Source organism: Streptomyces arenae (assembly GCF_022343545.1).
GTDB lineage: Bacteria > Actinomycetota > Actinomycetes > Streptomycetales > Streptomycetaceae > Streptomyces > Streptomyces humi.
In genome coordinates, this window is record NZ_JAKQYH010000096.1 from 1 (window position 1) to 56,889 (window position 56,889).

The 56,889-nt window shown below is 72.2% G+C and carries 48 protein-coding genes, 4 tRNA genes and 1 pseudogene; 25 read left to right on the forward strand and 28 right to left on the reverse strand.

Going from position 1 to position 56,889, the window contains the following annotated elements; all coding sequences use genetic code 11:
- On the reverse strand, positions 1-768 hold a 768-nt coding region (locus tag MB828_RS44895; RefSeq protein WP_301653199.1), incomplete at its 3' end, for an AfsR/SARP family transcriptional regulator.
- A gap of 220 nt (positions 769-988) precedes the next feature.
- Between MB828_RS44895 and MB828_RS44900 the strand changes: the two genes are divergently transcribed.
- Positions 989-1,699: an IclR family transcriptional regulator gene (locus MB828_RS44900; RefSeq protein ID WP_301653200.1), complete on the forward strand. Its 711-nt coding sequence runs from the start codon at positions 989-991 to the stop codon at positions 1,697-1,699.
- A 41-nt stretch (positions 1,700-1,740) separates the two neighbouring features.
- The gene (locus MB828_RS44905; protein WP_301653201.1) at positions 1,741-3,096 is read left to right on the forward strand and encodes an MFS transporter; all 1,356 of its coding nucleotides are present in this window, start codon (positions 1,741-1,743) and stop codon (positions 3,094-3,096) included.
- A 296-nt stretch (positions 3,097-3,392) separates the two neighbouring features.
- Here the strand turns inward: MB828_RS44905 and MB828_RS44910 are convergent, their stop codons facing one another.
- The 6 genes from MB828_RS44910 to MB828_RS44935 all read right to left on the reverse strand — a co-directional run bounded on the left by MB828_RS44910 (position 3,393) and on the right by MB828_RS44935 (position 8,401).
- Positions 3,393-4,178, reverse strand: coding sequence for a class I SAM-dependent methyltransferase (locus MB828_RS44910; protein ID WP_301653202.1), 786 nt, complete (start codon positions 4,176-4,178; stop codon positions 3,393-3,395).
- Positions 4,175-5,110 (reverse strand): hypothetical protein, encoded by a 936-nt coding sequence (locus MB828_RS44915; protein WP_301653203.1) that lies wholly within the window; start codon positions 5,108-5,110, stop codon positions 4,175-4,177. Before MB828_RS44915 ends, MB828_RS44910 begins: the two co-directional genes overlap by 4 nt.
- Positions 5,103-5,444, reverse strand: coding sequence for a hypothetical protein (locus tag MB828_RS44920; protein WP_301653204.1), 342 nt, complete (start codon positions 5,442-5,444; stop codon positions 5,103-5,105). The genes MB828_RS44915 and MB828_RS44920 overlap by 8 nt, the downstream gene beginning before the upstream one ends.
- Positions 5,445-5,459: 15 nt before the next feature.
- Positions 5,460-6,086, reverse strand: a complete 627-nt coding sequence (locus MB828_RS44925; protein WP_301653205.1) for a DUF5825 family protein — start codon at positions 6,084-6,086, stop codon at positions 5,460-5,462.
- Positions 6,068-7,993, reverse strand: coding sequence for a RiPP maturation radical SAM C-methyltransferase (locus MB828_RS44930; RefSeq protein ID WP_301653206.1), 1,926 nt, complete (start codon positions 7,991-7,993; stop codon positions 6,068-6,070). The genes MB828_RS44925 and MB828_RS44930 overlap by 19 nt, the downstream gene beginning before the upstream one ends.
- Positions 7,994-8,263: 270 nt before the next feature.
- On the reverse strand, positions 8,264-8,401 hold the full coding sequence (locus MB828_RS44935; RefSeq protein WP_165941401.1) for a hypothetical protein: 138 nt from the start codon (positions 8,399-8,401) through the stop codon (positions 8,264-8,266).
- A gap of 118 nt (positions 8,402-8,519) precedes the next feature.
- Between MB828_RS44935 and MB828_RS44940 the strand changes: the two genes are divergently transcribed.
- Positions 8,520-9,368, forward strand: a complete 849-nt coding sequence (locus tag MB828_RS44940; RefSeq protein ID WP_301653207.1) for an NAD(P)-dependent oxidoreductase — start codon at positions 8,520-8,522, stop codon at positions 9,366-9,368.
- A 358-nt stretch (positions 9,369-9,726) separates the two neighbouring features.
- On the opposite strand, the gene MB828_RS44945 is transcribed toward MB828_RS44940, so the two are convergent.
- From MB828_RS44945 to MB828_RS44970, 6 genes are all read right to left on the reverse strand, one after another.
- On the reverse strand, positions 9,727-10,473 hold the full coding sequence (locus tag MB828_RS44945) for an SDR family NAD(P)-dependent oxidoreductase (protein ID WP_301653208.1): 747 nt from the start codon (positions 10,471-10,473) through the stop codon (positions 9,727-9,729).
- The gene (locus MB828_RS44950; protein ID WP_301653209.1) at positions 10,470-11,024 is read right to left on the reverse strand and encodes an HdeD family acid-resistance protein; all 555 of its coding nucleotides are present in this window, start codon (positions 11,022-11,024) and stop codon (positions 10,470-10,472) included. Before MB828_RS44950 ends, MB828_RS44945 begins: the two co-directional genes overlap by 4 nt.
- Positions 11,025-11,076: 52 nt before the next feature.
- A complete protein-coding gene (locus tag MB828_RS44955) occupies positions 11,077-12,408 on the reverse strand; it encodes a Dyp-type peroxidase (RefSeq protein WP_301653210.1) in 1,332 nt (443 codons plus the stop codon).
- Positions 12,395-12,922 carry a hypothetical protein gene (locus tag MB828_RS44960; RefSeq protein ID WP_301653211.1) on the reverse strand — a complete coding sequence of 176 codons (528 nt, stop codon included), beginning with the start codon at positions 12,920-12,922 and terminating at the stop codon, positions 12,395-12,397. Before MB828_RS44960 ends, MB828_RS44955 begins: the two co-directional genes overlap by 14 nt.
- A 73-nt stretch (positions 12,923-12,995) precedes the next feature.
- A complete protein-coding gene (locus tag MB828_RS44965) occupies positions 12,996-13,958 on the reverse strand; it encodes a catalase (protein ID WP_301653212.1) in 963 nt (320 codons plus the stop codon).
- A gap of 457 nt (positions 13,959-14,415) precedes the next feature.
- On the reverse strand, positions 14,416-15,375 hold the full coding sequence (locus tag MB828_RS44970; protein ID WP_301653213.1) for a helix-turn-helix domain-containing protein: 960 nt from the start codon (positions 15,373-15,375) through the stop codon (positions 14,416-14,418).
- 196 nt (positions 15,376-15,571) lie between these two features.
- Here MB828_RS44970 and MB828_RS44975 point away from each other — a divergent pair, with 196 nt between their 5' ends.
- Together MB828_RS44975 and MB828_RS44980 are read left to right on the forward strand one after the other, a co-directional pair.
- Positions 15,572-16,546, forward strand: a complete 975-nt coding sequence (locus tag MB828_RS44975; RefSeq protein ID WP_301653214.1) for a helix-turn-helix domain-containing protein — start codon at positions 15,572-15,574, stop codon at positions 16,544-16,546.
- A 50-nt stretch (positions 16,547-16,596) separates the two neighbouring features.
- Complete coding sequence (locus MB828_RS44980) at positions 16,597-19,464, forward strand: AAA family ATPase (RefSeq protein WP_301653215.1); 2,868 nt, start codon at positions 16,597-16,599, stop codon at positions 19,462-19,464.
- A 73-nt stretch (positions 19,465-19,537) separates the two neighbouring features.
- Here MB828_RS44980 and MB828_RS44985 read toward each other — a convergent pair whose 3' ends face one another.
- A complete protein-coding gene (locus MB828_RS44985; RefSeq protein WP_301653216.1) occupies positions 19,538-19,966 on the reverse strand; it encodes an ester cyclase in 429 nt (142 codons plus the stop codon).
- Positions 19,967-20,123: 157 nt separating this feature from the next.
- On the opposite strand from MB828_RS44985, the gene MB828_RS44990 reads away from it, so the two are divergent.
- The 4 genes and pseudogenes from MB828_RS44990 to MB828_RS45005 all read left to right on the forward strand — a co-directional run.
- Entirely contained in the window at positions 20,124-23,054 is a 2,931-nt protein-coding gene (locus MB828_RS44990; protein ID WP_301653217.1) for a helix-turn-helix transcriptional regulator, read from the forward strand.
- A 39-nt stretch (positions 23,055-23,093) separates the two neighbouring features.
- Positions 23,094-23,927, forward strand: a complete 834-nt coding sequence (locus MB828_RS44995) for an alpha/beta hydrolase (protein ID WP_301653218.1) — start codon at positions 23,094-23,096, stop codon at positions 23,925-23,927.
- Between the two features lie 86 nt (positions 23,928-24,013).
- A complete protein-coding gene (locus MB828_RS45000) occupies positions 24,014-25,111 on the forward strand; it encodes an AI-2E family transporter (protein ID WP_301653219.1) in 1,098 nt (365 codons plus the stop codon).
- Between the two features lie 90 nt (positions 25,112-25,201).
- Positions 25,202-25,372: pseudogene (locus MB828_RS45005) on the forward strand (NF041680 family putative transposase); the annotation flags it as partial.
- 103 nt (positions 25,373-25,475) lie between these two features.
- Here MB828_RS45005 and MB828_RS45010 read toward each other — a convergent pair.
- Both MB828_RS45010 and MB828_RS45015 read right to left on the reverse strand, forming a co-directional pair.
- The gene (locus tag MB828_RS45010; protein ID WP_301653220.1) at positions 25,476-25,814 is read right to left on the reverse strand and encodes an XRE family transcriptional regulator; all 339 of its coding nucleotides are present in this window, start codon (positions 25,812-25,814) and stop codon (positions 25,476-25,478) included.
- A complete protein-coding gene (locus MB828_RS45015; protein WP_301653221.1) occupies positions 25,811-26,188 on the reverse strand; it encodes a type II toxin-antitoxin system RelE/ParE family toxin in 378 nt (125 codons plus the stop codon). Before MB828_RS45015 ends, MB828_RS45010 begins: the two co-directional genes overlap by 4 nt.
- 739 nt (positions 26,189-26,927) lie before the next feature.
- Here MB828_RS45015 and MB828_RS45020 point away from each other — a divergent pair.
- A complete protein-coding gene (locus MB828_RS45020; RefSeq protein WP_301653222.1) occupies positions 26,928-27,857 on the forward strand; it encodes an ADP-ribosylglycohydrolase family protein in 930 nt (309 codons plus the stop codon).
- 333 nt (positions 27,858-28,190) lie between these two features.
- Here the strand turns inward: MB828_RS45020 and MB828_RS45025 are convergent.
- The 3 genes from MB828_RS45025 to MB828_RS45035 all read right to left on the reverse strand — a co-directional run bounded on the left by MB828_RS45025 (position 28,191) and on the right by MB828_RS45035 (position 28,596).
- Positions 28,191-28,267, reverse strand: a tRNA-Ile gene (locus tag MB828_RS45025).
- A gap of 178 nt (positions 28,268-28,445) precedes the next feature.
- Positions 28,446-28,518, reverse strand: a tRNA-Asn gene (locus MB828_RS45030).
- Between the two features lie 5 nt (positions 28,519-28,523).
- Positions 28,524-28,596: transfer RNA gene (locus tag MB828_RS45035), tRNA-Asn, on the reverse strand.
- A 132-nt stretch (positions 28,597-28,728) separates the two neighbouring features.
- Between MB828_RS45035 and MB828_RS45040 the strand changes: the two genes are divergently transcribed.
- From MB828_RS45040 to MB828_RS45055, 4 genes are all read left to right on the forward strand, one after another.
- Complete coding sequence (locus MB828_RS45040) at positions 28,729-29,031, forward strand: YtxH domain-containing protein (RefSeq protein WP_133022046.1); 303 nt, start codon at positions 28,729-28,731, stop codon at positions 29,029-29,031.
- A 173-nt stretch (positions 29,032-29,204) separates the two neighbouring features.
- Entirely contained in the window at positions 29,205-30,662 is a 1,458-nt protein-coding gene (locus tag MB828_RS45045) for an FGGY family carbohydrate kinase (protein ID WP_133022045.1), read from the forward strand.
- A 144-nt stretch (positions 30,663-30,806) separates the two neighbouring features.
- Positions 30,807-32,540, forward strand: a complete 1,734-nt coding sequence (locus MB828_RS45050; protein ID WP_133022044.1) for an ABC transporter ATP-binding protein — start codon at positions 30,807-30,809, stop codon at positions 32,538-32,540.
- A complete protein-coding gene (locus MB828_RS45055) occupies positions 32,540-34,468 on the forward strand; it encodes an ABC transporter ATP-binding protein (RefSeq protein ID WP_301653223.1) in 1,929 nt (642 codons plus the stop codon). The genes MB828_RS45050 and MB828_RS45055 overlap by 1 nt, the downstream gene beginning before the upstream one ends.
- 226 nt (positions 34,469-34,694) lie before the next feature.
- Here the strand turns inward: MB828_RS45055 and MB828_RS45060 are convergent, their stop codons facing one another.
- The 5 genes from MB828_RS45060 to MB828_RS45080 form a co-directional block, all read right to left on the reverse strand.
- The gene (locus MB828_RS45060) at positions 34,695-36,035 is read right to left on the reverse strand and encodes an RNA polymerase sigma factor (RefSeq protein ID WP_301653224.1); all 1,341 of its coding nucleotides are present in this window, start codon (positions 36,033-36,035) and stop codon (positions 34,695-34,697) included.
- A 104-nt stretch (positions 36,036-36,139) separates the two neighbouring features.
- Entirely contained in the window at positions 36,140-38,047 is a 1,908-nt protein-coding gene (dnaG, locus tag MB828_RS45065) for a DNA primase (RefSeq protein WP_301653225.1), read from the reverse strand.
- Positions 38,048-38,172: 125 nt separating this feature from the next.
- Positions 38,173-39,435 carry an NAD(P)/FAD-dependent oxidoreductase gene (locus tag MB828_RS45070; RefSeq protein ID WP_133022040.1) on the reverse strand — a complete coding sequence of 421 codons (1,263 nt, stop codon included), beginning with the start codon at positions 39,433-39,435 and terminating at the stop codon, positions 38,173-38,175.
- A gap of 159 nt (positions 39,436-39,594) precedes the next feature.
- Positions 39,595-40,875, reverse strand: a complete 1,281-nt coding sequence (locus tag MB828_RS45075; RefSeq protein WP_301653226.1) for a deoxyguanosinetriphosphate triphosphohydrolase — start codon at positions 40,873-40,875, stop codon at positions 39,595-39,597.
- 374 nt (positions 40,876-41,249) lie between these two features.
- A complete protein-coding gene (locus MB828_RS45080) occupies positions 41,250-41,984 on the reverse strand; it encodes a sirohydrochlorin chelatase (protein WP_301653227.1) in 735 nt (244 codons plus the stop codon).
- 154 nt (positions 41,985-42,138) lie between these two features.
- On the opposite strand from MB828_RS45080, the gene MB828_RS45085 reads away from it, so the two are divergent.
- Positions 42,139-42,816: a SanA/YdcF family protein gene (locus tag MB828_RS45085; protein ID WP_133022037.1), complete on the forward strand. Its 678-nt coding sequence runs from the start codon at positions 42,139-42,141 to the stop codon at positions 42,814-42,816.
- Positions 42,817-42,824: 8 nt separating this feature from the next.
- Here the strand turns inward: MB828_RS45085 and MB828_RS45090 are convergent, their stop codons facing one another.
- Together MB828_RS45090 and MB828_RS45095 are read right to left on the reverse strand one after the other, a co-directional pair.
- Positions 42,825-44,105 (reverse strand): AMP-binding protein, encoded by a 1,281-nt coding sequence (locus MB828_RS45090; RefSeq protein ID WP_301653228.1) that lies wholly within the window; start codon positions 44,103-44,105, stop codon positions 42,825-42,827.
- Between the two features lie 302 nt (positions 44,106-44,407).
- Entirely contained in the window at positions 44,408-44,887 is a 480-nt protein-coding gene (locus MB828_RS45095) for a gamma-glutamylcyclotransferase family protein (protein ID WP_301653229.1), read from the reverse strand.
- A gap of 137 nt (positions 44,888-45,024) precedes the next feature.
- On the opposite strand from MB828_RS45095, the gene MB828_RS45100 reads away from it, so the two are divergent.
- From MB828_RS45100 to MB828_RS45135, 8 genes are all read left to right on the forward strand, one after another.
- Positions 45,025-46,668 (forward strand): M4 family metallopeptidase, encoded by a 1,644-nt coding sequence (locus MB828_RS45100; RefSeq protein WP_301653230.1) that lies wholly within the window; start codon positions 45,025-45,027, stop codon positions 46,666-46,668.
- Positions 46,669-46,920: 252 nt separating this feature from the next.
- Entirely contained in the window at positions 46,921-47,586 is a 666-nt protein-coding gene (locus MB828_RS45105) for a YceI family protein (RefSeq protein WP_301653231.1), read from the forward strand.
- Positions 47,587-47,849: 263 nt separating this feature from the next.
- Positions 47,850-48,371, forward strand: a complete 522-nt coding sequence (locus tag MB828_RS45110; RefSeq protein WP_301653232.1) for a hypothetical protein — start codon at positions 47,850-47,852, stop codon at positions 48,369-48,371.
- Positions 48,372-48,507: 136 nt separating this feature from the next.
- Positions 48,508-49,131 (forward strand): class F sortase, encoded by a 624-nt coding sequence (locus tag MB828_RS45115; protein ID WP_301653233.1) that lies wholly within the window; start codon positions 48,508-48,510, stop codon positions 49,129-49,131.
- A 567-nt stretch (positions 49,132-49,698) separates the two neighbouring features.
- Complete coding sequence (gene nirB / locus MB828_RS45120; RefSeq protein WP_301653234.1) at positions 49,699-52,305, forward strand: nitrite reductase large subunit NirB; 2,607 nt, start codon at positions 49,699-49,701, stop codon at positions 52,303-52,305.
- Positions 52,302-52,655, forward strand: coding sequence for a nitrite reductase small subunit NirD (nirD, locus tag MB828_RS45125; protein ID WP_301653235.1), 354 nt, complete (start codon positions 52,302-52,304; stop codon positions 52,653-52,655). The genes nirB and nirD overlap by 4 nt, the downstream gene beginning before the upstream one ends.
- A gap of 86 nt (positions 52,656-52,741) precedes the next feature.
- Positions 52,742-53,326: a TetR/AcrR family transcriptional regulator gene (locus MB828_RS45130; RefSeq protein ID WP_133022025.1), complete on the forward strand. Its 585-nt coding sequence runs from the start codon at positions 52,742-52,744 to the stop codon at positions 53,324-53,326.
- A gap of 109 nt (positions 53,327-53,435) precedes the next feature.
- On the forward strand, positions 53,436-54,206 hold the full coding sequence (locus MB828_RS45135) for an SDR family NAD(P)-dependent oxidoreductase (protein WP_301653236.1): 771 nt from the start codon (positions 53,436-53,438) through the stop codon (positions 54,204-54,206).
- 70 nt (positions 54,207-54,276) lie between these two features.
- Here the strand turns inward: MB828_RS45135 and MB828_RS45140 are convergent, their stop codons facing one another.
- Positions 54,277-54,840, reverse strand: a complete 564-nt coding sequence (locus MB828_RS45140) for a YciI family protein (protein ID WP_301653237.1) — start codon at positions 54,838-54,840, stop codon at positions 54,277-54,279.
- 354 nt (positions 54,841-55,194) lie between these two features.
- Between MB828_RS45140 and MB828_RS45145 the strand changes: the two genes are divergently transcribed.
- Both MB828_RS45145 and MB828_RS45150 read left to right on the forward strand, forming a co-directional pair.
- Positions 55,195-55,878 (forward strand): rhomboid family intramembrane serine protease, encoded by a 684-nt coding sequence (locus MB828_RS45145; protein WP_301653238.1) that lies wholly within the window; start codon positions 55,195-55,197, stop codon positions 55,876-55,878.
- A 75-nt stretch (positions 55,879-55,953) separates the two neighbouring features.
- A tRNA-Trp gene (locus MB828_RS45150) sits at positions 55,954-56,028 on the forward strand.
- A gap of 66 nt (positions 56,029-56,094) precedes the next feature.
- On the opposite strand, the gene MB828_RS45155 is transcribed toward MB828_RS45150, so the two are convergent.
- A complete protein-coding gene (locus MB828_RS45155) occupies positions 56,095-56,505 on the reverse strand; it encodes a VOC family protein (protein WP_301653239.1) in 411 nt (136 codons plus the stop codon).
- Between the last annotated feature and the right edge of the window lie 384 nt (positions 56,506-56,889).

Genomic DNA, 56,889 nt, shown 5'->3' on the forward strand with positions numbered 1-56,889 from the left:
CTCCGGGGAGGGGGGTGGGGGGCGGTGACCGTGGAGGATCGACTGGTGGGTCGTGTGCAGGGCCGGGCCGGGGGGCGTGCCCAGTTCCTCCGCGAGCCATCGTCGTACCGTGGCGAAGCAGTCCAGGGCCTCCGCGCCGCGCCCGGCGTCGTACAGGGCCCGCATCAGCATGTCGGCCAGCGGCTCCACCAGCGGATACTCGGCGAGCAGGTCGGTGAGCGGGCCGATGACCGCGTCGGGCTCGCCGCGGCGCAGCTCGATCAGGGCCCAGCCGACCGCGGCGTCCACCCGCTGCCGCCGCCAGGCCTCGCGCATCCGCGCCGCCCACTGCCCGTGCAGTCCGCTGAGCGGCTCCCCGCGCCACAGCCCGAGCGCCTGGCGCAGCAGCGCGGACCTGCTGTCGTCCGGCTGCTCCGCCGCCTGGGCGCGGTCGACGAACATGCGGAACCGGTGCACGTCGACCTGTTCGGGGTCGGCGTCCAGCACGTAACCGCTCGACCGGCGCAGCAGCGGCAACGGCCGCGAACCGCGGTCCCCGGCCTGTGCGCACACCCTCCGGATACCGGCGATGTGGGCGTGCACCGCCCGGCGTGCCGCGTCCGGCGGGCCGGCGTCCCAGACCCGGTCGATGAGCGCGGCCACCGTGACGGGCCGGCCGGTCTCCACGGCCAGCACGGCCAGCACCGTACGACGCTGCGGGGGCCCCACCTCCACCGTGCGCCCCCCGGCCGACAGTTCCACGGGCCCCAGTAAGTGCACCTGCACCATGCTGTTCGCTCCCCCCTGCCCGCCCCCGCCCCCGCGGTCGACCCCATCTTTCACCGTCCCCCCTTATTTCCGACAAGCAATCGACAACGTTTCTGCACATGGCCTGATGCGAACCTGCTGGCGTACTGGCCGAGCAGACGCCCGATGCGGGGACCCGGCACGGGCGACGGGGGTGAACGGCTTGAACGGACCAGGTGGGACAGGTGCGGCCGCGGCGACCATGACCTCGTCGCCGGGGGCCGCGGGCCGCAGCGTGCTGGAGGGCGCCTTCGGTCTCCTCGAAGCGGTGGAACGGGCCGGGGAGGCGGGACTGACGAGGCTGGCGGCGGAGTGCGGGCTGCCCAAGTCGACCGCCCACCGGCTCCTCGAACAGCTGGCCGAGCTGGGGGCGGTGGAACGGCATCGCGGCGGCTACCGGATGGGACCGCAGATGTACCGGCTCGGGCACCGGTGGCAACCGAACCCGGCGCTGCGGTCCGCCGCCCGGCGGCCGATGCGGGAGCTGGCGGAACTCACGGGCGCCGCGGTGGGGATCTGTGTGCTGTGGAAGGGGCAGTCACTGGTCCTGGAATGGGTGCCCGGCAAGGAGGCCGAGCCGTCCGTCGTGGCCCGTCGCGGGTCCACCTGGCCGTGGCGCGCCGCGGCCGGCAAGGTCCTGATGGCCACGGCCGGACCCGTCGCCCTGCCCGGCCCGCCACCCGGGTCCTGGGCGCGGGAGGCCGCCGCCATCCGGGCCCGCGGCGCCGCCTTCGACCGGGAGGAACTGGTACCGGGGGTGTGCTGCGCGGCCGTACCGCTGCCCGGCCGGCCGGGGCGGGCGCCGCTGACGTCCCTGTGTGTGGTGACCGATCCCGGGCACCGTCTGGAGCGGATCGCCGACGTCGCCGCGCGCACCGCCCAGGTCATCGGCAACGGGCTGCGCGGCCGGTGACCGACGGAGCGCGGGGTGTCCCGGGGCAGGATCCCCCGTCGTTGTGGCGGAACCGGGACCACAACCTGTGGTGGTCGGGGACCGCCGTGTCCGCGCTGGGCACCAGCGTCTCCAGGCTGGCGTTCCCGCTGCTGATGCTGGCCGTCACCGGTTCCGCGGCGGCGGCCGGCGTGGTCGGCACGTGCGCGAGCGCCGGTCTCGCCGCGGGCCTGCTCCCGGCGGGCGTGGCCGCCGACCGCTGCTCACGCCGGGCACTGCTGACGGGGGCCTCCCTGACCCAGCTCGCCACGACGGGAACGGTCTGCTGGGCGGTGGCCGCCGGGCACCCGTGGCTGCCGCTGATCGCCGCCCTGGCGCTGGTGCAGGGCCTGGCGTCGGCGGTGTTCGCCGGCGCGGCGGCCCCGCTGGTACGGCGGATCGTCCCGCGGGCGCAGCTCAGGGCCGCCTTCGCGCGCGCCGAAGTACGCGACCACAGCGCGGAGTTGGCCGGGGCGCCGCTCGGCGGGACGCTGTTCGCGCTGGCCCGCTGGGCGCCGTTCCTCGCGGACGCGCTGTCGTACGCCGCCGTCACCGTGGCCTGCCTGCTGATCCGTACGCCGATGGGCCCCGACCCGGCCGAACGGGCCGCCCGGCGACCGCCGTTGGGCCGGGACCTGGGCGCCGGTCTCGCGTTCGTCCGGGGGGTGCCGTTCCTGCGGTACACGCTGGTGTGGTCGGCGCTGATGAACCTGCTCTTCACCGGGGTGGCCTTCATGTTCGTCGTGGCGCTGCGGCACCACGGCGCCTCGTCCGCGCAGATCGGCTCGGCCGAGGGGATCGCGACGGCGTGCGGGCTGGGCGGGGCGCTCGCCTGCGGGTGGGTCGTACGGCGGGTCAGCGGCCGCCGTCTCGTCCTGCTCGTCTCCTGGATGCTGGTGTTCGGCGTCGCCGGGCTCGTCCCGCTGGCCGCGTGGCCGTGGGCGGCGGGCCTCTGCCTCGGCGTGAGCATCGTGTTCGTCACCCCGCTGAACGCCGTGTTCGGGGCGGCGATGGTGGCGGCGGTGCCGGACGCGATGGCCGCGCGGGTCCTGACGTCGGTGAACATGGCCGTGCAGTCCTGCGGCTGGCTCGCCCCCGTGCTCTGCGGGGCACTGGCCGACGCGTTCGGCGTCGCGGTTCCACTGCTCACCATCACGGCCGGCCTGGCCCTACTGGCCACCGCCAACCACCTGGCGCCGACAGCAGGCCAGTTGGACGACATCTCCGGAGCCGGAGCAGGAGCAGGCGCCCAGGACACCGCCGAAGCCGAGGACTCGGCCGGAACCGGGCCCGAGGCCGCCGACGCCGACGCACACGAGGGCACCCACACCGACATCCCGAAGCCTCGCGTCAAGCCCCACGAACCCACCGACCACTGACACACCGGCCCCGACAGGCACGGCCGCCCCGACCGACAGAACCGGCGAGACCGTCACGACCGGCGAGACCGTCATGACCGTAAGGACCGGAAGGACCGGCAAGATCCGGATCGCCCGATGAGCCGGAGGGCCCATCTCCCCGCCCCACCACCCTCGCCCCACCCCGCGCTACGCCCCGGCCTGCGGCGCGGGCCGTCAGGCAGCCGGGCATGCCGTCGGTCGGGCAACATGTGCCGTCAGGCGGCGCGCATTGCCGCCGGGCGGCCGCGCATGGCGTCAGGCGGCCGTGCACGGCGTCACGTGGCTCCGGTGGCCGCCACGATCACGCATGTGTAGTCCGTGCGGATCTCTCCGCCCTCCTCGGTGTCGAGGTACGCGGCCACCGCGCGGAGCAGCCGGCGCCGGGTGGACCACGGCAGGGCCAGGTGGCGGCTCTCGGTGCCGAGCAGCGCGCAGAACTCCCGGGACGTGAGACGGCTCTGCCAGGGCACCGCGATCTTCGTCACCGTGAACCCGTGGGCGCGCAGTTCGTCGGCGTACGTGCCGGCGTCGGCCTCCGTGAGGTCCTGCCGGCCGCCCTGCCCGACCGGCAGCCCCTCGGGCAGCGCGGCCGCGTAGACCCGGGTAAGGCCCGCCTCGGCGGACGGCGCGTAGGAGCCGAAGTTCCAGGCGAGCAGGATCCGCCCGGCCGGGCGCAGGCACCGCGCCGCCTTGGCCGTACGGTCCCCGGCGCGCAGCCAGTGCCAGGCCTGGCCGCAGGCCACCAGGTCGAATCGCCGGCCGCGCGGGTCCCAGGTCTCGAAGGTGCCGACCTCGACGGCGAGTCCGTGCGCCGCGGCGACGGCCGCCATCCGCGGGTCCGGCTCGACTCCGGTGACCCGGTGTCCGAGGGCGGCCAGCGCGCCGGCGAGCTTGCCGGTCCCGCAGCCGACGTCCAGCGCGGTGCCCGGCGGGCCGCCGCCCAGGGCCGTCCAGGCCTCGGTCAGGGCCCGGCCGGGGTAGCCGGGGCGCAGCCGGTCGTAGTCGCGGGCCCGGGCACCGAAGCTCGTGGGTGCCTTGGCCCGTACCGCACGGTGGATCATGTCCATCCTCCGATCAGGTTCACGAACGTGGACGGCGGCAGGAACAGCACGTAGGTGCCCACCGAGGCGAGGCTGAAGGGCACCAGCCGCTTGGGCAGCATCGCGGTGAACGCGGCGTGGGTGAGCAGTCCGAGCAGCGCCCCCGCGTACCAGGTCGCGGGGACGATCAGCAGGACCGGCAGGGCGGCCTCCACCGCGATCGCCGTCAGGGACGGCAGACGCCAGCGGCGGGCGACGAGGGACGGCTCACCGGTGGCGAACCGGCGGGTGAACCAGTCGGGGAAGTAGTACTCACGGCGCCCAGGGGGCAGTTCGTCGCGCAGGGCCGCGAGCTGCGCGAAGACCTTCTGCAGGGTGTCCCCGCTGGTGAACTGGCGGGACGCGGCCTTGAACCAGGCGCTGCTCCAGTACAGCTGGAAGACCAGGACCACCGCGGCGAACTGCGGCCAGGAGAGGCTGTCGCCGCCGTGCGCGCGGGGCGGGTCGAGGAAGCCGGCCGGGGAGCCGGCGTCCAGGAGCGACTGGAGGCTCAGATAGGCGTCGGCCCCCCGGGCGAAGACGAACGGCAGGCACATCACCCCGAGGAACACGGTGTTGAACTTGCGGTCGAAGGTGAACTCGAACACGCACCAGGCGGCGACCACCGCCGCCGCGAGCGGAGTGAGCACCCCGGCGAACAGGCACAGCGCCGCCACCGCCCGGGCGACGTAGAACACCTTGTACGCGGCCGGGCTCAGCAGCAGCTTCACCGCCATCTCGTCCCGCTCGTAGCGCCAGCGCACCAGGGACTTGGGGCGGTCGTCGAAGAACCGGGCCATGCCGTACACATGGTCGGCGACGATCTTCCACACCAGGGCCGTGCCCAGGACCAGGCGGAAGCAGCACAGTGCCGGGCCGGCCGTGGCACCGTGCACCGACAGCAGGTCAGGCACGGACGACCCGGCCGTTCCTGACCGCGATCCGCAGCTGGTCGAAGGGCACCAGGAGCACCCCCTCCCCGGCCACCCGGCAGCCGTGCACCTCGTCGAGGTAGCTCACCAGGGAGCCGAGCGCGTCGGCGGAGCTGAAGTGGTCCTGGCGCAGTTCGTGGTCCCACGGGCAGACCGGCCGGCCGTCCCGCACGTCGTACAGCCGGGCCCGGTAGGCACAGATGTGGGAGAACATCGCCCACGAGCCGAACGAGCCCGGCGGGGTGAAGAACCCGCGCCACACCAGCCAGACCACGGCCCCGCAGGCGAGGATCCCCGCGGCGATGTCATCGACCATCGTGTCTCCCCCTGTTCACAGGACCATGGACGGCACCGGCCACCGGTCCATCAGGTACGGCGCCCACCAGTGCGCGTCGCCGAAGGTGAGGACGAGACGTTCGGCGCGCAGGGCGCTGAGGACCTCGGGGTCGACCTCGTCCGTCCGCTGCCTCTCCAGGAGGGCCACCGCCTGTGCGTAGACCGGCTGCACCAGGTCGAACCGTTGCAGCACGCCGCCCCGCCGGTCGCGGATCTGCACGAACCCGGGGCCCCGGCGCCACACACAACGGCCGAGGTAGAAGCGGGTGTTCCACTGGGCGAGGCGTTCGGCGGACCGGGGGCCGTCCAGGGAGACGGGGGGCTGGAGGTGCGACAGGTCGTACGCCGTCAGGGCGGGCAGAGCCCGGCGGCCGGCGCGCAGATGCCAGCGCACCAGCAGGCCCCGGGCGGTGGCGACCCGGACGAAGTCCAGGGCGCGCAGGTCGCGCGGGTCCGGGGAGCGCAGCGAGACGGGCTCGTCGAGGGCCGTGCACCGCACCCCGCTCCGGTAGAGGTCGTGCACCTGCTCGCCGACGGGCCCGTACGGCGTGGCCGACGGAACGGGTGGCGTGGCCGACGGAACGGGTGGCGTCGGCGGGGTGGTCAGGAGATCTTCACGCATGTGGGCTCCTCGGCCAGTTCCAGGGCCAGTTCGGGTCCGCCGGTGTCCTCCGACTCGCGGCGGATCCGGCAGATCAGCTGGTTCTCGTGCTCGGTGGCGACATGGACGGCACGGTCGCCCTCGATGAAGACCAGTCCCAGGCGGCGCCAGTCGGCCAGCAGGGCCTCGACCCGTTCCCGGTCCCAGGCGGTCCCGGACGCGGCCGTGCGGCGGACCAGTTGATCGGCGGACCGGGGGTCGTGCAACGCCCGGAACAGCTCGACCTCCGTGGCGTCCCGCAGGGTCAGGGTCCGCCAGGCGAAGTGCGGCCGGGAGTTGGTCAGTTCGATACGGTCGCCGAGGTCGACGCAGGAGAGCCGGCTGTGGATGTAGTTGGCGCCCCACTCGTCCAGGGCCTGCTTGAGCCGCTCCGCCACCTTCTCGTCCACGCCCCGCCCGGGAGTCTCGAACACATAGGCCAGATCGGCGAGTTCGGACTCGGGAAGGTCGTAGGTGACGAAGTACTGCTTGTGCGGCCGCCGTTCGGCGAAACCCAGTTCGGGGCGGTCGAAGTACGGACTGAAGCGTTCGAGCGCGATGCGGTTGACCCCGTTGGACGGATGCAGGTGGTGCAGCGCGGGCAGCTGTTCGATGACGGGGAGGTAGTCCTCGGCGGTCTCGCCCGGGAATCCGTACAGGTAGTTCCAGGCCACGGAGAGGCTGTTGCTCTCGGCGTCCCGCAGGAACCGCACGTTGTGGGTGCCGCTCACCCCCTTGTCCATGATCTTCAGCACGCGGGTGCTGAGACTCTCGATGCCCGGCTGGACGCTCACCACCCCGGCCCTGCGCATCCGCTCGATCCCCGACAGCTTCATGTTCGACTTGACCTCGTACTGGATGCGCAGGTCGAACGGCGCGTCGGCGAGCCGGTCCAGGACCGAGTCGAGATAGGACATCTCCAGGATGTTGTCCACCGCGTAGAAGTCCAGTACGCGGTGGCGCTCGGCGAGCGTGAGGATCTCGTTCAGGTAGGTGCCCGGGCTCTTGCTGCGGAAGGTCATCGCCGAACCGTTGAGCCCGCAGAAGGTGCAGTGGTGCTTCTCGCCCCACCAGCAGCCGCGCGCTCCCTCCACGGTGAGCACGGTCTCGTACCAGGACTGCACGCGGGAGCGCCGCAGCCGCTCGAAGTAGGGGTCGTAGTCGGGGCAGGGTATCTCGGACGGCGCCAGCAGCCGCTCGGCCGGCGGGTTGCTCACGCTCCGGCCGGCGTCGTCGCGTCGGCACAGGCCGGCGATGCCCGAGGTGTCGCCGTCGCCCTCGACCGCCGCGACGAGTTCGGGGAACGTGCGCTCCGCCTCGCCCCGTACGACGTAGTCGAGGAAAGGGAAGTTGCGGTGCAGCGCCTCCCCCTGCGGGCCGTCGCAGTTGGCGCCGCCCATGACGGTCTTCACGTCGGGGGCGAGTTCCTTGACGCGGCGCAGCAGCGCGAGGGAGGCCACGTTCTGCTGGAACGTCGAGGTCGCTCCGACGAGGGCCGGGCCGTCGGCCACGATGCGCCGGGCCATCGCGTCGACGAAGCCGGGGACCGTCCGGTGCAGCCGCAGGGACACCTCCAGCTGGTCGGCGGTCATCGCCTTCTCGAAGGCGTCGCGGAATTCGTCGACCCGCCAGGACGTGTCGTCGTGGAGAGCGGAGGAGAACACCCAGTCCCCGCATCCGAGGAAATAGCTGTGCAGCGAGAAGAAGCTGAACTCGGCGGCTCCCAGGCCGCCTTGTTCGTGCATCCAGTCGGCGAAGTCGATGTTGGCGTAGACGGTCTCGACCTCGGTCCCCGGACGGGTGTCCGCGATCCTGCGCGAGAGGATTCCGAGCGCCAGCGAAGGGGTCGCCGTGGTGGCCCACGGCATGCAGACCAGGGTGACCTTCATGTGCCCTCCAGTGGGATCCGGCGCTCCGCGCGGGCGAAGCGCCGGTCGAAGCACAGGAACAAAGGGAAAGGATCAGTACTTCGTGACGTAGACCATCACCGAAATGAACGTCGACCGGGCGTCTTCCTGGGACGGTGCCTGCGGATCGTTGTTGACGACGACTTTCTCCACGGTTCCTCTTCTCCGGTCCGGGGACGCGCTTCCGGTGCGTGGCAGCGAATGCGGCGGATGCACCGGAAGCGCCGGGCGGCCTGTGGCGGAGGAAGGGCGTCAGAACTTGACGGTGATCCCGACCTCGACCTTGACCGACTCCCGCTCGTTGCTCTGCGGGTCACTGGTGACGACGGTCTTCTCCATGGCGTACCTCCCCTCGGCCTTTCCGGGTGCCGGGCACGCCGAGTGCCGCACAGCCGTGCCGGCAGGCGTACATCGTCGTAGTCAGCGTGGTACGCCTCGCGCGCCCTGTCGCGAACCGTCCCGTTCAACGGACCGGGCGTTGACGCACGGCACACGTACCGTGAGGCTCATGACCACAGTGACCCTCCTGCACCCCGGCGCCATGGGCGCCAAGGTCGGCGCCGAGGCCCGCCGCACCGGCACCCGCGTGCTCCATGTCCCGGCCGGCCGGGGCCCGGCCAGCGTCGAGCGGGCGCGTGCGGCCGGCCTGGAGGCGGCCGAGTCGCTCGGTGCCGCCCTGGCCGTCAGCGACCTGGTGCTGTCGATCTGCCCACCGCACGCGGCGGAGGACGTCGCCCGGGAGGTCCTCGGCCACCCGTTCCGCGGTGTCTACGTGGAGGCGAACGCCATCAGCCCCGACCGGGCCCGCCGCATCTCCGACGCCTGCCTGGACCATGGTGTCGTCATGGTCGACGGCTCGATCATCGGCGCTCCCCCCGGCGCGGGCGCCCCGCCCCGGCTCCACCTGAGCGGCGACCGGGAGGCGGCCGGCCGGGCCGCCGCGCTGTTCGAGGGCACCGCTGTGCTGGCCAGACCGCTGGACGCCGGGGTCGGTGCCGCGTCGGCCCTGAAGATGGCCTTCGCGTCCTTCCAGAAGTCCGCCCGCGCGCTCGCCGCCGTCTCGCACGCACTCGCCGCGAGCCACGGCGTGGCCGACGAACTGGCCCTGGAGGCCGAGTCGATCACCCACGGCATCCTCGCCGACGTGGACTACCTGCCCAGCCTCGCGGCCCGCGCCTGGCGCTGGGCCCCCGAGATGGAGGAGGTGGCCGCCGCCCTGCGCTCCGCCGGCCTGCCACCCGCCCTGGCCGAGGCCAGCGCCACGGTGATGCGCCACTGGACCGCCGACAAGGACCGCTTCGACCTCCCCCTGAAGGACGTCCTGTCCCACCTCCACACCCCGGCCGACCCGGCGTAGGCCAGAAACCGGCGAAGAGACCCGCGACCTGACCGCCGCCGGCGCCCGCGACCTGGATCTCCTGCCGGCCGAGCCCGCGTACCGCCCCGGCGGCGCGGGCTCGGCGACCGACGACAGCGGTCACCGGAGCCGACGGACGACCGCCGCCGGCTACCAGGACGTCTCCGTCCTTCGGGGATCTTGGCGGGCCTTGTCGATCATCGCCGATTCGCGCCGTTCTTGCAGGTCAGACGCGCTGATCGACGTCAGCCCCATGCAGTGCTTGGGGATGCGTTCCTGTCCTTGCGGCCCCTCGACGGCCCCTGAGGATCTTCGAGATGGACGCCGGCCAAAGTAACCGCCGCATCCACCCAGTTCCTCAGCGCGCGCCCCGTGTCGCCTCCGATCGTCGTACGCGCAGCTCGGCGATGTACGCCTCGTAGTCCGCGGCCTTCTGCTGGAAGCGGACCGGTGTGGTTGGGTGGGTGTAGATCATGAACTGTTCGTCGCGGAGTGCCTGGATCACGGTTTCCGCCACTGCCTCGACGGTGATCGCATTGCTCAGCAGGTACGGAGCCGCGTCGAGGATCGGGGTGCGGACCGCCTCCGGGCAGAGCACCGAGGTGCGGATGCCCCGGTCGGCATAGGTGAACGCGAGCCATTCGGCGAATCCCACCGCCGCGTGCTTGGAGGCCGCGTAACCGGGGCTGGTGAGTTCGGTGAGCAGCCCGGAGGCCGAGGCCGTGTTGAGCAGATAGCCCTCGCCCCGCTCCAGCATGTGGGGCAGGACGTGCCGGGCCGCCCAGACATGGCTCATCACGTTGACGGCGAACACCTTGTCCCAGACGCCCTGGGGGGTCATCGGGTCCATCTCGTGGCCGATCCCGGCGTTGGAACAGAACAGGTCGATAGGGCCCTCGTGGTCGAGGACGTCGACGACGAGCCGTTCGATGTCGGCTTCTTTGCTGACGTCGGCCTGGACGTACCGGAGTCCGGCGGTCACGGCCGGAGTCCGCGCCGCGAGGTCGGAGACGACCACCCGCGCCCCCTCGGCCGCGAACCGGGTCGCGAGGCCCCGACCGATGCCACTGGCACCGCCGGTCACGACGACGGTCCTTCCGTTCACGTCCACTGCGGGCTTCCTTCGTCCTGGTTCGGGTCGGGCTGCGTACGGGGTGCGGTGTGCGCGGCCGTCACCAGGGCGGAGACGCCGTAGACGATCGCGTAGAAGCCGAAGAGGGTGGCGAGGGTGAGAACGCCGACATCGGGACGGACGGCGAGGACGACACCGAAGGCCAGGGTGGCCAGGCCGCTCAGGATCCACATCGCGCGGTTGCCTGCGGGCGCGCCGCGCCGGAAGCCGAACCCGACCTCCAACAGACCGGCGACGACCGCCCAGATCGCGATCCACACGGCGAGCGCCAGGGCGGTGATGCCGGGCCACACGAGCGCGGTCACTCCGGCGGCGAGCGAGACGAACGCCAGCAGGAGATGGCCGACGACGGGGCCGGCGCGGTCACCGCGGAACGCGACGGCGGCGTCGTTCCCGGCGCTCATGAAACAGTTCACGGCGAACAGGATCACCAGGGCACCGACGGTGATGCCCGGCCAGACGACCGCGGTCAGGCCGAGGACGACGGCCACGACGCCTCTCCAGGCGTAGGGGGAGGACCACACGTTTCTTCTCCTCGTGGATTCATGACTGGACTCGCGGATGAACCGACGGATCTCACCAGCGGCCGTCGGCCAGGTACCGCAGGCCGTTGACGCCGGGCAGGAAGACGTGTTCGCCGCCCTTGGTCACCACGAACGCGGGCAGGCCGCGCAGGCGGCGCCGCACCGGCTTCGCCGCGTAGCTGAAGTCGGCTTCGGTGACGTGGTTGCCCGCGAGCGGGTCCTGGTCGGCGCCGGCCGAGATGAAGTCGCCGTCGTTGACCCACTGGGACTGGACGAACTCGAACTGCCGGGCCGGGTCGGCGTTGGCGAAGGCCAGGACCACGCCCCGGTCGACGCCGTCGTCCTCCAGGACGCCCTCGGGGAGCATCGGCCCGTAGGCGGCCCCCCGGCGCAGAAGCTGATGGAGGCGGACGTCGACGATGGTGTCCTTGAGCGCGTCCCGCGGGTTGACCCGGCGGATGTGGGAGGCGATCGGGGTCCGCAGGCCGCGCGGGTCGTCGTCGTAGTAGGCGAAGTCGTTGAGTCGCTCGGGCTCCACGGTCACGTCCTTCTCCGGCGACAGGGCCAGCGGGCAGCCGCTGCGCCAGCGGCCGGCCATCTTCGCGGCGAGCAGTTCGGCGCCGTACTCGTCCTCGGACCGTGCCGTCAGGAAACGGCGGAACTCCGCGACCTTCTGGTGGAGTTTGCGGATGGACAGATACGTGCCGTTGCGCCACAGCGCCTCGGGGCCCGGGCCGGTGGCGGTCCGGCCCAGTTCGTTGACGTACCCGAGGACGAACTCCCCCGGTTTCGCGAGGCTCTGGCCGCGCCTCGGAGTGCCGCCCTGGCCCTCGATGTACGGGCGGCTGATGCCGTCGGCGTAACCGAAGTGCTCGCGCAGGTTGTCCGGGGTGCGGATGTCGAGACGGCTCACCCGGCGCACGGAGGGCAGGTCCTCCTGGGCTCCGTGGCCGATCGCCAGCTTCTCGGCGAACGCGGTCTCGTCCGGGGCCATCAGCAGCACCCCTATGTCGAAGGAGCCGTGCTCGGGCAGGTCCCAGTGCGCCGGGTCGCTCTCGCCGATGTCGCCCAGGAACGCCTTGCGGGTGCGCATCGGTTCGCGCAGCTCGCGGGGGAAGCCGTCGAGGATCTCCTGCGGCAGCCCGATGCGGGCCAGACCCGGGTGGGTGAGGACGACGTTGAGCCAGGCGTCCCCGTCCGGGTGCTCCCAGCCGGCGGCGGTGGTCACGTGGGGCAGCAGCCGGCGCAGCATGGCGCGGCCCTCGGCGGCGTCGCCGACCTCGTACAGCAGGTAGGAGCCGAAGTAGGGCAGCGGCCGTTCGCGGAGGATGGTGCCCTGGATCCGGTCCAGATCCAGGGCACCGACGGCGTCAGTTGGCCGCATCGAGAACCTCGGAGAGGGCGTCGCCCAGACGCTTCATGCGCTTCACGTCGTGGACGCTGCTGTCCGAGGTGGCGTGGAAGTACAGGTCCGCCGAGTAGGAGCGGGAGATCACCAGCTCCGGGGTGCCCGGGTCGTCGTAACCGTTGTAGCCCTCGACGATCTCGCCGAAGATCTCGTCCAGCCAGGGCTGGGCGCGGCCGATGTCGGCCAGATAGGGCTTGAAGTCGCCGTCGTAGACGAGGGTGATGAGCATCCGGGTGTCGTTGTCGAAGAGCAGGATGCGGAAGTTGTCGACCGTGCCGACCTTGGTCTCCCAGTAGCCGGCCTGGGCCTGGATGCTCGCCACCCGCTCGCGGAAGATCTTGCCCCCGTTCGGGGTCAGCGGCGTGATGATGGTGAGCTCGCCCTTCTTTCCGATGCGGCGGCCCGGGCCGTCGGGCTGGTCGCTGATGGGCTGGGCGTGGGCGTAACGCTCGTCGGTGACGTCGATGGCCGGGGTGGTGGTGTCGGTCATGGCGTGCTTCTCCTCGAAGGCTGTTCTCAGTCGTGACAGGTGGGTGGTCCGGGTCACTTTTTTCATGGGCGTGTCACTCGTAGTGCTTGGCGAACGGGCAGGTGTGCCAGCCGCCGGTCCGGTACGCGGCGGAGACCTCGTAGACCCCGCGACGGGCCTGGAGGATGGGGTCGTCGTTGAGCTCGATGCCGTCGGTGACCTTGGTCGGGTCGTGGTTCATCACGGGGTCGCCGAGCTCTTCGGGCGTCGTGGGTGCGCTGATCTGGAGGGTGCCGACGGTGACCCGCTCCCGGTCCTCGGGCCACAGGGCGGTCGGGTCGTCGAGGGGGTCGCCGTCCTGGCCGATCTCCAGGACCAGGTCGAAGCCGACCGGGCCGGTCGCCAGGCGCTCGTCGAACTCGTCCAGGAGGACCTCGCGGTCCATCGCCGCCAGCTCCTCGACGGGCCGGCCCTCGACCCCGGCCCGCGGGATCCAGTGGCAGCGGACGTTGGTGAGGACGTCGTCCTCGTCGAGGTAGCGGAAGACGTGCACGGCGTGGAACTCGCTGTGCGCGAAGCTGATCGGGGCCAGCGAGGCGGCGCGCATCCGCAGGACGTCCGCGACCTCGGGGTGTTTCGCCAGGAAGGGCCGCAGGGCCGCCTTGTCCAGCGGGCCGCCGGGCTCCGCAGGCGCGGCCAGCGCGATGGCTTCGAGGAGGTCCTCGGGGCGGCGGGCCGGGAAGAGGAGCTGGCTGAGCATCACCAGGTTGGTGGTGCGGCCGTTGGGCAGGTAGAAGCGGGTGGCCATGCCGACGGTGGCGCCGAACGGCGCGTCCGGGCGGCCGCCGCCCTTGGAGAAGCGCACCGAGGCCGGGATCAGGTCGCCCTGGAGGTGGGCGGCGCGGGTGTAGTTGCGGGCGGCCGGCAGGGCGCGGAAGGCGCCGCGGTAGATCCGGCCGTCGGCGTGCAGGGCACGGTATCCGGGATGGAAGCCGAAGACTTCGTGGGCTCCGTCGACCAGGGCTTCCGCGTGGTCGTACTGGCTGAGTTGCGCCATGGGTACCTTCCGATGTCGCTGGGAACGCCCTCATCGTGGGCCGCGACGGCCGCCGTCCGGATGCGTCAAATGACGATGAGCTGCGACGGCTCCGCCGCGGCCCGGCATCGTCGGATGACCCAGGCGGGCGGGGTGCGGACCGGGGAGGATGGGACGCGTCGGAGAGCGCCTCGCGCGGTGGCCCGGGGGCGGATACGCGTCGGGGCGGGTGCGGTCGGTCCGGCACTCGCACGGCGAGCGGTGGGACGGCGACGCGTCAGAGCACGTACCGCAAGTCCGGCACTCGCACCGCGAACGGAGGCGGACGCCCCTTCAACCGGACGCCCCTTCAGCCCGCGTGCGGCCGGTCCGGCACTCGCACGGCGAGCGGTGGGACGGCGACGCGTCAGAGCACGTACCGCAAGTCCGGCACTCGCACCGCGAACGGCGGCGGACGCTCCTTCAGCCGGACGCCCCTTCAGCCCGCGTGCGGCCGGTCCCGGTACTCGCGTGGGGTCATGCCGTACGCCTCCTTGAAGGACCGGCCGAACCGGGAGGCGTCGGTGAAGCCCCAGCGGTGGGCCACGGCGGCGATGGTGTCGCGACGGGATCCGGGCGCGGCCAGCTCCCGGCGGGCCCCTTCGAGGCGCTGCCGGCGAATCCACTCGCCGGGGCTGACGCCCTCGCGGGCGAGTACCGCGTAGAGGTGGCGCAGGGAGATGTGGTGGGCCTTCGCCACCGCGCCCGGTGTGAGGTCACGGTCGGTCAGATGGCGGCGCAGGTACTCCAGGATGCGCGGGCCGAGGGTCTCCTCGCGGGCCGCGCGGGCCGCCACCTCCAGGTCACAGGCGTCGGCGATCACGGCCCGGACCATCTCCAGGGTGGTCGCGGCCAGGTGCTCCGCCGCCGGGCCGCTGTGCAGGTCGGGGACGGCCGCCAGCCGGGAGAGGTAGGAGGCGCCGAGTGCCGCGACCGAGTCGCCGTCGCCGAGCACGCGCGCGGTGACGTCGCCGAGCACGGCGTCCGGCAGGCCCAGTTCGGCCACCGGTATCCGGAAGAAGTGCGTGTCCACCCCGCCGTCGAAGAGCAGGGTGTACGGGCGGCGGGTGTCGTAGAAGCCGAGGGTGCCGGGCCGGATGGCGGCAGCTCTGCCGTCCTGGACGACGCTGCTGGTGCCGACGCGCTGGAGGCTGAGAAAGAGGCAGGGTTCCCAGTCGGCCGCGGCCAGCCGCAGGGACCGCTCGACGGTCGCCGGGCTGGCCCGCACGGTGCTGAGCTGGACGCGTCCGATGCCGGTGATCGACACCTCGCAGTGCACGTCCTCGGGCCGTTCGGGCAGCGCGATGTGCACCGGTACGACGCGGTCCCGGATCGTCTGCCGTATCGCCTCGGCCCGGTCGTCGACGGTGTACGTCGAGGTGCTCCACTGCGTCTTCATGCGTTCCGGGGAGCGTAACCGACCGAGATGGCCCTCGGGCAGGCCCGTGTGCGCAGCCGGGGAGCCGGCGTGCACGGTGCGCAGACGGCCGTGCACGCAGCGCCGGTTCCGGTGCCGCGCCGGGCGCCTATTCTCGGGACGGGCCGCGCCTGCCGCGGCCGGCGTCGACCGTTCGAGCAGCCCAGAGGAACCGATCATGACGGCCGTGACCTTCGACGTGCGGGACCTGGCCCCGGTGGACCGGGCCGAGGCGCTCCGCGCCGCCGTCGGCCCCTCGGTCCTGTGGGTGGACGTCGACCACCACGGCGCCGGCGCCATCGCGGCGCGGGGTCTGATCCGCCAGGTCGGAGGGCTCACCCAGTTCTCCGCCCGGACCACTCCCCTGACCATCCGGCGCACCCCGCGGCAGGCCCGGGACGGCTCACAGACGCGGCTCATCCTGGCCGTGCAGCGATCGGGCACCGCCACGGTCGTACAGAACGGCCGTGAGGCCGTCGTCCGCCCCGGCGACCTGGTCCTGGTGGACAGCGCGCGGCCCTTCACCGCGGTCAACGCGAGCGGTACCCACCACCACTACTTCTGCCTGCCGCGTGCCGGTCTCGCCCTGCCCGACCGGTTGCTCGGGCGGATCACGGCGACCCGGCTCGGGCCGGCCAACCCGGTGGCCGCCCTGGCGGCGGCCCATCTCTCGCGGCTGGCCGACTCGCGCGCGCTGCCGGAAAGTCCCGCCGTACAACAGCTGGACCGGTCGACCGTCGAACTGGTCCGGGCGGTGATCGCCACCCAGCTGGGTGCGGCGGACCTGGCCCGGGGTCCGCTGGAGGACACGCTGGCGCTGCGGATCATGGAGCAGGTACAGCGCCGGATCGACGATCCCGCGCTGAGCGCGGCGCGGATCGCCGGGGAGTTCGGCATCTCCGTCCGGCGCCTGTACGCCGTCCTCGCCCGCTCGGACATCGAACTGGGTGCGTGGATCCGCGCCCGCCGGCTGGAGGCGTGCCGAGCCGACCTGGCCGACCCGCACAAGCTCCGGCAGACGGTCGCCTCCGTGGCACGTGGTCACGGCTTCACCGACGCCAGTCACTTCGGGCGGCTGTTCAAGGAGACCTACGGCATCCCGCCGGGCGAATGGCGCGCGCGGAGCCGTCCGGCCGACGGCACCCGGGCCTGAACGGCCGGGCAGGCGGAAGGAGTCCCATGTCTCCCGACATGTTTCACGGCGTGAATCACGAACTGTTCCCGGCCGACACCCGGTTCCTCGGCCGTACCGCCGAACTGGCCGCTGTGCGGGATGTCGTCGGGCGGGCGGACGGCGGCGACGGTGGGGTGTTGGCGGTACGCGGTGAGCCCGGGGTCGGCAAGACGTCGCTCTTGCGGACCGCGGTGGCCGTGGCCGGCTCCGCCCGGGTGAGCCACATCGCGGCGATCGAGTCCGAGTCCGACCTGCAGTACGCCGGACTGCACCTGCTGCTGTCGCCGTTCATGGCCTGTCTGCCCGCCCTGCCCGAGCCGCAGCGCCGGGCGATCAGCACCGCGTTCGGCCTGGAGTCCGGTCCCGCGCCGCAGCGTTTCCTGGTGGGCCTCGCCGCGCTGGGTCTGCTGACGGAGGCGGCGGCCGAGCAGACCGTCGTATGCGTCGTGGACGACGCCCAGTGGCTGGACCGGGAGTCCGCGGACGCCCTCGCCTTCGTCGCCCGCCGCGCCGGAGCCGACCGTATCGCCCTGCTGTTCGGCATCCGCGACCCCGACGGCGACGGCGACCCGGTCTTCGCCGGGCTGCCGGAGCTCCGTCTGGAGGGGCTCCCGGCGGACATCGCCAGAGAGCTGATCAGCGGTGCGCACATCGACGACCGGGTCGCCGAGCGGCTGGTCGCGGGCACCCGCGGCAATCCGCTGGCCCTGCTGGAACTGGCCCGGGAACTGTCGGCCGAGCAGTTGACGGGCGCGGCGGCGCTCCCGGACCCCCTGCCGGTGGGGCGCCGTATCGAAGAGGTCTTCCGGCGCCGGGTGGCAGCGGTCCCGGCCGCAACCCGGACCCTGCTGCTGGTGGCCGCCGCCGAGACCTCCGGCAACGCCCACCTCGTGTGGCGGGCCGCGGGCCGGCTGGGTGCCGGCCGGGCGGCGGCCGTGGCGGCCGAGGAGCGGGGGTTCCTGGTGTTCGGGCAGGGGGTCGGGTTCCGACATCCGCTGCTGCGCTCGGCGGTGTACCACGGTGCGGCGGCCGAGGAGCGCCGGCTGGCTCACGAGGCGCTGGCCGCCGAGGAGGACGACCCGGACCGCCGGGTGTGGCACCGGGCGCTCGCCGCGGTCCATCCCGACGAGGATCTCGCCCGCGATCTGGAACGGTCGGCGCGGCGGGCGGTGGACCGCGGTGGCTACGCCGCCTCGGCGCGCCTGCTGGGCCGGGCCGTGGAGCTGACCACGGACGAGGCGCGCCGGCCCGGCAGACTGCTGGCGGCGGCGCGGGCGACCCTGGAGACCGGCAACCCGGTCGCCGCCGAGGCCCTGCTCCGGCGGGTCGCTCCGCTGCCCGGGGCCGGGTCCGGACGGGCGGAACGGCTGCGGCTGCTGGCCGCGATCCGGTTCGCCCAGGGACAGGTACGGGAGACGGTCCCGCTGCTGCTGGAGGCGGCGGAACTGCTGCTGCCGGACGACGAACGGGCCGCCCGGGACACGCTGTTCCAGGCGTTGGAGGCGGCCACCTGGACCGGCAAGGCCGACATGACTGCGGTGGCGCGGGCCGTACGCGCACTGACACCCGGCGCCCCGGACTCCGCCTCTCCGACCGACCTGATCAGCGCCGCGCTGACCACCCGGCTGCTCGACGGTCCCGAGGCCGCCTACCCCCTCTACCGGCGTTGCGTGCGGAACCTGCTCGGCAGCGAGGAGCTGCGCGGTTTCAACCTGGGCAGTGTGCTCGCCGGCGAGATGTGGGACCTGGAGGGCCTGCTGGCGCTCACCTCGCGCTGGGTCGAACTGGCCCGGGCCCGGGGCGCGCACGGCGCCCTGTCGCTGGCGCTGCTGCTGCGGGCCATACCCGAACTGTGGCGGGGCAACTTCACGGCGGCGGCGGAGTTCGGCCGGGCCGCGGCCGACCTGTCCGATCTGACGACACGGCAGCAGGGTCGTACGGGCGGCGGTGTCGAGTTGCTGTACTGCGTGACCGGCCCCGAGCAGGCCGCGCGGGAGGCGGCCGGGGCCCACATCCGGGAGGCGACGGCTGCGGGCCGGGAACACTACGGCGCCCTCGTCCCGCACCTGGCCCTGTGCCAGTTGGAGGTGGCGCTGGGCGACTACCCGGCCGCGCTGACCCACGGCCGGCGGGTGTTCGCCGCCGACACCCCTGGGCCGACCAGCGCGAACGTCCTCCCGGAACTGGTCGAGGCGGCCCAGCGGTCCGGGGACCCGGAGACCGCGCGGGCCGCCCTGACCCGACTGCACACCGTCGCGACCGCCAGCGGCACCCCCGTCGCCCTGGGCCTGCTGGCCCGCTCGCGGGCGCTGGTCGCGGACGACGACGAGGCTGAGAAGCTGTACCTGGAGGCGATCGAGCACCTGGAGTCGTCCGCGGCCCGGCCGCAGACGGCCCGCGCGCACCTCGTCTACGGCGAGTGGCTGCGCCGGCGGCGAAGGCGGCGCGAGGCACGGGACAGTCTGCGGACCGCTCTCGCCCTGTTCGAGGCCGTCGGCGCCGAGTTCTACGTCCGGCGCGCCCGGACCGAACTGGCCGCCACGGGCGCGCGGTTGCGGCACCGCCCGGTGGAGTCCGCCGTCCATCTCACTCCGCAGGAGGCGCGGATCGCCCGGCTGGCCGCCGCGGGCGTGCCGAACCGGGACATCGCGGCGCAGTTGTTCCTCAGCCCCAGCACCGTCGAGTACCACCTGCGCAAGACCTTCCGGAAGCTGGGCGTGACGGCCCGAGGGCAACTGCGGGACGCGCTGGCGGCACTCGTGGATGGGGGTGCCGGGGGCGACGGGGGCGACGGGGGCAATCCGCGCGACGCGGCCGGGTCCGGGGCCGGGGGGCCGCAGGACGGGCGGACTACGGGTCTCAAGGATTCGGCGGGCCCGGCCCGGGACCTACGGTGACGACGCATGCCTCTTCCAGCTTGCTCCGGCTTCACCGACGAAGGGATCACCATGGGCGATAACCGCCCGCCGTTCACGACCCGATACCCAGGGCCCGCCGCAGGGACTCCTGGTCGATGAACTCGTACTGCTCGACGATCGCCCCGGCCCGCCAGCGGCAGACCGTGGTGAACGCGACGTCGAAGGCTCGGCCGGTCGCCGCCGCCTCGGTCCCGTCGGGGAGCCGTACCGGCCGCGTCACGCGTCCGCGCAACCGGGCGACGGTGCACGTCTGGTCACCGTGTCCGAACGCGGCCACGTAGGGCTGGGTGACCACGTGGTTCTCCGGGAAGAGGGTGCAGAACTCCCTTGCCCGGACGACGTGTTCGGCCCGTCCGTGCGGGTCTTCGTCACCGGCGGCCCAGGCCGTCAGGTCCGGGGCGAGGAGCGCTTCGTACGCAGCCCAGTCGCGTTCGTTCCACGCGTCGTCGATGGCCCGCATCCGGGTCAGGTTGGAGATCATCTCGGCGCCCTGCCGCCTTTCGTAGCCGCTCCGGTGTACCGGGACCGGCGCACCGGGAGCCATTCCAGGGCCCGGCGACCGCGTCGGGCCATACGTCACCTGACGGTCTGTCCGCCGTCGCCTTCCCGGCGGCCACTGAGCATGGTGAGGAGTCCGCATGTCCATCGAGCACTCGTCCGGCCCCGGGCCCGTCGGCGGGGACGCCGTCGGGCTCCTGGGGCGATCGGCGGACCTGGAGTTCTTCGCGGAGCTGCGCCGGCGGCTGGCGGACGGGGGCGCGGGGACGGCCGTCCTGCTGGAGGGCCCGGCCGGCGTGGGGAAGACCGCGCTGCTGGAGGCCGCCGCGGGCGGCGCACGGGCCTCGGGGTTCCGGGTGCTGCGCTTCGCCGGCGTGGAGTCCGAGGTCACGCTGGCCTACTCCGGCCTGCACCAGCTGCTCTTCGGCATGCGTGACGGCTTCGACCGGCTGCCGCCGGGGCAGCGTGCGGTACTGGAGGGGGTCCTCGGCAGCTCGGTGGCCCAGGCGCCGCCGGAGCGTTTCGCGGCCTCCGTCGCCGTACTCGAAGTCCTGCGGCGCACGGCGGAGGACGGCCCGGTCCTCGTCGTGATCGACGACGTCCAGTGGCTCGACCGGGCGAGCGGCGACGTCCTGGAGTTCGTGGCGCGCCGACTGTCCGGACTTCCGGTGGACCTGCTGGTTGCGGCCCGGGCGGGCCATGCGCACGCGCTCGATCGGCACGGACTGCTGCGCCGACGGGTCGAGACACTGGACGAGCGGTCCGCCGCCGCCCTGCTGCGGGCGGCCCACCCCGGGCTGGCCCCGCCCGCCTCCGAACGGCTGCTCCAGGAGGCCGCGGGCAATCCCTTGGCGCTGCTGGAGCTTCCCGCCCTGCTCACCCGGGAGCAGTTCGCCGGTGCCGCCCCGCTGCCGCTGTCCCTGCCCGTGGACGACCGGCTGGAGGCCCTGTTCGCCCCCCGGCTCCGTGAACTACCCGCGGCCACCTTGGAGTTGCTGCTGGTCGCCGCGCTGGAGGGGACCGGCGGGCTGGGCACGGTCTGGGCGGCGTATCCGGGCGGGATGGAAGCGGCCGACGCCGCGCTCCCGGCCGCCGAGGAGGCGGGCCTGGTGCGGGTGGACGCTCGGGCCGGCCGACTGGTCTTCCGACATCCGCTGGTCCGCTCGGCCGTCGTACGCACCTGCCGGCCGGGGCAACGGCGGGCGGCGCACCGCGCTCTGGCCGAAGCACTGGAACGGGACCCGGAACGCCGGATCGGGCACCTGGTCGCCGCCTCCCTGGGGCCCGAGGAGCACCTCGCGGCCGATCTGGAGCAGGCGGGGCACGCGGCCCTCGGGCGCGGCAGCGCCGCCCTCGCGGTGACCGCGCTGCGCCGGGCCGCGGAGCTCAGCCCGGAGCCGGCCGAGCGCAGCCGACGGCTGGCGCACGCGGCGTACGCCGCAGCCCAGTCCGGCGCCCTCGACGTCACCGCGGTCCTCGTCGACGACGGGTACGGGGAGCGGGCCTCGCCCCAGGACACCGCGCGCGCCACCCTGGCCAGGGTGTACGCGCTGCTGGAGACGGACGGGGACGCGACGGCCGCCCACCGGCTGCTGACCGGTGTGATCGACGGACTGCTCGCCACCGGGACGGACGGTGCCGAGACGGGCGGTGCCGGGACAGGCGGTGCCGGGACAGGCGGTGCCGAGACGAGTGGTGCCGGGCGGCAGCCGTCGCCCGCCGCGGTCCGCGAGGTCGTCGGCGAACTGCAGTTCCTGCTCACGCTGGTGGCGTTCTACGCCCAGCGGACCGATCTGTGGCCGGAGGTGCTGGAACGCTGCCAGGACGCCCCCGACCAGGTGCGGCTCTACTGCCTGGCCTTCGACGCCCCGCAGGAGCGGGCCCCGGAGGTCCGGCGGCGGATCCGGCGGGCGTTCGCCGCCCTCCCGCCCGACGCGGGCCCCCGGCCGGTCACCCAGCTCTCCATGCTCAGCGTCTACTTCGACGAGGCCTCCGAGTACCGCGAGCACTGGATGCGGGTCGCCCGGCGCTCCCGGGAGGGCGGCACCTTCGTGCAGTGGTCCTACGGCACCATCCTCCTCGGTCACGAGGCCTTCTTCGCCGGCCGTTTCGCCGAGGCCGAGGCGCTGGCCCGGGAGGGCCTGGCGATGGCCGAGGAGCTGGGGCACCGCCTCGCGGGATTCCGGCTCGCCTCCCAGCTCGCCCTGGTGGCGGCCGTCCGGGGCGACGCCGAGACCGTCGGCACGCTCACCCGCACCATCCTCGCCTGGAGCGAACCGCGCCGTCTGGGTCTGCTCCAGGTATCCGCCCGGCAGGCCCGCGCGCTGCTCGCCCTGGGGCGGGGGGACTACGAGACGGCGTACCACGACTGCGCGCTGGTCAGCCCACCCGGAACCCTCCCCCCGCTCAACCCGCGCGCGATCTGGTCCGTGTACGACCTGGTGGAGGCGGCCGTGTACACGGGCAGGACCGCCGAGGCACGCGTCCACGTCGCGATGGCGCGGAGCGCCTGTCTCGGGGAACTCTCGCCCCGGCTGGCGCTGTTGACGCACGCGGCGGCGGCCCTCGCCGGTCCGGTGGAGACGGCCGAGGCCGGATTCCGGCGGGCGCTGGCGGTCGCCGACGTCCACGCCCCCTTCGACCGGGCCCGGGTCCAGCTCGCCTTCGGCCGCTGGCTGCGCGCCCACGGCCGCGACCCGGAGGCCGCCCGCGAGCACCTGACGGCCGCACTGCACACGCTGGAGGAGCTGGGCGCCGTCCCCTGGGCCGCCGCGACCGCTACGGAGCTCGCCGCCCTGACGCCGCCGGCGGAGCCGGAACCGCTCGACGCGGAAGGCCTGCTGACGCGCCAGGAACTCCAGATCGCCGACCTGGCGGCCACCGGGCTCAGCAACAAGGAGATAGGCGCCCGGCTGTACATCTCCCCGCGCACGGTCAGCACCCACCTGTACAACATCTTCCCCAAGCTGGGCATCCGCTCCCGCGCGGCGCTGCGCGACGCCCTCGGGGCCCAGGCACGGGCGGCTCACGGCGACGGACACGTCGAATACGTCGACGGACCCGTCATCTGACGGTCGCGACCCGCGTCCCGCGCTTCCTAGCCTGCCGCCATGTCCGCACACGATGAACACCAGATACAGGCCGCCAACGACTCCGGCAGGACACCCGTGGTCTTCGTCCACGGGCTGTGGCTGCTGCCCAGCAGCTGGGACCGCTGGGCGGAGTACTTCGACCAGGCGGGTTACGCCGCCGTCTCGCTCTCCTGGCCCGACGACCCGGACACCGTGGCGGAGGCGAACAGCCACCCCGAGGTGTTCGCCGGCAAGACCGTCGGGCAGGTCGCCGACCACCTGGCGGACCTGATCGGCCGCCTCGACCGCAAGCCGGCCGTCATCGGCCACTCCTTCGGCGGCCTGCTCACCCAGATCCTCGCCGGCCGCGGCCTCTCCGTCGCGTCGGTCGCCATCGACCCGGCCCCCTTCCGCGGCGTCCTGCCCCTGCCCGTCTCCGCGCTCCGCTCGTCCGCGCCGGTACTGAGCAACCCGGCCAACCGGCACCGCGCGGTCCCGCTCACCTTCGAACAGTTCCGCTACGCCTTCGCCAACGCGGTCAGCGAGGAGGAGGCGAAGGAACTCTTCGAGACGTTCGCCGTCCCGGCACCCGGCGCGCCGATCTTCCAGGCCGCCACCGCCAACCTCAACCCCTGGACGGAGGCGAAGGTCGACACCGAGAACCCCGACCGCGGCCCGCTGCTGATCATCTCCGGCGAGAAGGACCACACCGTCCCGTGGGCCATCGCGAACGCCTCCTACAAACAGCAGTTGCACAACCCCGGCGTCACCGAGATCACCGAGATACCGAACCGGGGCCACGCCCTCACCATCGACAGCGGCTGGCAGGAAGTCGCCGAAACGGCCCTGACGTTCGTCCGCCGCTTCGCCTGAACAGATCCGGGCCGCCGCCACCACCCCGGAGGGTGTGAGCGGCGGCTCGGCCCCGCGGCCCCCAGAGACAGGAACGCCACACCACCGTGTCCAAGTCCAACGACCCGGCCCCGACGCCGATGCCGGCCTGGCTGCCCAGAGCGATCGCCGTCGCTCTCGTCCTCACGGCGGTGTTCGAGATGACGGTCTGGGCCGCCCGGCAGCTCGTCGGTCTCGGAGTGCTGCTGCTGGTCTCCTTCTTCCTGTCGATGGTGATGGAGCCGGCTGTGTCCCGTCTCCAGGCCCGCGGGATGGGCCGGGCCGCCGCGACCCTGCTCGTGTTCGCGGTGACCGTGGCCTCGCTCGCCGGTTTCGCCACCGCCGTACTCACCCTGCTGATCCACCAGACGGCCGAGGTCTCGCGCCGGCTGCCGACACTGCTCACCACCTTGGTCGAACGGATCAACGACACCTTCGGGACGACCCTCACCGCGGACCGTCTGACCGACGACACGGGAACCGTCGAGACGTACGCCCGGCAGGCCGCCGACCACCTCTGGGGCCTGTCCACCACCGTCGTCGGCGGCGTCTTCGACCTGCTCACCGTCGCGCTCTTCGCGTACTACTTCACCGCCGACGGCCCCCGCCTGCGCCGCGCCGCCCTGTCGCTGCTCCCTCCGCAACGGCAGCCGGCCGCGCACCGGGCCTGGACCGTCGCCCTGGCCAAGACCGGCGGCTACATGTACTCAAGGGCCCTGCTCGCCCTGTTCTCCACACTCGCCCACGCGGTGGCCTTCCTGGTCCTCGGCATCCCGTACCCAGTGGCCCTGGGGATATGGGTGGGCGTCGTCTCGCAGTTCGTGCCCACAGTCGGAACGTACGTGGCCGCGGCCCTGCCGACCCTGGTGGCGCTGACGGTCGAGCCCAAGGACGCCCTGTGGGTGATCGTCTTCGCGACGGCGTACCAGCAGGTGGAGAACTACGCCCTGCAGCCGCGTATCACCGCCCGCACGGTCGACGTCCATCCCGCTGTGGCCTTCGGTTCCGTACTCGCCGGGGCGGCCCTGCTCGGCGCAGTCGGTGCCGTCATCGCCATCCCCACCACCGCGACCCTCCAAGCCCTCGCGACGGCGTACCTGCCCCGCTACAAGGTCGCCCCCGCCCTGGATTCGACGGGCAACCCGCTCGAGGACCGCCCGATGTGACGGGGCGCCGACGCAGTTCAGCGGCGGCGGGGAAGACGTCGGTCCCCTGTGCCCACTCGCGCAACGACTCGCGTCGCCACCAGGAGCCAGGGGTGGCCCTGGCTCTACTCGTACGTCGCCGTGCTGGAATCGGGCCGGATCTCTTGGTGCCGGATCCTGGACGCTCCGCGGCTGCGGCCGGCCGACGATGTCGCCGAGGCTCCCGTGGCCCAGGTCCGCAGGGTGGCCGAGGACCTGGTCGAATGGGCCGTCGGGGCGCGACCCGGCACTCGACCGACCGCGCCGTGCCCTGTCCCGGGTGGAGCACAATCCCTGACGGGTTCGTCCACCGGACTGCGTATGGACCTGGGTCGCGTCGACCGGATCAGCCGAGAACATAGGTTTCATCACCGAAGTCAGCGACGATCTTCAACTTGCCGCCGAGCGCCTTGACGTAGGCAGCGAGGGTGTCGACCTCGCTGCGCTCCAGTTGCCCCTTCTCGATGCGTGAGACGCGGGCCTGGGTGACACCCATGGCTTCGGCAACCTGGGCCTGCGTGGCGTGCTGCCGTTTCCGCAACTCGGCAAGACGGTGCACACGGGAGGCCAGGACCATCGCCTGCGCCCCCTTCTGAATCTGATCCTTCTCAGCATCAGTGAAGGCGAAATCCTCTGCCAGGTCTCCCCAGGAGACGGCCTGCGGGTCCTTGAGGTGATCAGTCATCGCGCCCCGTCCTCTCCATCGATTCGCTTCAGATGCTCCGCGTAGGCCTGCTCCGCCTGGGGCACCGCAACGCGGTACCAGCCGGACCAGTTCCCGGCTTTGTCCCCGCCGACGAGGATCACGGCCTGGCGGTCCGGGTCGAATACGAACAGCAACCGCACTTCCGTGGCCCCTGCCGAGCCGGGGCGGAGTTCCTTGAGGTTCGGCAGCACCGAACCCTTGATCGTGTCCACCAGAGGCCGCCCCAGCGCGGGACCTTCCTCCTGAAGGGCAGTGACAGCCTGGCTGACCTGAATCAGGGTGTCGCGATCAGTGCGGCGCAGTTCGTGAAGCCACGAGAGAGCCGGCTCGACCACGACGATCTTCCAAGCCATGCACACGTCCCCATCTGCAATTTATTACACTGGCAGCATACACCACTGACGTCATAATGGGAGGACTGCACTTCTCGCAGTCACCTGCTGCCTCGACGGCGGGCATGTCACTACTTGCCGGGTCGAGAACGCCTGCTTCGGGATCTAAGTGGTTTTGGCGGGATGGCGCGAAGGGCTTCCGAGAGGTCAGCGCGGCTGGAGACCATGCAGCAGTAGGCACGCACCAGACCCTCGATGCCGTCGAGTACCGCCTTCGGATCGGCTGTGTCCTGCGTCGCGAACGCCACGGTGCCGTGCAGGGCGGCGCCCACGGCGAGCGTGAGACGGGCGGGTCCCCCTCGATGATTTCGCCGCGCCCCTGGGCGGAGCCTGTACGGCTCGTCCTACAGACCCTAGGCTCACTGATCCGCGTTGCTCAGTCGACCGGTTCCGTCATCGCGTGCGGCAGTACCGCCGGTTCGAGCAGCGACATTGTCCGCTGAGGCGCATCCAGGCCGACACGGATGCGGCATCGGCAGATTCGGGCCGGCATGTCCGAACTCGACGTCGCCCAGGACCGGGATCCACAGTCGCCACACCGCGTTTGACGGGATTATGCGACCTGTACGGGTGTCGCTGACCCAAGGTGTCTCGGGCGACGCACCTCCGTGGACGAGACGCGTTCGCCGCCAATGATCCGAGGAGCCGAAGAAAAAATGGGGCCGCGCGGCCGTAGGCGCGACACAGATAGCCTGCGCGAATGCAGCGGATTCAGCGGGCCGCCGGCGCGATCGTCGGCTCAGCGGTGGGTGACGCCCTGGGCGGCCCCTTCGAGTTCGGTCCCCAGGGAGCTTTCTCCGCGCGGTTCCCCGCGCCTGGAGCCGGTGGCGAGATGTGCGGAGGCGGGGGCTGGGATCCCGGCGAGGCCACTGACGACACGCAGATGGCCGTCCTGGTCGCGGAGTCGCTACTGGAGCGGGGCGGACTGGATCTTCCCGACATCTTCGCCCGCTTCCAGCGGTGGGCGGCATCAGAACCCAAGGACATCGGCCTGCAGACCGAAGACGTCCTGACCAACGGCATGCCCTGGGACCTCGCCGCCGCGATCCATTTCCAGGTCAACCAACGAGCAGCGGGAAACGGCTCCTTGATGCGGGCATCGACCTCCGCAGTCCACTTCGCGCCCGCCGGCCAAGAAGCCACCATGGACTCGGCCCGCCGCGTCGCTGCCCTCACCCACGGCGACCGCGCGGCCTGGGAAGGCACCGCGATCTTCCACGAACTCATCCGCCTCACATTCGAGGACACCGACCCCCTCACCGCGCTCCCGGACATCCTGGCTCATGTCCACCCCGACCACCGCGGCCGCTACGCCACCGTCCTCGCGCCCGACTGGCACCCCGATCAGGCGACCGAGTTCAACGGTGCCGTCTGGCCCTGCCTGGGCTCCGCCGTCTGGGCCCTGCGCACCACCACCAGCTTCGAAGACGCGATACGCGCGGCGATCGACCTGGGCGGCGACACGGACACCGTCGCCGCGGTGACTGGAGGCCTCGCGGGGGCCTACTACGGGCTGGGCGCAATCCCCGCTCACTGGACCCAGCTGCTCCATGTCCCCCTCCCCGGCTTCGACGGACGGGTGCTGCACCTGGCAGATCTGCTCCATCTTGCACACCGCCTCGCAGGCTGAACCGGGGTCCTGCTCCGCCGCGCTGGGAACAGCAGCCCGTGCCACGCAACCTGCAAATGACACAACGAATCGCCCTGGAGACACCATCGACCCGGACACAGCTGCGCCGCCCCGGCCCCTGTACGGCCCCTGGGTCTTGGCATCGACTCTCAGAGCAGTCGCCCGGAGGGCGAGCGACAACGGAACTCGTCTACTCCGCCGCAGGTCAGACGGGCTGGGGCTCCCCCGAGCACCGCCGGACTCCAAACCCACGAGCAGCGGATTCAGTCCGTCCAGGCAAAGTTGACGATCCAACAGGACAAGTTGAACGTTTCCGCAGTTCAGGGCCTGCGCTGGTGGGGCGGGTGGGACTCGAACCCACGGCCGACGGATTATGAGTCCGCTGCTCTAACCGGCTGAGCTACCGCCCCATAGCGGCGTGTCGCGTACATGTGTGCGCGCCGTCTGCCGCAGCATAGCCGCTCATACGATCTCCTGCTTCGGCTGGTCGGCGATCTGCGACGTTCCTGACCTTGAGGACATCGTCGCAGGCCCGGCGGTTCCCGGGGACATGAAAAAGGACCCCACCAGGGGTCCTCGTTCAGCATGCTCCCCCGACTGGACTCGAACCAGTAACCTGCCGGTTAACAGCCGGCTGCTCTGCCAATTGAGCTACGGAGGACCGAGCTCCCCCGACTGGACTCGAACCAGTAACCTGCCGGTTAACAGCCGGCTGCTCTGCCAATTGAGCTACGGAGGAATGCCTCGTTGCATCGAACGTACCTACCTGGGTATTCGCCAGGGGGCGGGCGCTCGCTGCGACACATACATTAGCGCAAGCAGGGGGGTGCTCCGCCAATCGGTACTCCCCAACACCGGAAGGGTCGCCGTCATGCGCTACAAGCTCACGTTCGTCGTCGGGCTCGCTCTGGGGTACGTGCTCGGCACGCGTGCCGGACGCGAGCGCTACGAGCAGCTGAAGAAGTCCGCCCGTCAGGTCGCCCAGAACCCGGCCGTCCGCAACACCGCCGAGACCGCCGCCCAGCAGGGCCGCGTCTACGCCGGCAAGGCCATCCACTCGGTGAGCGAGAAGGTCGGCGACCGGATGCCCGACTCGGTGACCGCCCGGGTCCGCTCCCTGCGCGAGCGCAACCACCCCGACGGATCGGACGACTGGGGCACCAGCGACACGTGACGTGACCTCTTCACGCCGGGCAACCCGTCCCGCCCAGGGGCGCCGGGGCCCCGGCCGAAGGCTGCGGGAGGAACCGCGCGACCAGCCACGACGGCGCCGCGCCCACCGGACCACGCGAACTCCTGCGGCGTCCTCGGCCGAACCACGGCGGAGTGTGCGGCAGAATTTCGGTCATGGGGATAGTCGCCGGGTTGGACAGCTCACCCGATTTCACTCGCATCGTGGTCTGCGACACGGACACCGGTGCGGTGCTCCGCCAGGGATACGCACCGCACCCGCTCGACACGCCGGACGGCGGCGCCGGGCGCCCCAGTGACGTCGACCCGCAGGCCTGGCTGCTCTCCCTCGGGGAGGCGGCCGGCGGCGGTCTCCTGGAGGGCGTGCAGGCCATCGGCGTGTCGGCCCAGCAGAACGCGCTCGTCCCGCTCGACGCCCAGGGCAACACCGTCCGCCCCGCCATGGTCGGCGGCGACAAGCGCGCCCAGGTCGCGGCGGCCGACCTGATCGACGCGCTCGGCGGCCGGGAGGCCTGGGCGCAGGCGGTGGGCTGTGTGCCGCAGGCGGCGCAGCCGGTGACCAAGCTGCGCTGGCTGGCCAGGACCGAGCCGGAGAACGCCCGGCGTACCGCCGTACTGCTCCAGGCGCACGACTGGCTGGTCTGGCAGTTGCTGGGGCGGCCGGTGCGCAGGACCACCGATCGCGGGGGTGCGTCCGGGACCGGGTACTGGTCGGCGGCCACCGGCGGCTACCGGCCCGACCTCGTCGAACTCGCCCTCGGTCACCAGGCCATGCTGCCCGAGGTGATCGGTCCCTCCGACGCGGCCGGTACGACCCCGGAGGGGCTGCTGATCTCCGCGGGGACCGGCGAGACCATGGCCGCCGCGTTCGGACTCGGGCTCGGGTTCGGAGACGCCGTCGTGTCGCTCGGGGCCTCGGGGTCGGTCATGGCCGTGCATCCGGAGTCGCTCGCCGACACCTCCGGGATGATCACGTCGCTCGCCGACGCCACCGGCATGCACCTGCCGGTCGTGACCACCCTCAACGCCGTGCGGACCCTGCGCGGCACCGCCGAACTGCTCGGGCTGCCCGACCTGGAGAGCCTGTCCGACCTGGCGATGAAGTCGACGCCGGGGTCGCACGGGCTGGTCATGCTGCCGTACCTGGAGGGCGAGCGGACGCCGAACCTGCCGCACACCGCCGGGACGCTGGCCGGGCTGCGCCGGGAGTCGATGAAGGCCGAGCACCTGGCGCGGGCCTCCTTCGAGGGGATGCTGTGCGGGCTCGCCGACGCGCTGGACGTGCTGCGCGGCCGCGGGGTGGAGGTGCGGCGGGTCTTCCTGCTCGGCGGGGCCGCCGAGCTGCCCGCCGTGCAGGCGGCGGCGCCGATGCTGTTCGGCGCGCAGGTCGTCGTACCGCAGCCGGCGGACTACGCGGCGATCGGGGCGGCCCGGCAGGCCGCCTGGGCGCTCGGCGTGTCGCAGGGCACGCTGGATCCGCGGACCCCGCCGGTGTGGCAGGGCGCGGCGGCCCAGGTGCTGGAGCCGGGTGACGAACTCGCGGTCGGGCAGGCGGTGCGGCAGCAGTACGTGTCGGTGCGGGAGCAGACGCATCCGGGGGCGTTCCGGGCGTAAACCGGCAGAACAGACCTACGCTCTCGGGTTAATCGGTTGAGGTAACGCGGGTGGAGTGTCGGACGATAGGGGCCTAGGGCAAGCGATCCCGCACGTTCGGGCAAGCGCGACCCCGCCTCCACCGCCGACTCCGAGAGACGTAGCGTGCTCATACGACTTCTGCGGACCTATCTCAGGCCCTACAAGAAACCCATCTCCATCCTGGTGCTGCTGCAGTTCCTGCAGACCTGCGCCACTCTCTACCTGCCCACGCTCAACGCGCACATCATCGACAACGGCGTGGTGAAGGGTGACACGGATTACATCCTGTCCTTCGGCGCGCTGATGATCGGTATCTCGCTGGCCCAGGTGGTGTGCAACATCGGTGCCGTCTACTACGGCGCCAAAACCGCGTCGGCGCTCGGCCGGGACGTGCGCGCCGCCGTCTTCGACCGGGTGCAGTCCTTCTCCTCTCGTGAGGTGGGTCACTTCGGGGCGCCCTCACTCATCACCCGTACGACGAACGACGTACAGCAGGTCCAGATGCTGGTCCTGATGACGTTCACGCTGATGGTGTCGGCGCCCATCATGTGCGTCGGCGGCATCGTGCTCGCCCTCGGCCTGGACGTCCCGCTGTCCGGGGTACTGGTGGCGGTCGTACCCGTGCTGGGCATCTCCGTGACCCTGATCGTGCGCCGGCTGCGGCCGCTGTTCCGGGCGATGCAGGTGCGGCTCGACACGGTGAACCGGGTGCTGCGCGAGCAGATCACCGGCAACCGGGTGATCCGCGCGTTCGTCCGCGACGAGTACGAGCAGGGCCGGTTCGGGAAGGCCAACAAGGACCTGACCGAGATGCAGCTGGCCACCGGCAACATGCTCGCGCTGATGTTCCCGATCGTCATGACGACGGTGAACGTGTCGTCGATCGCCGTGGTCTGGTTCGGCGCCCACCGCATCGACAGCGGCGGGATGGCGATCGGTGACCTGACCGCGTTCCTCGCCTACCTGATGCAGATCGTGATGTCCGTGATGATGGCCACCTTCATGTTCATGATGGTGCCGCGCGCGGAGGTCTGCGCCGAGCGCATCGAGGAGGTCCTGGACACCGAGTCCAGCGTCGTCCCGCCGCTCGCCCCGGTCACCGAACTGCGCCGGCACGGCCACCTGGAGATCCGGGGCGCCGGCTTCTGCTATCCGGGTGCCGAGGAGCCGGTCCTCAAGGCCGTCGACCTGGTCGCCCGGCCCGGCGAGGTGACCGCCGTGATCGGCTCCACCGGCAGCGGCAAGTCCACCCTGCTCGGCCTGGTCTCCCGGCTCTTCGACGCCACCGACGGACAGGTCCTCGTGGACGGGGAGAGCGTGTCGGAACTCGACCCGAAGCTGCTCGCGAGGACGGTCGGCCTGGTCCCGCAGAAGCCGTACCTGTTCGCGGGCACCGTGGCCACCAACCTGCGCTACGGCAACCCGGACGCCACCGACGAGGAGCTGTGGCACGCGCTGGAGGTGGCGCAGGCCAAGGGCTTCGTCGAGAAGCTGGAGGGCGGGCTGAACGCCCCCATCGCGCAGGGCGGTACGAACGTCTCCGGCGGTCAGCGGCAGCGGCTCGCCATCGCCCGGACGCTCGTACAGCGCCCGGAGATCTACCTCTTCGACGACTCCTTCTCCGCCCTCGACTACGCGACCGACGCGGCCCTGCGCGCCGCGCTCGGCCGCGAGACCGCCGAGGCGACCGTCGTCATCGTCGCCCAGCGGGTGGCGACCATCAGGGACGCCGACCGGATCGTCGTCCTCGACGAGGGACGGGTCGTCGGCACCGGCCGCCACCGTGAACTCATGGCCGACAACGAGACCTACCGGGAGATCGTGCTCTCCCAGCTGACGGAAGCGGAGGCTGCCTGATGGCCGGGCCCATGGGACGCATGATGGGCGGGGGCGGCCCCGACCAGCGCTCGATGGACTTCAAGAACTCGGGCAAACGGCTGGTCGCCCGGTTCCGACCCGAACGCGTCACGATCTACCTGCTGCTGGTCTGCGTGGTCGCGAGCGTCGCCCTCAACGTGATCGGCCCCAAGATCCTCGGCAGGGCCACCGACCTGGTCTTCGCCGGTGTCATCGGCAAGCAGATGCCCGCCGGCGCCACCAAGGACCAGGTGCTGGCGGGCATGCGCGAGCGCGGCCAGGGCACCGTCGCCGACATGCTGAAGAGCACCGACTTCACCCCGGGCAAGGGCATCGACTTCGGCCAGGTCGGCGACGTCCTGCTCATCGCGCTCTGTACGTACCTGGTCGCCGGCCTGCTGATGGCGGTGGCGACCCGCCTCGTCAACCGGTCCGTGAACCGCACGATGTACCGGCTGCGCGAGGACGTCCAGGGCAAGCTGTCCCGGCTCCCGCTGTCCTACTTCGACAAGCGGCAGCGCGGCGAGGTGCTCTCCCGCGCGACCAACGACATCGACAACATCGGCCAGACGCTCCAGCAGTCGATGGGCCAGCTCATCAACTCGGTGCTGACCATCGTCGGCGTGCTCGCCGTGATGTTCTGGGTGTCCTGGCTGCTGGCCCTGGTCGCGCTGGCGACCGTGCCGCTGTCCTTCCTGGTCGCCACCCGCATCGGCAAGCGCTCCCAGCCGCACTTCGTGCAGCAGTGGCGCTCCACCGGCAAGCTGAACGCGCACGTCGAGGAGATGTACACCGGGCACACCCTGGTGAAGGTCTTCGGCCGGCAGGACGAGTCCGCCCAGCAGTTCGCCGAGCAGAACGACGCGCTGTACGAGGCCGGGTTCAAGGCGCAGTTCAACAGCGGTGTGATGCAGCCGCTGATGATGTTCGTGTCGAACCTGAACTACGTGCTGGTGGCGGTCGTCGGCGGCCTGCGGGTCGCGTCGGGCGCGCTGTCCATCGGTGACGTCCAGGCGTTCATCCAGTACTCCCGGCAGTTTTCGATGCCGCTGACCCAGGTCGCCTCCATGGCCAACCTGGTGCAGTCCGGTGTCGCGTCGGCGGAGCGGATCTTCGAACTCCTCGACGCGGAGGAGCAGGGGGCCGACCCGGTGCCGGGCGAGCGTCCCGCGGAGCTGCGCGGGCGGGTCGCGCTGGAGCACGTCTCCTTCCGCTACGACCCCGAGAAGCCGCTCATCGAGGACCTGTCCCTGACGGTCGAACCCGGGCACACGGTCGCCATCGTCGGCCCGACCGGCGCCGGCAAGACCACACTGGTGAACCTGCTCATGCGGTTCTACGACGTCTCGGGCGGCCGGATCACCCTCGACGGCGTCGACGTCACCCGCATGTCCCGGGACGAACTCCGGGCCGGCATCGGCATGGTGCTCCAGGACACCTGGCTGTTCGGCGGCACCATCGCGGAGAACATCGCGTACGGCGCGTCCCGCGAGGTCACCCGGGGCGAGATCGAGGAGGCGGCACGGGCGGCCCACGCGGACCGGTTCGTGCGCACCCTCCCCGACGGCTACGACACCGTCATCGACGACGAGGGCACGGGGGTCAGCGCCGGTGAGAAGCAGCTGATCACCATCGCGCGGGCGTTCCTGTCCGACCCGACGATCCTGGTCCTCGACGAGGCGACGTCGTCGGTCGACACCCGTACCGAGGTCCTGATCCAGAAGGCGATGGCCAAACTGGCGCACGGGCGGACGTCGTTCGTGATCGCCCACCGGTTGTCGACGATCCGGGACGCGGACACGATCCTGGTGATGGAGAACGGTTCCATCGTCGAACAGGGCGCCCACACGGACCTGCTGGCGGCGGACGGCGCGTACGCCCGCCTGTACAAGGCGCAGTTCGCGCAGGCCGTGGCAGAGGTCGACTGAGCGGGTGCGAGTCCCTGTGGGCGCGGGCGGAGGATTTCACTCGCCCGCGCCTGCGGGGTGCCGCCGCGCCCACCCGTGCCGCCCGGGGGCACCTCCCAGGCCCTTAAGGCACTGGGGGAGGCACGACTGCCCGCAGCTGGGTGAGCTTAAAAGGCACGGCGGCTGGAGCGCCCCGTAAGGGGCGCGAGGAACTGCGCGATCAGCCCCCACGCACCCGCACCCGGCGTCAGTCCAGATAACCCCTCAGCTGGTCCGCGAAGGCATGGTCCCGCAGCTTGTTGAGCGTCTTCGACTCGATCTGCCGGATCCGCTCCCGCGTCACCCCGAAGATCCGCCCGATCTCCTCCAGCGTCCGGGGACGCCCGTCGGCCAGCCCGTACCGCAGCTGGACGACCTTCCGCTCCCGCTCCCCCAGCGTCGACAGCACCGCCTCCAGGTGCTCCCGCAGCAGCAGGAACGCCGCCGACTCCACCGGACTCGCCGCGTCGCCGTCCTCGATGAGGTCCCCGAGGGCGACGTCGTCCTCCTCGCCGACCGGCGCGTGCAGGGACACCGGCTCCTGCGCCAGCCGCAGCACCTCCCCCACCCGCTCCGGCGCCAGCTCCAGATGCGCGGCGACCTCCTCGGGCGTCGGCTCGTACCCCCGCTCCTGGAGCATCCGGCGCTGCACCCGCACCACCCGGTTGATCAGTTCCACCACGTGCACCGGGACGCGTATCGTCCGGGCCTGGTCGGCCAGCGCGCGGGACATGGCCTGGCGGATCCACCAGGTCGCGTAGGTCGAGAACTTGTAGCCGCGGGCGTAGTCGAACTTCTCGACGGCGCGGATCAGGCCGAGGTTCCCCTCCTGGACCAGGTCCAGCATGGTGAGGCCACGGCCGACGTACCGCTTGGCCACCGACACGACGAGCCGCAGGTTCGCCTCGATGAGGCGGCGCTTGGCCATCCGGCCCATCACCACCAGCCGGTCGAGGTCCAGCGCCAGCTCACTGTCCAGGTCCGGGGCGCCGCTCAGCCGCTCCTCGGCGAACAGACCGGCCTCGACACGCCGGGCGAGTTCGACCTCCTCGGCGGCGGTGAGCAGCGGGATCCGGCCGATCTCCCGCAGGTACTGGCGGAACAGGTCGGAGGAGGGGCCGCCGGTGTCGGCGCGGGCGGCGGGGGGCGGTTCCGCGGGTTCGGGCTCGGCGTCCGCCTCGCCGGCGTCGGCCGTGAGCTCCTCCGGGGGCGGTCCCTCCGGCTCGGCGGAGGGACCGGGCTCCGTCTCCGTCTCCGTCTCCGTCTCCGTCTCCGGGTGGAGCGCGACCCGGCTCTGCGGCGGAACGCCGGCGTAGACGTCGGTATCGGCTTCCGGTCCGTCCGTGAGCGTGCTGCTGTCCGTCTGGGTCAGGGTCTGGGTCTGCACGGGGGCGACCTCCAGGATGATCGCTGCCAGGGGGTGCGGCAGCGGTACTTCGGGGGCGGAGACGACGGCCTCGCCGCTGTCCGTCCCGTGAGCGACGAGGGGAACGGCGGGGGTGTGGGACCCGTCCGGGACGGGCCGGCCGCGCTCCGAGGACTCAGGCACCGCACCCCAGTGTGGGGTAAGACACATCGCCGCCACGAGGGGCGTGCGGTGACTTTTTGCGTCCGGTCCGTGACCGCGCGGTTATCCCGCCGGGAGGCCTCGCCTCAGAGGGCGGCGGGGCCGCGCTCGCGCAACGCCTGTCCGTACTGCTGGAGCACCCACAACTCGTTCTGCACGGCGGCGAGTTGAGCCGGGTCACCGCCGCTGCCGAGGCGGGTGAGGGTGATCTGGATCTCGTGGATACGGCGGTCGACGGCCCGGCGGCGGACGGTCACGAGTTGTTCGCCGGCGTAGTTCTCGTCGACGGTGCGGCGCATGATCGCCTCGACGGCGAGTTCGGTGACCATGGCACGCACGGTGTCGTCGGGGGCGGTCTCCCGCACCCGCACCAGGTACTCCTGGGGGTCGTGGACGCCCTGTTCGGCGCCGCCCGCCTCCATGATGGCCTGGCGTACGGCCGCGTAGGGGGCCGCGGTGAACTCGTCGACGCCGTACGCGTCGAACGCCGGGGAGACCAGCTCCGGCCGCTGCAGGGCGAGTTTCAGCAGCTCGCGCTCGGTGGCGTAGACGGCGTTGCGGAGGTTGAGGGCGGGGCCGGGGGCGGCGGGGCGCGCGGCGGTGTCGTACGGCGCCTGCTGCGGGCCGCGGGCGGGGCCGGGGCCGCCGCGGCCGCCCTTCTCCCGGGCCCAACGGGCGAGCTGGGCCACCCGCTTGACCACGAACTGGGTGTCGAGGATGCCGAGCATGCCGGCCAGTTCGACGGCGACCTCGTGCTGGGCGCCGCTGTTCTTGATCCGGGCGACGATCGGGGCGGCCTCGTCGAGGGCGGCGGCGCGCCCGGCCGGGGTGTCCAGGTCGTACCGGTTCACCACCTGCCGGAGCGCGAACTCGAAGAGCGGGGTGCGGGGTTCGGCCAGGTCGGCCACCGCCTCGTCGCCCTTGGCGAGCCGCAGCTCGCAGGGATCCATGCCGTCGGGGGCGATCGCGATGTACGTCTCGGCGGCGAACTTCTGGTCGTCCTCGAAGGCGCGCAGGGCCGCCTTCTGGCCGGCCGCGTCGCCGTCGAAGGTGAAGATCACCCGGGCGCTGCCGTTGTCCATCAGGAGCCGGCGCAGGATCTTGATGTGGTCGCTGCCGAAGGCCGTGCCGCAGGTGGCGATGGCGGTGGTCACCCCGGCCAGGTGGCAGGCCATGACGTCCGTGTAGCCCTCGACCACGACCGCCCGGCTGGACTTGGCGATCTGCTGTTTGGCGAGGTCGATGCCGTACAGGACCTGGGACTTCTTGTAGATCGCGGTGTCGGGCGTGTTGAGGTACTTGGGGCCGTTGTCGCTCTCGTAGAGCTTGCGGGCGCCGAAGCCGACGACCTCGCCGCCGATGTCCCGGATGGGCCACATGAGACGGCCGCGGAACCGGTCGATCGGACCGCGCCGGCCCTCCTGCGAGAGCCCCGACAGCAGGAGTTCCTTGTCGGTGAAGCCCTGTCCGCGCAGATAGCGGGTGAGGTGGTCCCAGCCCTGGGGGCTGTAGCCGACGCCGAAGTGCACGGCCGCGGCCTGGTCGAAGCCGCGCTCGGCGAGGAAGACCCGGCCGGTCTCGGCCTCGGGGCTGGTGGCGAGCTGCTCCGCGTACCAGACGGCGGCGATCTTGTGCGCCTCGACCAGCCGGATCCGCTCGCCGCGCTGGTGGGCCGGGTTGTACCCGCCCTCCTCGTAGCGCAGGGTGATGCCGGCCTGGGCGGCCAGCCGCTCGACCGCCTCCGAGAAGGAGAGGTGGTCGACCTTCATCACGAAGGTGAGGGTGTCGCCGCCCTCCTGGCAGCCGAAGCAGTGGAAGAGTCCCTTGCTCGGGCTGACCTGGAAGGACGGCGACTTCTCGTCGTGGAACGGGCACAGGCCCTTCAGGTTCCCGCCGCCCGCGTTGCGCAGCTGGAGGTACTCGGACACGACGGCGTCGATCGGGACCGCGTCCCGTACCGCCTTCACATCCTCGTCATTGATCCGTCCGGCCACGGATGAATTCTACGGGGGTGCTGTGACAACTCCGGCGATCCGGAGCGCCCCCTCAGGGGCGCGGGGAACTGCGCGACCGGCCACGCACGACCCGCACCCGCGCACCCACCGGCAGCGGCAGCCCGCTAGGCGAGCGAATCCAACGCCACATGGGGGTCGGCGAGCGCGTCGAGATCCACCGGCGCCCCGGAGCGGATCAGCCGCTGGATCGGCTCTGTGACATCCCACACGTTCACGTTCATCCCGGCCAGCACCCGTCCCTCCTTCGACCAGAACGCGATGAACTCCCGCTTCCCCGCGTCACCCCGGATGACGACCTGGTCGTACGAACCGGGCGGTGCCCAGCCGCTGTACTCCATGCCGAGGTCGTACTGGTCGGTGAAGAAGTACGGCACCCGGTCGTACACCGCGTCCCGCCCGAGCATGGACCGCGCCGCCGCCGGGCCGCCGTTGAGCGCGTTGGCCCAGTGCTCCACGCGGAGGCTGGTGCCGAACAGGGCGTGCGGGAAGGAGGCCACGTCGCCGGCCGCGTAGATGTCCGGGTCGGACGTGCGCAGCCGGGCGTCGACCACGATGCCGCCGCCGTGTGCCCGGTCGGCGATCTCCAGGCCCGCCGCCTCGGCGAGACCCACCCGGGGCGCCGCGCCGATCGCCGCCAGGACGTCGTGCGCCGGGTGCTCCTCGCCGTCGTCGGTGCGGGCGGCGAGGACCATGCCGTCCTGGCCGATGATCTCGGTGAGGCGCACCCCGAAGTGGAACCGGACCCCGTGTTCGCGGTGCAGCTCGGCGAAGACGTTGCCCAGCTCGGGGCCGAGCACGCCGTGCAGCGGGGTCGGCCCGTGCTCGATGACGGTGACCTCGGCGCCGTACGTCCGCGCGGCCGCCGCGATCTCCAGGCCGATCCAGCCGGCGCCCGCGATCACGAGGTGCCCGTTGTCCCGGCCGAGCGCGCCGAGGACGCCCTTGAGGCGCTCGGCGTGCGCGAGGCGGCGCAGGTGGTGGACGCCGGCCAGGTCGGTGCCGGGGATGTCCAGGCGGCGAGGCTCCGCACCGGTGGCGAGCAGCAGCTTGTCGTAGCGCACCAGGGTGCCGTCGTCACCGAAGCGGACGGTCTTCGCGGCACGGTCGACGCGGTCCACGGTCTGGCCGAGGTGCAGTTCGACGTCGTTCCGCGCGTACCAGGCGGGCTCGTGGACGAAGACGCTGTCGCGTTCCTCCTTGCCGAGCAGGTACCCCTTGGAGAGCGGCGGCCGCTCGTACGGGTGGTCGCGTTCGTCGCAGATCAGTATCACCCGGCCGCTGAAACCCTCGGCCCGGAGGGTCTCGGCCGCCTTCGCTCCGGCGAGTCCGCCACCGACGATGACGAATGTCTGGTCCGCGTCGACCACTTGAAGCCTCCTCGTGAGGGTGCCGCCACATATGCCGCCCACATGCGCCGCACTGTGAGCCTCCCGCACGCAGCGTGATGCGGGAAGAGGGGGTGACCTTCGGTGCCCCGATCCTGCCCTGCGCAGGGTCCGGCCGGGCCACGGAGTGTCAGCAATTCTTCACATACGCCCCGTCAGCCTCGCATGCAACGACCGCGCGGAGGCGTCGGTGAGCGAGGCGATCTGATCGACGATCACACGCTTGCGGGCGTGGTCGTCACCGGCCGTGTCGAACAGCGCCCGGAACTGCGGGTCGAGGCCCTCGGGCGCGCGGGCGGTGAGCGCCTCGGCGAGTTCCGCCACGACGATCCGCTGCTCGGCGCGGATCCGCTCCTGCTCGGCGCGCTGCATGACGTACCGGTGGGCGATCGACTTCAGTACCGCGCACTCCATCCGGGCCGCGCGCGGTACGACGAGTTCGGCGCCGTAGCGGGTGAGCCGGCCGGTGCCGTACCGCTCCCGGGTGGCGCTCTCCGCGGCGAGGCAGAACCGGCCGATGAGCTGGCTGGTGGCGTCCTTGAGGCGGGCCTGGGCGACCGCGGTGCCGTCGTAGCCGTGCGGCCACCACTCCTCGTCCTGGAGCCGGTCGAGGGCGGCGGCGAGTTCGGCGGGGTCGGTGCCGGCGGGCACGTATCTGCCGACGGCGACGGCGAAGACCTCCTGCCGTTCGGCCTCCGCGTACAGGCAGTCGGGGTCGATGTGGCCGGCGTGCAGGCCGTCCTCGACGTCGTGCACGGAGTAGGCGACGTCGTCGGACCAGTCCATCACCTGGGCCTCGAAGCAGGTGCGGGTGCCGGGGGCCTCCTTGCGGACCCAGTCGAAGACCGGCCGGTCGTCCTCGTACACGCCGAACTTCGGGGAGGCCGGGTTCGTGGGGTGCGCGCCGCGCGGCCACGGGTACTTGGTGGCGGCGTCCAGGGCGGCACGGGTCAGGTTGAGGCCGACGGAGCCCTCGGGGGTGAACCGTTTGGGCTCGATGCGGGTGAGCAGCCGCAGGGACTGGGCGTTGCCCTCGAAGCCGCCACAGTCGTCGGCGAACTCGTTCAGCGCCTGTTCGCCGTTGTGGCCGAACGGGGGGTGACCGAGGTCGTGGGAGAGGCACGCGGCCTCCACCAGGTCGGGGTCGCAGCCGAGGGCGGCGCCCAGTTCGCGGCCGACCTGGGCGCATTCCAGGGAGTGGGTGAGGCGGGTGCGGGGGCTGGCGTCCCATGCCTGGGTGGAGATGCCGGGGGTGACGACCTGGGTCTTGCCGGCGAGCCTTCTGAGGGCGGCGGAGTGCAGGATGCGGGCGCGGTCGCGCTGGAAGGCGGTACGGCCGGGGCGTTTGTCGGGTTCGGGGGCCCAGCGGTCGGCTGACGCCGGGTCGTAGGCCGTGGTGGGTGCGGGTGCGGGGACTGCCATGGTTCGACAGTACGGGGCGGTAGTGACAAATGGGCGTTTGGTACGCCTGCCCGCCTGCCGGGTCGCGGTGCGTCCGCGACTGCGGGTGCGCGGGGGCTTGTCGCGCAGTTCCCCGCGCCCCCAAGAAGGTGGGTCCACTGGTCCCACGTGAAGGGGCGCTGGGGGTACCCCGTCCGAAGGCTGGGGGAGGAACCGTGCGATCAGCCACACCGCGCCCCCACGAAGGTGGTCCACTGGGCCGGCCTAAAGGGGCGCGGGGAACTGCGCGATCAGCCACATCGCACCCGCAGCCGCCCACACACCCGGAGCCGCCCACACACCCGGTGCCCCCACGCACCCGGAGCCGCCCGCGCACCCGCAGCGGTCCACGCACCCTAGGCGGCCACGGTCACCGGCGTTCCCCATGCCTGCTCGTAGCGGTGGAGGATCAGGGCGGCCATCGCGTCGTGGGCTCCCAGAGGGGCCGAGGCGATCCACGGGGCGGGTGCCGCGCACTGGGTCGCGAAGCGGCCCGGGGCCGTGAAGTAGGAGGCGACGGCGATGTGTCGGCGGCCCCTCGCCCGCAGGGCGGTGATCGCTTCCGGGACCGTCGGGGCCGCCGCCGAGGCGTAGGCCGGGAGCACCGGGACGCCCAGGCGGGCGGCGAGAAGGCCGGCCATGTGGTCGGTGTCGACCCTGGAGTCCGGGTCCCGGGAGCCGGCCGCCGCCAGGATCACCGCGCTCGCGGGGCGGCGGCGCCAGCCCGCCTCCAGCAGGCGGGCGTTCAGCGTGTCGGCCAGCAGCGGGTGCGGGCCCAGCGGCGCGGCGACGCGGGTGCGGGCCCGGGCGGCGGCCGCCGTCTCCGGGATGTCTCGCTTGACGTGGTAGCCGCGGCCGAGGAGGAGCGGGACGAGGACGGCCTCGGTCTCACCGAGCCCGGCGAGGGTGTCCGGGAGCAGCGGTTCGTTCAGTTCGATGTGACCGAGGTGCACGGGCAGCCCGGGGCGCAGTGCCCGCACCCGGTCCTGGAGCGCCCGTACCGTGTCGAGCGCGCGCGGGTCGCGGCTGCCGTGGGCCACCAGGACCAGGGCGGGCGGGCCGGGGCGCGGGGAAAGGTCGGTCACCGTCATAGGACAATCCTCACCGGAGGAGATTGCGCGGCCGTTGCCTGACCGTCACGCCTGTTTTCCGGCGCTTCACGGTACGGAGTCGCACGGTGTGAGCGAACCGGGACGCCCCGGCCCGCGTCCTCCATGGTCGAGGCCGACAGGGGGGAAGACCCGTATGAAGCTCCGGCGACCGCGTCTGCCGCGCACCCGCGCCGGCCGGCGGCGGCTGGTACAGGGGGTGGTGGCCGGCTGTGTGCTGGCGCTGCTGCCCGTCACCTGGCTGTACGTGTCCACGGCGGACCGGCTGCGGACGGTGGCGGACGTGCCCCGCACCGACGTGGCCGTGGTCTTCGGCGCGGGACTGTGGGACGGCGAACCGTCGCCGTACCTCGCCCACCGGCTGGACGCGGCGGCGACGCTGTACCGGGCGGGCCGTGTCAGGGTGCTCCTCGTCACCGGCGACAACAGCCGGGAGGACTACGACGAGCCGGACGCGATGCGCGCCTACCTCACCCGGCACGGCGTCCCCGGCGGCCGCGTCGTCACCGACTACGCCGGCTTCGACACCTGGGACTCCTGTGTCCGGGCGAAGAAGATCTTCGGGGTGGACCGGGCCGTACTGATCAGCCAGGGGTTCCACATCCGGCGTGCGGTGGCGCTGTGCGAGGCGGCGGGGGTGGCGTCGTACGGGGTCGGTGTCGACGACAAGCACGACGCGACCTGGTACTACGGGGGGACCCGGGAGGTCTTCGCGGCGGCCAAGGCGGCGCTGGACGTGGTGTTCGAGCCGAACCCCCGGTTCCTCGGGCGGAAGGAACCGGGGGTGGCCCGTGCGCTGGCCGGCGGGCGCTGACGCGCTCCTCAGGCCACCCGCAGACCGTTCACCGGGCCGGCGGTACCGCGCCCGCTGACCGGGTCGTCGGTGCGGCCGAGGTGTTCGAGGCGGCCGTCGGGGGTCCAGCGGCCGAGGTCGCCGGTGCGGACCATGGTGCGGCCCGCGCCCAGGAAGGGGTCGGGGGCGTGCCGCCGGCCGTCCGGCGTCTCGTCGCCGGGCCGGCCGGCGGACACCCCGTCGCCGCCCGCCCAGATCTCCCCCGTCTCGCCGATGGGCAGCGGACGGCGGCCGGCGTCCAGGACGTACACCGTGGTGCCCGGGACGGGGCGGCCCGCGGTGGGGCGTTCGGCGGCCGGGTCGTGGCGGCCCATGGTGGTGACGAGGGCCGCCCCCGCGGGGCCGCGGCCGTGGAAGAGGGCGGCCCGGCGCGACCAGCGGTCGGCGAGCGGGCGCGGGCAGGGCTCCCCCACGACGGCGACCGCGCGGACCCGCGGGCAGGCGGCCGGGTCCAGGCCGGCCAGTACGGCCGGGGTGACGATCAGGACGGTCGCGGTACGGGCCGTGGCGGCCGGGTCCGCGCCCCGGACGACCAGGGTGGCGCCGCGGGTGAGACAGCCGAGGATCTCCCAGACGGCCGGCTCGTCGGAGAGTTCCAGGAGTTGGGCGACCCGGTCGCCGGGGCGGATGCCGAGGCCGCCGGGTTCGGTGAGCAGCAGGCCGGTGAGGTTGCGGTGGGTGAGCCGTAGGAGAGGGGGACGGCCCGGGGCGCCGGGGGCGGGGCGGACGCAGCAGCCGTCGTCGGGGTGCGGTGGTGGCACGGGCAGCGGTCCGGCCTGGTACGGCACGGGGTCGTCCAGGGCGATCAGGCGGTGGCCGTCGGGGAGTTGGAGTCGCGGCGCGTGTTCCTGCTGGGTGAGGACCACCCGGGTGCGGGTGGCGCGGACGACGCGGGCGAGCTGGGCCGGGGAGGTGCGGCCGACGTCCTGGGGGACGTAGGCGGCGCCCGCCTTGAGGACGGCGAGCAGGCCGACCAGCATGGGGATGGAGCGGCGGGCGAACAGGCCGACGTGGTCGCCGGGGCGGACGCCCTCGCGGACCAGGCGGCCGGCGAGCACGGAGGCGTAGCGGTCGAGTTCGCCGTAGGTGAGGGTCGCGCCGTGGTGTTCGGCGGCGACGGCGTGGGGGTGGACGATCGCGTGCCGTTCGACGGCTCGGTGGACGAGCGGTTCGTGGACGGGTGCGTCGGGGCCGCGGCCGTACTGCCAGAAGAGCTGCTGGTCGCGGGCGGTGAGGTGACGCAGAGGCATGGCTCGGAAACCTCCTGGCTGGGTCTTTCCAGTGGGGGGAGGCCGAGTCCGGGTGCGGCGGGGGGCCCGGGCCGGGCCGGTGGGTCGAACGCCGTGCGGGTGGTGCGGGGCAGCGGTGGTGCGGGGCAGCGGTGGCAGGGGACGACTGTAGTCCGGTCCCTTGAAGTCTCAACGGGGCGTGACCGGCCAACGCGGTACGGATCGAGCCACGGGGGTGTTCACACGCGCGGTACGGATCGAGCCACGGGGGTGTTCACACGCGCGGTACGGATCGAGCCACGGGGTTCTCACACGCGACGGGGTCACCGGCGGTCCGGGCCCGGCCGCGTCCGCCGCCGCCCGTCCGGCGCCCGGTGCGTGAGCCAGTCCCCGTCGATACGCCGGCCGTCCGCGCGCAGCCGCTCGGTCACGGTGGGCCCGGCGAGGTACACCCAGGCCCGGACGGCGGCCCCGTCCCGCAGCCGTACGACGTCCCGCTCGACGCGTACGTACAGGCTGGCCGGATCCCCCGGTACGCACTCCTCCAACTCGTCGAGTTCCAGGAGGAGTCGGTCGTACGCCTCGGGCCTGGCGGTGACGAGCTCGCCGCTGACCGGGTCCGTCGCGCCGGGTTCCTCGACGGCGTAGGGATAGCCGGGTCCGTCGTAGAGCACCGTGCCGCCGAGGTGCCCCGGTTCCTCCGTCTCCGTGCGGCCGCGCAGGAACGCGTCGTGGTTGAGCTGGCCGGGGCGGAGCGTGCCGTAGACGAAGAACGGGAGGTGGCGGGGGTCACGGGTGGTCACAGGAAGGATTCTGCACCCACCCCGGTCCCACACACATCTCCATGAAGGCGCTATGGACATGACATGTCATGGCCCCTTAAATCTGTCTCGTCATCAGCGCCACCCCCACGCCTTCGAGGCACTCCCCGAGGAGACTGATGAGCCGGACCCGGAACACCCGCGTTTCCCGTCTCGCCACCGCCGGCGTCGCCGCCACCACCGCGACCCTGCTGGCCGCCGCGCTCTCCCCCGCCGCCCACGCCGACGCCAGACCGACCCGGGCCACCGCGATCGCCAACGCGGCCGAGGCACTCCTCCAGCACGCCGCCGGCCTCGGCCTCACCTCCGCCGAGGGCACCTCGGTCCGGGACGTGATCGTCGACAGGAGCGGTGCGCAGCACGTGCGTTACGACCGGACGTACCGTCAGCTCCCGGTGCTGGGCGGCGACTTCGTGGTCCACCTGAAGGCGGACGGCGCCTACCGCGGCGCCGACCGGGCGACCCGGAGCACGATATCCCTGGCCTCGATCGTGCCCGGCATATCCGCGCCGAAGGCCGCCGACCTCGCGGTGAACGCGCTGCGGGCGGCGAACCTCGGCGACGCGCTGAAGCAGGTGAAGGCCAAGCCGCAGCTGGTCGTCGACGCCCTGCACGGCACCCCGAAGCTGGCCTGGCGCACCGACGCCGTCGGCAAGGACTCGCTCGGCAACCCGGTCGCCCGCACCGTGCTCACGGACGCCCGCACCGGCGCCCAGATCGACGCCTGGGACAGCATCGAGACGGCGACCGGCGACGGCAAGTCCCTGTACAGCGGCACGGTCCCGCTGGAGACCACGCAGTCCGGGTCGTCGTACAACCTCACCGACCCGACCCGTGGCAACACGTTCACCGGGGACGCGGCCAACAAGACCGACCTGTGCATCTTCGGCATCTGCATCAGCCGGGCGCCCAACACGGTCTTCACGGACGCCGACAACCACTGGGGCACGGGCGCCACCGCGGACCGCTCCTCGGCGGCCGTCGACGCCCAGTACGGCACCAACGAGACCTGGGACTACTACAAGAACGTCCACGGCCGCAACGGCATCGCCGGTGACGGCAAGGGGTCGTACAACCGCGTCCACTACGGCAGCAACTACAACAACGCGTTCTGGGACGACAGTTGCTTCTGCATGACCTACGGCGACGGTGACGGGACCACCTTCGGGCCGCTGGTGGCCCTGGACGTGGCGGGCCACGAGATGACCCACGGGGTGACCTCCAAGACGGCCGCGCTGACCTACACCGGCGAGTCCGGCGGCCTGAACGAGGCCACCTCGGACATCCTCGGCACGCTGGTCGAGTGGTACGCGAACAACTCCTCCGACCCGGGCGACTACCTGATCGGCGAGAAGATCGTCCGCTCCGGCTTCGGCAAGACGGCGCTGCGGTACATGGACCAGCCGTCGAAGGACGGGAGTTCGGCGGACTACTGGAGTTCCTCGGTCGGGAACCTGGACGTGCATTACTCCTCCGGTGTCGCGAACCACTTCGCGTATCTCCTCGCGGAGGGCAGCGGCGCGAAGACCATCAACGGCGTGAGCTACAACTCGCCGACGTACAACGGCTCGACGGTGACAGGAATCGGCCGGGACAAACTGGGCGCGATCTGGTACCGCGCGCTGACGGTCTACATGACCTCCTCGACGAACTACGCGGGCGCGCGGACGGCGACCCTGAACGCGGCGAAGGACCTGTACGGCGCGGGCAGCGCCGAGTACAGCGCGGTGGCGGCGGCCTGGAGCGCGGTGAACGTGAACTGAGCGGTCCGTCAGGCACCTGACGGCGGCTGTCCCGGCCGCGCTCACCGGCCGGGGCAGCCGCAACGCGTCCCGGACAAAGGTGAATACGGTGAATACCAGGAATTCAAGGAACAGCCGGGGCATTCGTCCGGCCCGCCTGGCGGATTCCATGACGGAGATGTGTGAATTCCGTGACGGCTCACCGAATTCCACGACTCCGTTGTCCTGACAAGCCCTTGCGGCAATTTCACTCGTGCACTAACTAGATGAGACATGAACCTGTTCAGCCGCCCCCACACCGCCCGGCGCTCCCCCACGGCCCCGTCCCGCCCGGCTCAGGCAGCCTCCCCCCACGCCTCCGCGCCCGTCCTGCTGGACCCCGCGCTCGCCGCCCTCACCGGCGAGTGGATCATCGACCCGGCCCACAGCAGAATCGGTTTCTCGGTCCGGCACGCGATGGTGACGACCGTGCGCGGCTCCTTCGCCGAGTACAAGAGCCGGCTCTACTTCGACGGCCGCGACCCGTCCCGCTCCCAGGCCGAGATCATCCTGGCCACGGGCAGCGTCGACACCGGCGTGGAGCAGCGGGACGCCCACCTGACGGGCCGCGACTTCCTGGACTCCGCCAGTCACCCGCGCATGCGCTTCCGGAGCACCGCGGTACGCCTCAAGGCCCCCGACGTCTACGTGATGACCGGCGACCTCACCATCAAGGACACCACCCGCCCGGTCGACCTGGAACTCACCTACATCGGCAACGTCACCGACCCCTTCGGCTACCAGCGCGTCGGCTTCGACGGCACGACCACCATCAACCGCATGGACTGGGGCCTGTCGTACAACTCCCGTCTGGCGGAGGGCGGTGCGATGGTGAGCGAGACCGTGCGCCTGCAGTTCGACATCGCGGCGATCCGGATGACGCCGGAGGGCGCGGTCTAGTCAGGAACGGCAGCTCCGGCGGGTCACCCGTTCACTCCCACCAGCACCCGCCGTCCGTGTGCTTTTCATACATTTCCCTCCGCTTTCCCTTCGTAGCCCCCCTGACCTGCCAGAACGCGCTCACAACGCCTCTCGGGAACCCCCTGTGTGACACCCGTTCATCCCACAGCTGACGGAATCTCGGGGAGCGGGTCCGGCCCTCCTGCCTTTACCTCGGAAGAGCAAGGGAGTGGACGAGCCCGACGAGGGAGCGAGGGAGCACCATGCGACGCACCGTCCGTCTGCTGACCGGGGCCGCGCTCGCGGTGGCTGCGGCCGGTGCCGCCGGCGCACCGGCGTACGGCGGCAGTTCCGGCAGCCTGGACGTGTACCCGTCGACCGCGGCGCCCGGCGCCCAGGTCACGGCGAACACGTCGGCGTGCGGGGCGAAGGGCTCGGCCGTCGGGGACGCCAGCTCGGTCGGCGCCGGCACGTTCACGCTCGCGCCCAGTACGCACGAGGGCGAGGCGATCGGGGAGTTCCGGGTACCCCCGAGCGCTCAGCCGGGGACGTACGAGATCGTCGCGAAATGCGCCGACGGGAGCCGTCAGGTCACCGGTGACCTGACGGTGGCGCTGACGCCGGCCGCGGGGCAGCTGCAGCCCCACGGCAGTGTGAAGACGGGGGTCGGTGGTGCCCTTGGCACCGACCCCGTGCAGACCGCGGCGGGCGTGGCGGCTCTGGCCGTCGCCGCCGCGGGCGGTACCTGGCTCCTGCATCGCCGGGCGAGAGGCGATGCGTTCTGACGGACACCCTCCGCTGTCCGTCCGCCGGTACCGCACATCCCACCCCCTCCGGGTCCGACGCCCCTCGCGGCCCGGAGGGGGTAGGGGGTCACAGGCTCGGTCGCCTTCGGAAGCCGCCTTCGGAAGAGGGATTCGCATGCGCAGGATCGGGGACACCGCGATAGCCGTGGTCACGGTCGTGGCCCTCGGCTCGGGCGTCTACCTGCTCGGTCCCGGCTCCGGACCGCATGACGCCCCGCCCCAGCCGGCCGCCGCCGAGGGCCGCCCCGACCCCGGCGAGGAGCGCCTGGAGGCGCCCGCGCTGTCCGCGTCCCCGCCCACCCGGATCCGCATCCCCGCCATCCGCGTGAACGCCCCGCTCATGGGCCTCGCCCTCACCGCCGCCGGCAGCCTCGACGTGCCGCCCGCCGGCGAGAAGAACCTCGCCGGCTGGTACGAGGCCGGTACCACGCCCGGCGAGCGGGGCACCGCGATCGTCGCCGGGCACGTCGACAACACGGAGGGGCCCGCCGTCTTCTACGACCTCGGCGCCCTCAAGCGCGGCGCGACCATCGAGGTGGACCGGCGGGACCGGTCCGTCGCCGTCTTCACGGTGGACGCGGTCGAGGTCTACCAGGCCCGGAACTTCCCCGACGAGAAGGTGTACGGCGCCGCGGAACGCCCCGAACTGCGGGTCATCACCTGCGGCGGCGGCTACTCGCGCACGACCGGCTACCAGGGGAACGTCGTGGTCTTCGCCCACCTCACCGGAAGCCGCTGACCGGCCGCCGCGGAGCGGACCGAAGACGTACACAACCGCTCCGGCCGGTGTGACCCCGTCACCGGCCGGTGCCGCGGTGCGGCAGCGGGCCCGCGTTTCGCCCACCTCACACCCCGCTCCGGGGCATCCACGGACCCCTCACACCCGTCCCCCGCCTTAGAAGAGGGCAGCGTTCCTCGCGGGAAACAGGGGTGATGCGGTCGGGTAACGTCCGCCGCGCACGCTCCTGGACATGACCTCGAACACGCGAGTGGCGGTGACCGGCTCCGGATCCGCGGGCGCCCACCCCGCCCGGCGCCTCGGGGAACCCGGGGGACCCGCACGACAGGGGGCACGCGTGCGACCGGGCACACCGGCGGCCCCGGACACGCCGGGCACACCGGTTGCCTCCGAGGCGCCGCGGACACCGGTGTCCGTGCCCGTGCCCGTGTCCGTGTCCAGGCCCGTAGCCGCGCCCGCACCCGTACCCAGGCCCGTAGCCGCGCCCGTGTCCGTGCCATCCGGCGTGCCCGCACCCGCACCCGTGCCCCGGCGACGCCACCCGCTCACCCACGATGGAGGCTCCTGATGACCACCACCCCCGGGGCCACCCCCACGATCGTGCTCGTCGGCCACGGCATGGTCGGCCAGCGCTTCCTCGAAGCGCTCGCCGGGCGCGGCCTGACCGCCGGCCACCGTGTGGTCGTGCTCTGCGAGGAGCCGCGTCCCGCGTACGACCGGGTCGCCCTCACCTCGTACTTCTCCGGCACCAGCCCCGACCAACTCTCCCTGACCGACATGCGGTTCATCGAGGAGCACGGCATCGAGCTGTACGTCGGGGACCCCGCGGTGGCGGTCGACCGGGAAGCCCGCACGGTGACCGCCGGGTCCGGCGCGGTGTTCGCGTACGACACGCTGGTCCTGGCCACCGGCTCGTTCCCGTTCGTGCCGCCGGTCCCGCACAAGGAGGCGGCCGGCTGCTTCGTGTACCGCACGATCGAGGACCTGCTCGCCATCGAGGAGTACGCGAAGAACGCCTCGACGGGTGCCGTGGTCGGCGGCGGCCTGCTCGGCCTGGAGGCCGCCGGTGCGCTGAAGGGCCTCGGACTCACCTCCCACATCGTGGAGTTCGCGCCCCGGCTGATGCCGGTCCAGGTAGACGAGGGCGGTGGCGCGGCGCTGCTGCGCACCATCGAGGAGATGGGCCTGACCGTCCACACCGGCGTGGGCACGCAGGAGATCGTGGTCGACGACGCGGGTGCCGTGACCGGCATGAAGCTGTCCGACGGCTCCGAACTCGCCACCGACCTGGTGGTGTTCAGCGCCGGGGTCCGGCCTCGCGACCAACTCGCCCGGGACTGCGGCCTGTCGGTCGGCGAACGCGGTGGCATCACCGTGGACGAGCAGTGCCGCACGGTGAGCGACCCGCACGTGTTCGCGATCGGCGAGTGCGCGCTGGCGGCGGACGGCCGGGTGTACGGCCTGGTCGCGCCGGGTTACGAGCAGGCCGAGACGGCCGCGGCGACGATCGCCTCCGACGAGGCCGCCTTCACCGGCGCCGACCTGTCGACCAAGCTGAAGCTGCTCGGCGTGGACGTGGCCTCCTTCGGCGACGCGCACGGCACGAGCGGCGACTGCCTGGACGTCGTCTACTCCGACGCCCGCTCGGGTCTGTACAAGAAGCTGGTCGTCGGCCGGGACGGCACGCTGCTCGGCGGCATCCTGGTCGGCGACGCGGAGGCGTACGGCACGCTGAAGGCGTTCACCGGTTCGGTGCCGCCGGTCGCGCCCGAGTCGCTGGTGCTGCCGGCCGGCGCCGGGGAGGCCGTCCAGCTCGGCCCGGCCGCGCTGCCGGACGAGGCGATCATCTGCTCCTGCAACAACGTCCGCAAGGGCGCCATCCGCGAGGCCGTCACCGAGCACCGCTGCACCACCGTGCCCGAGGTGAAGAAGTGCACCAAGGCCGGTACCACGTGCGGCAGTTGCGTCAAGGTCCTCGGACAGCTGGTCACGGCCGAGCTGGAGGCGTCCGGCGTCGAGGTCGACAAGGGCCTGTGCGGCTGCTTCGCGCAGACCCGCGAGGAGCTGTACGAGATCGTCCTCGCGCTGCGCGTCAACACCTACCAGGAACTGCTCGACCGTTACGGCCGGGAGGGCGCCCGGGGCGGCGACGGCTGCGAGGTCTGCAAGCCGGCCGTCGGCTCGATCATCGCGTCCCTCGCCCCGACGATCGGCGCCAGCGGCTACGTCCTGGACGGCGAGCAGGCCGCCCTCCAGGACAGCAACGACCACTTCCTCGCCAACCTCCAGAAGAACGGCTCGTACTCGGTCGTACCGCGCATCCCCGGCGGTGAGATCACCCCCGAGGGCCTGATCACGATCGGCGAGATCGCCCGCGACTTCGGTCTCTACACGAAGATCACCGGTGGTCAGCGGATCGACATGTTCGGCGCGCGGGTCGAGCAACTGCCCTTGATCTGGACGCGGTTGGTGGACGCCGGATTCGAGTCCGGGCACGCGTACGGAAAGGCCCTGCGGACCGTCAAGTCCTGTGTGGGCTCGACCTGGTGCCGGTACGGCGTCCAGGACTCGGTCCGGATGGCGATCGACCTGGAGCTGCGCTACCGGGGCCTCAGGTCCCCGCACAAGCTCAAGTCGGCGGTCTCCGGCTGCGCCCGCGAGTGCGCGGAGGCCCAGTCGAAGGACTTCGGCGTGATCGCCACCGCGGGCGGCTGGAACCTGTACGTCGGCGGCAACGGCGGGGCCACCCCGCGCCACGCGGACCTGCTCGCCCAGGACCTCTCCGACGCCGAACTGGTCCGTCTGATCGACCGGTTCCTGATGTTCTACATCCGCACCGCGGACCGCCTGGAGCGCACCTCGACCTGGCTGGAGCGGATCCCCGGCGGCCTCGACCACGTCCGTGACGTCGTGGTCGAGGACTCCCTCGGCATCTGCGGGGAGCTGGAGTCCCTGATGGCGGCGCATGTCGCCAACTACGCCGACGAGTGGGCGTCGACCATCGACGACCCCGAGAAGCTCGCCCGGTTCGTGTCGTTCGTGAACGCCCCCGACACCCCCGACCCGGTCGTCGGCTTCGTGCCCGAGCGCGACCAGGTGAAGCCCGACCTGCCGTTGCTGTCCATCGGCATGCGCCCCGCCGCTGACGTACTGGAAGGAAGCGCCCAGCGATGACCCTGGCCCCCGAGACCACCGACCTGAAGGTCCAGCTCCAGCTGGCGGACACCTGGTTCACGGTCTGCGACCTGAGCCTGCTGACCCCCGGCCGCGGCGTGGCCGCGCTGCTGCCGGACGGCCGCCAGGTCGCCGTCTTCCGCGACCGCGCGGACCGCCTCTACGCCATCGACAACCGCGACCCCTTCGGCGGCGCGGCGGTCCTCTCCCGCGGCCTGACCGGCACCCACCAGGGCCGGCCGTTCGTCGCCTCCCCCCTGCTGAAGCAGCGCTTCGACCTGGCGACCGGCGAGTGCCTGGACGACGAGACGGTACGGGTGACGGCGTACGGGGTGCGCACCGCCGCCTGAGCACGCGGCCGGGCGGACGCGTCGGCCGACCGTCACCGCACCATCGTTCTTGACCGCTCGTTCCAGTCGAGAATAGGCTCTGGCGCATGGCCAGGACCAAGGAGTTCGACCCGGACGCCGCGCTGCTTTCAGCCCTGGAGCTGTTCTGGCGGCGCGGCTACGAGGCGACGTCCGTGGCCGACCTGGTCGAGCACCTCGGCATCGGGCGCGCGAGCCTGTACGCGACCTTCGGCGGCAAACGCGATCTGTACCTGAAGGCACTGGACCGCTACCAGCGGGACCGCCTCCCGCCGCTGCTGCGCGGCCTGTCCCTGCCGGGCCCGGCGCTGCCCGCCGTGCGCGCGCTGGTACGGCGGTACGCCGACGAGTCCGCGGCCGACGAACTGCGGCTGCGGGGCTGCCTGGTCACCAACACGGCGGCCGAACTGGCCCCGCACGACCCGGCGGTGGCGCGCAGTGTCGAGCAGGACTGGGACCGGGTCGAGACGGTCCTGCACACGGCCCTCGTCCGCGCCCAGGCCCAGCACGAACTGCCGGCCGACCGCGACCCCCTCGCGCTCGCCCGTACCCTGCTGGTCCTGCTCCAGGGCATGCGGGTGGTGGGCAAGGCATCGACGGACCCGGGCCGGGTCCGGGACGCGGCGGAGCAGGTGCTGCGCCTACTGGACTGACGAACACCCCCGCGCGCTCGCTCCACAGCACCGGGGGGCTCTCTCTGTATCGCTTTCTGCCTCGCTTTCCGCCTTCATACTGAACCGATCATTCTGAAAAGGGGAGATCATGACCACGGGGAATCGCTTCTCGGGCCGTACGGCACTGGTCACCGGCGCCGGCACCGGTATCGGCCGGGCCACCGCCCTCGCGTTCGCGGCCGAAGGCGCGCGCGTAGTGGTGGCGGGCCGAAGGGAAGGACCCTTGAAGGAGACGGCCGCACTGATCGAGGAGCGGGGCGGCGAGGCGGCGGCGGTCCCGGCCGACCTCGCACGGCCGGGCGACGCCCTGGCGCTGGTGGCGGCCACCGTGGACCGGTTCGGCTCGCTGGACGTGGCCGTGAACAACGCGGGGATCTTCCGGGGCGGTGTGCCGCTGGCCGACCTCCCGGAGGCCGACTGGCACGAGCAGCTGGCGGTCAACGTGACGGGCGTACACCTGGCGTTGCAGGCGGAGATCCGCCGGATGCGGAGCCAGCCGACGGGCGGTGCGATCGTCACCGTCTCCTCCAACTTCGGTGTCCACACCACGTCCGCCGGGGCCGCCGCGTACGCGGCGACGAAGGCGGCGGTGACCGCGTTGAGCCGTGGCGCGGCCCTGGACCACATCCGGGACGGGGTCCGAGTCAACGTCGTCAGCCCCGGTGCGACGGCCACCTCCATGTCCCTGCGCGCGGGAGAGACGGACGCGGACCGGGCGGAGCGGGCCCGGGCGACCCTCCCGCTGGGCCGGGTCTCGGCGACGGCGGAGATCGCGGCGGCCGTGCTGTACCTGGCCTCGGACGACGCCGCGTCCATGGTGGGAACGGACCTGGTGGTGGACAGCGGCGCCGCGCTGTGACCACCGCCGCCGGGCTACCGCGTCACGGCGCTACCGCGCTACCGCGTCACCGCGCTACCGCGTCGCCGCGTCACCGTCGGCCGCCGAACTCCCACTCGTGCACTTCCACGTGCGCGTACTCGGCCGGCCGGCCCAGGGCCTCGCGTGCCCGGTCCGGGTCCGGGGCCCGGACGAGGGCGACCGTACCCAGCCAGGTGCCGCCGTCGTCGGACGACAGCGGCCCGTAGGCGATCAGTTCGTCGCGGTCGAAGTCGTCGGGCAGGCCGAGGTCTTCCTCGGCGGCCCGCACGGGGCCCAGCCCCAGCACCAGATACCGGTCGCCGCCGGTCGGGCCGCCCGGGAACTCCCACATGGTGCGTCCCAGCAGGTTGCGCCACCGCCGCAGCAGCACGTCCCGGTACACGCCGGCCTGGTGGTTGGGCTCGTCGAAGGCGAACGCGCGGGCGGCGGCCGGGTCCGGCAGACGGACGATGTGCACACTGCCGGTGGGCGTCTCCCCGTCGGCACCGAAGGTCGGCCCCCGGGCGATCAGTTGGGCCGTGTACCGGTCCATGTACGACCAGTGCTCCTCGGCCAGCCCGGCACGCAGCGCCAGGGAGCCGGCCCGGTCGCGGTGGTAACAGAAGAAGTCCATACGCACGGACCCTGGCGCAGACGGGGCCACGCCTCAAGGCGGTTTTCCGAGGCTACGGCCGCAGCGCCACCGCGACCGCCGTCGCAAGGCGGCCGATGAACTCCGCCCGGCCGGCGCCCCGTCACCTCCAGCCCTCGCCCACCGCCCGCAGAACCGGCCCGAGTGGCGCAGCGGGCCACCGACGGGGGTGGCGGTGCGGCGGGCTGTCGTAGAGTGCGCCGTGGTGGGGACGTGGAATCCGTCGGAGGGGGACCTGCCATGGGTGGTACGGGGGATGCCGTGGGGGCGTCGGACAAGGACCGGGGCCCGATCCGGAGCCGGATCGGGGGACGGATCGGGGGACGGATCAGGACAGTGCCGGACAGCCCCGAGCAGATGATCGCGGAGGCGCGGAAGGCGTTCTTCGTGATGTTCGGGCTGCTCGCGGTCGTCTGGCTGGTGCAGCTGGCCAACTTCGCCGACCACTACGCCCTCTCCCGTGACTACGCGGTGGTCTCCGGCGACCCCGGCACGCTGCCGGACATCCTGGTGGCGCCGCTGCTGCACTGGAGCTGGGCGCACATCGAGAGCAACTCCGGCCCGCTGTTCGTCTTCGGTTTCCTCGCCGCCTACCGGGGGGTGCTGCGGTTCCTCGCGCTGACCCTGCTGATCGCCGTGAGCAGTGGCGCCGTGGTCTGGCTCTTCGAACGCGGTGACGTGGCGACGGTCGGCGCCAGCGGCCTGATCTTCGGGTACTTCGGCTACGTCGTCGTCCGTGGCCTCTTCGACCGGCACCTGATCGACACGCTGGTGGGCGTCGTCATGGGCGCGTCCTTCGCCTACCTCCTCACCGTGGCCGTCCCCGGCACACCCGGCGTGAGCTGGCTCGGGCACCTGGGAGGCCTCATCGGCGGCCTCCTGGGCGCCTGGCTGTTCCGCGACCGGCACACCCGTACCCCGGTACCCGCCCCCACCGCGGCCCCGGCCGCGCACCCAGCTCCCGGCGACCCCACCCGCGCCGCCCTCTACAAGGAACTCGACGACCTCGGCCTGCTCTGACCTGGCCGGTCTCAGAAGACGACGGCGAAAAGCGGGCTGGTCCGGAGACGCGGTGCACTAGGATCCCCGCCGGGCGAAGCCGTAGCGCAGAGGTCGACGCGCGCGGTCTCCAAAATCGCGAGGACGCCGGTTCGAATCCGGCCGGCTTCGCCTGCCCCCGGCTCCGAAAACTCCCGCGGCCGAGGCACGATCAGAACAGCAGAAGTGGGCGGCTGGTCAGTCGTGCTTGGGCCAGCTCGGGCCCTGGTCGGTCCAGGTGACGCCTTTGTTGCGGCACAGGCAGAACGGGTGGCCGATCGGGTCGGTGTAGACCTGCCAGCCGTAGCCGTCAGGGCCGATGAAGTCCTGCCTCAGCGTCGCGCCGAGGTCGAGGACGCGGCGCTGCTCGGATTCGATCTCGTCCACTTCGAAGTCGAGGTGGAACTGCTTGGGGTGCTCGCTGTCGGGCCACTGCGGAGCGCGGTAGTCGTCCACCCGGATGAATGCCAGCTCGATCTCGCCGAACTGGATGCCGGCCCAGTCCGCGGAGCTGCCTTCCTTGATCGGACGGCCCGTCACCTCGGAGTAGAAAGCCGCCAGCTTCATCGTGTCCGGGCAGTCGATGATGAAATCGGTGAGTCGCAGCATCCCGCGATCTTCTCAGAGACTCTGTACCGGGGAGTGCCGTACCGCGGAGAAGTACGGCAACCGTGCCGACCGCAGCCAGTCGTCTCGAACCGCTGACGGCCGAGCGACCAGACCGGACGACCGCAGCGACTGCCCGCCCGCAGCGCGCATCAAGGGTCACGTGGAAGCACGCCCGTCAAGCCGGTGTCAGTCCTGCCGCACGTACCTCCGAGGCCTGTCCAGTACACGGCAGACGGCACGGTGGTCGAGTTCGCGGTGGGTATTTTGCCTGGTCAGCGGCTTGGCCTGACAGTCCCCACAGTTGATGCGCCAAGGGGCGGCACCCCCGCACAGGGTGCCGCCCCTCTTTTGCGTGCCGGGGCCGTCGTCCATCGGTCTTGAGGG

What these genes read in the sequence shown, in the direction of transcription:
- MB828_RS44900 (WP_301653200.1), top strand. Translation starts at nt 989, where the DNA reads ATGACCTCGTCGCCGGGGGCCGCGGGCCGCAGCGTGCTGGAGGGCGCC.
- MB828_RS44910 (WP_301653202.1), bottom strand. Translation starts at nt 4,178, where the DNA reads ATGATCCACCGTGCGGTACGGGCCAAGGCACCCACGAGCTTCGGTGCC.
- MB828_RS44920 (WP_301653204.1), bottom strand. Translation starts at nt 5,444, where the DNA reads ATGGTCGATGACATCGCCGCGGGGATCCTCGCCTGCGGGGCCGTGGTC.
- MB828_RS44925 (WP_301653205.1), bottom strand. Translation starts at nt 6,086, where the DNA reads ATGCGTGAAGATCTCCTGACCACCCCGCCGACGCCACCCGTTCCGTCG.
- MB828_RS44930 (WP_301653206.1), bottom strand. Translation starts at nt 7,993, where the DNA reads ATGAAGGTCACCCTGGTCTGCATGCCGTGGGCCACCACGGCGACCCCT.
- MB828_RS44940 (WP_301653207.1), top strand. Translation starts at nt 8,520, where the DNA reads ATGACCACAGTGACCCTCCTGCACCCCGGCGCCATGGGCGCCAAGGTC.
- MB828_RS44955 (WP_301653210.1), bottom strand. Translation starts at nt 12,408, where the DNA reads ATGCGGCCAACTGACGCCGTCGGTGCCCTGGATCTGGACCGGATCCAG.
- MB828_RS44960 (WP_301653211.1), bottom strand. Translation starts at nt 12,922, where the DNA reads ATGACCGACACCACCACCCCGGCCATCGACGTCACCGACGAGCGTTAC.
- MB828_RS44965 (WP_301653212.1), bottom strand. Translation starts at nt 13,958, where the DNA reads ATGGCGCAACTCAGCCAGTACGACCACGCGGAAGCCCTGGTCGACGGA.
- MB828_RS44970 (WP_301653213.1), bottom strand. Translation starts at nt 15,375, where the DNA reads ATGAAGACGCAGTGGAGCACCTCGACGTACACCGTCGACGACCGGGCC.
- MB828_RS44975 (WP_301653214.1), top strand. Translation starts at nt 15,572, where the DNA reads ATGACGGCCGTGACCTTCGACGTGCGGGACCTGGCCCCGGTGGACCGG.
- MB828_RS44985 (WP_301653216.1), bottom strand. Translation starts at nt 19,966, where the DNA reads ATGATCTCCAACCTGACCCGGATGCGGGCCATCGACGACGCGTGGAAC.
- MB828_RS44990 (WP_301653217.1), top strand. Translation starts at nt 20,124, where the DNA reads ATGTCCATCGAGCACTCGTCCGGCCCCGGGCCCGTCGGCGGGGACGCC.
- MB828_RS44995 (WP_301653218.1), top strand. Translation starts at nt 23,094, where the DNA reads ATGTCCGCACACGATGAACACCAGATACAGGCCGCCAACGACTCCGGC.
- MB828_RS45010 (WP_301653220.1), bottom strand. Translation starts at nt 25,814, where the DNA reads ATGACTGATCACCTCAAGGACCCGCAGGCCGTCTCCTGGGGAGACCTG.
- MB828_RS45015 (WP_301653221.1), bottom strand. Translation starts at nt 26,188, where the DNA reads ATGGCTTGGAAGATCGTCGTGGTCGAGCCGGCTCTCTCGTGGCTTCAC.
- MB828_RS45020 (WP_301653222.1), top strand. Translation starts at nt 26,928, where the DNA reads ATGCAGCGGATTCAGCGGGCCGCCGGCGCGATCGTCGGCTCAGCGGTG.
- MB828_RS45040 (WP_133022046.1), top strand. Translation starts at nt 28,729, where the DNA reads ATGCGCTACAAGCTCACGTTCGTCGTCGGGCTCGCTCTGGGGTACGTG.
- MB828_RS45045 (WP_133022045.1), top strand. Translation starts at nt 29,205, where the DNA reads ATGGGGATAGTCGCCGGGTTGGACAGCTCACCCGATTTCACTCGCATC.
- MB828_RS45055 (WP_301653223.1), top strand. Translation starts at nt 32,540, where the DNA reads ATGGCCGGGCCCATGGGACGCATGATGGGCGGGGGCGGCCCCGACCAG.
- MB828_RS45075 (WP_301653226.1), bottom strand. Translation starts at nt 40,875, where the DNA reads ATGGCAGTCCCCGCACCCGCACCCACCACGGCCTACGACCCGGCGTCA.
- MB828_RS45080 (WP_301653227.1), bottom strand. Translation starts at nt 41,984, where the DNA reads ATGACGGTGACCGACCTTTCCCCGCGCCCCGGCCCGCCCGCCCTGGTC.
- MB828_RS45085 (WP_133022037.1), top strand. Translation starts at nt 42,139, where the DNA reads ATGAAGCTCCGGCGACCGCGTCTGCCGCGCACCCGCGCCGGCCGGCGG.
- MB828_RS45090 (WP_301653228.1), bottom strand. Translation starts at nt 44,105, where the DNA reads ATGCCTCTGCGTCACCTCACCGCCCGCGACCAGCAGCTCTTCTGGCAG.
- MB828_RS45100 (WP_301653230.1), top strand. Translation starts at nt 45,025, where the DNA reads ATGAGCCGGACCCGGAACACCCGCGTTTCCCGTCTCGCCACCGCCGGC.
- MB828_RS45105 (WP_301653231.1), top strand. Translation starts at nt 46,921, where the DNA reads ATGAACCTGTTCAGCCGCCCCCACACCGCCCGGCGCTCCCCCACGGCC.
- MB828_RS45110 (WP_301653232.1), top strand. Translation starts at nt 47,850, where the DNA reads ATGCGACGCACCGTCCGTCTGCTGACCGGGGCCGCGCTCGCGGTGGCT.
- MB828_RS45115 (WP_301653233.1), top strand. Translation starts at nt 48,508, where the DNA reads ATGCGCAGGATCGGGGACACCGCGATAGCCGTGGTCACGGTCGTGGCC.
- nirB (WP_301653234.1), top strand. Translation starts at nt 49,699, where the DNA reads ATGACCACCACCCCCGGGGCCACCCCCACGATCGTGCTCGTCGGCCAC.
- nirD (WP_301653235.1), top strand. Translation starts at nt 52,302, where the DNA reads ATGACCCTGGCCCCCGAGACCACCGACCTGAAGGTCCAGCTCCAGCTG.
- MB828_RS45130 (WP_133022025.1), top strand. Translation starts at nt 52,742, where the DNA reads ATGGCCAGGACCAAGGAGTTCGACCCGGACGCCGCGCTGCTTTCAGCC.
- MB828_RS45135 (WP_301653236.1), top strand. Translation starts at nt 53,436, where the DNA reads ATGACCACGGGGAATCGCTTCTCGGGCCGTACGGCACTGGTCACCGGC.
- MB828_RS45140 (WP_301653237.1), bottom strand. Translation starts at nt 54,840, where the DNA reads ATGGACTTCTTCTGTTACCACCGCGACCGGGCCGGCTCCCTGGCGCTG.
- MB828_RS45155 (WP_301653239.1), bottom strand. Translation starts at nt 56,505, where the DNA reads ATGCTGCGACTCACCGATTTCATCATCGACTGCCCGGACACGATGAAG.